General features: G+C 68.5%; 56 protein-coding genes (2 of these 56 only partly in view). 16 read left to right on the top strand and 40 right to left on the bottom strand.

Annotation, left to right across the window (positions count from 1 at the left end; genetic code table 11):
• Together ACGFIF_RS01075 and ACGFIF_RS01070 are read left to right on the top strand one after the other, a co-directional pair.
• On the top strand, window positions 1–1095 hold the 3' portion of the coding sequence (locus ACGFIF_RS01075; RefSeq protein ID WP_393150040.1) for a histidine kinase. It extends 117 nt beyond the left edge of the window; only the last 1095 of its 1212 coding nucleotides appear in the window; its start codon lies off the left edge, out of view; its stop codon occupies window positions 1093–1095.
• A complete protein-coding gene (locus tag ACGFIF_RS01070; protein ID WP_393150038.1) occupies window positions 1092–1736 on the top strand; it encodes a response regulator in 645 nt (214 codons plus the stop codon). Before ACGFIF_RS01075 ends, ACGFIF_RS01070 begins: the two co-directional genes overlap by 4 nt.
• A gap of 24 nt (window positions 1737–1760) precedes the next feature.
• On the opposite strand, the gene ACGFIF_RS01065 is transcribed toward ACGFIF_RS01070, so the two are convergent.
• The 4 genes from ACGFIF_RS01065 to ACGFIF_RS01050 form a co-directional block, all read right to left on the bottom strand.
• Complete coding sequence (locus ACGFIF_RS01065; RefSeq protein ID WP_393150036.1) at window positions 1761–2594, bottom strand: isoprenyl transferase; 834 nt, start codon at window positions 2592–2594, stop codon at window positions 1761–1763.
• Between the two features lie 198 nt (window positions 2595–2792).
• Complete coding sequence (locus tag ACGFIF_RS01060) at window positions 2793–3410, bottom strand: hypothetical protein (RefSeq protein ID WP_393150034.1); 618 nt, start codon at window positions 3408–3410, stop codon at window positions 2793–2795.
• Window positions 3404–3994: a hypothetical protein gene (locus ACGFIF_RS01055; RefSeq protein ID WP_393150032.1), complete on the bottom strand. Its 591-nt coding sequence runs from the start codon at window positions 3992–3994 to the stop codon at window positions 3404–3406. The genes ACGFIF_RS01060 and ACGFIF_RS01055 overlap by 7 nt, the downstream gene beginning before the upstream one ends.
• Before the next feature lie 67 nt (window positions 3995–4061).
• On the bottom strand, window positions 4062–4586 hold the full coding sequence (locus ACGFIF_RS01050) for a hypothetical protein (protein WP_393150030.1): 525 nt from the start codon (window positions 4584–4586) through the stop codon (window positions 4062–4064).
• A 1272-nt stretch (window positions 4587–5858) separates the two neighbouring features.
• Between ACGFIF_RS01050 and ACGFIF_RS01045 the strand changes: the two genes are divergently transcribed.
• Both ACGFIF_RS01045 and ACGFIF_RS01040 read left to right on the top strand, forming a co-directional pair.
• Window positions 5859–6293, top strand: coding sequence for a hypothetical protein (locus tag ACGFIF_RS01045; protein WP_393150028.1), 435 nt, complete (start codon window positions 5859–5861; stop codon window positions 6291–6293).
• Complete coding sequence (locus tag ACGFIF_RS01040) at window positions 6259–7038, top strand: PIN domain-containing protein (RefSeq protein ID WP_393150026.1); 780 nt, start codon at window positions 6259–6261, stop codon at window positions 7036–7038. Before ACGFIF_RS01045 ends, ACGFIF_RS01040 begins: the two co-directional genes overlap by 35 nt.
• Window positions 7039–7043: 5 nt before the next feature.
• Here the strand turns inward: ACGFIF_RS01040 and recO are convergent, their stop codons facing one another.
• The 13 genes from recO to leuA all read right to left on the bottom strand — a co-directional run bounded on the left by recO (window position 7044) and on the right by leuA (window position 20236).
• A complete protein-coding gene (gene recO, locus ACGFIF_RS01035) occupies window positions 7044–7787 on the bottom strand; it encodes a DNA repair protein RecO (protein ID WP_393150024.1) in 744 nt (247 codons plus the stop codon).
• A gap of 12 nt (window positions 7788–7799) precedes the next feature.
• A complete protein-coding gene (locus ACGFIF_RS01030) occupies window positions 7800–8624 on the bottom strand; it encodes an NAD(P)H-binding protein (RefSeq protein WP_393150022.1) in 825 nt (274 codons plus the stop codon).
• Window positions 8621–9610, bottom strand: a complete 990-nt coding sequence (locus ACGFIF_RS01025) for an aldo/keto reductase (protein ID WP_393150020.1) — start codon at window positions 9608–9610, stop codon at window positions 8621–8623. Before ACGFIF_RS01025 ends, ACGFIF_RS01030 begins: the two co-directional genes overlap by 4 nt.
• An 81-nt stretch (window positions 9611–9691) precedes the next feature.
• Complete coding sequence (locus ACGFIF_RS01020; protein WP_393150018.1) at window positions 9692–9988, bottom strand: SAV_915 family protein; 297 nt, start codon at window positions 9986–9988, stop codon at window positions 9692–9694.
• Between the two features lie 85 nt (window positions 9989–10073).
• Window positions 10074–10532 (bottom strand): NUDIX hydrolase, encoded by a 459-nt coding sequence (locus ACGFIF_RS01015; protein WP_393150016.1) that lies wholly within the window; start codon window positions 10530–10532, stop codon window positions 10074–10076.
• Window positions 10529–11986: a GNAT family N-acetyltransferase gene (locus tag ACGFIF_RS01010; protein ID WP_393150014.1), complete on the bottom strand. Its 1458-nt coding sequence runs from the start codon at window positions 11984–11986 to the stop codon at window positions 10529–10531. Before ACGFIF_RS01010 ends, ACGFIF_RS01015 begins: the two co-directional genes overlap by 4 nt.
• Before the next feature lie 46 nt (window positions 11987–12032).
• Complete coding sequence (locus ACGFIF_RS01005) at window positions 12033–13895, bottom strand: ABC transporter substrate-binding protein (protein ID WP_393150012.1); 1863 nt, start codon at window positions 13893–13895, stop codon at window positions 12033–12035.
• Window positions 13896–13956: 61 nt separating this feature from the next.
• Window positions 13957–14163: a hypothetical protein gene (locus tag ACGFIF_RS01000; RefSeq protein WP_393150010.1), complete on the bottom strand. Its 207-nt coding sequence runs from the start codon at window positions 14161–14163 to the stop codon at window positions 13957–13959.
• Complete coding sequence (locus ACGFIF_RS00995; RefSeq protein ID WP_393150008.1) at window positions 14163–15218, bottom strand: ABC transporter ATP-binding protein; 1056 nt, start codon at window positions 15216–15218, stop codon at window positions 14163–14165. The genes ACGFIF_RS01000 and ACGFIF_RS00995 overlap by 1 nt, the downstream gene beginning before the upstream one ends.
• On the bottom strand, window positions 15215–16309 hold the full coding sequence (locus ACGFIF_RS00990; protein ID WP_393150006.1) for an ABC transporter ATP-binding protein: 1095 nt from the start codon (window positions 16307–16309) through the stop codon (window positions 15215–15217). Before ACGFIF_RS00990 ends, ACGFIF_RS00995 begins: the two co-directional genes overlap by 4 nt.
• Window positions 16310–16323: 14 nt before the next feature.
• The gene (locus ACGFIF_RS00985; protein WP_393150004.1) at window positions 16324–17229 is read right to left on the bottom strand and encodes an ABC transporter permease; all 906 of its coding nucleotides are present in this window, start codon (window positions 17227–17229) and stop codon (window positions 16324–16326) included.
• 4 nt (window positions 17230–17233) lie between these two features.
• A complete protein-coding gene (locus ACGFIF_RS00980) occupies window positions 17234–18238 on the bottom strand; it encodes an ABC transporter permease (protein WP_393150002.1) in 1005 nt (334 codons plus the stop codon).
• Window positions 18239–18562: 324 nt separating this feature from the next.
• Entirely contained in the window at window positions 18563–20236 is a 1674-nt protein-coding gene (leuA, locus tag ACGFIF_RS00975) for a 2-isopropylmalate synthase (RefSeq protein WP_393153603.1), read from the bottom strand.
• 290 nt (window positions 20237–20526) lie between these two features.
• Here leuA and ACGFIF_RS00970 point away from each other — a divergent pair, with 290 nt between their 5' ends.
• Window positions 20527–20946: a PPOX class F420-dependent oxidoreductase gene (locus ACGFIF_RS00970; protein WP_393150000.1), complete on the top strand. Its 420-nt coding sequence runs from the start codon at window positions 20527–20529 to the stop codon at window positions 20944–20946.
• Here the strand turns inward: ACGFIF_RS00970 and katG are convergent.
• Window positions 20933–23137, bottom strand: coding sequence for a catalase/peroxidase HPI (gene katG, locus ACGFIF_RS00965; protein WP_393149998.1), 2205 nt, complete (start codon window positions 23135–23137; stop codon window positions 20933–20935). The two genes, ACGFIF_RS00970 and katG, sit on opposite strands and share 14 nt — an antisense overlap.
• 2 nt (window positions 23138–23139) lie before the next feature.
• Window positions 23140–23565 carry a Fur family transcriptional regulator gene (locus ACGFIF_RS00960; RefSeq protein WP_393153601.1) on the bottom strand — a complete coding sequence of 142 codons (426 nt, stop codon included), beginning with the start codon at window positions 23563–23565 and terminating at the stop codon, window positions 23140–23142.
• Window positions 23566–23783: 218 nt separating this feature from the next.
• Here ACGFIF_RS00960 and ACGFIF_RS00955 point away from each other — a divergent pair, with 218 nt between their 5' ends.
• Complete coding sequence (locus tag ACGFIF_RS00955) at window positions 23784–24773, top strand: GNAT family N-acetyltransferase (RefSeq protein WP_393149996.1); 990 nt, start codon at window positions 23784–23786, stop codon at window positions 24771–24773.
• Here ACGFIF_RS00955 and ACGFIF_RS00950 read toward each other — a convergent pair.
• From ACGFIF_RS00950 to ACGFIF_RS00925, 6 genes are read right to left on the bottom strand one after another with little or no spacing between them, the layout of a single operon-like run.
• A complete protein-coding gene (locus tag ACGFIF_RS00950) occupies window positions 24770–25438 on the bottom strand; it encodes a GNAT family N-acetyltransferase (RefSeq protein WP_393149994.1) in 669 nt (222 codons plus the stop codon). The two genes, ACGFIF_RS00955 and ACGFIF_RS00950, sit on opposite strands and share 4 nt — an antisense overlap.
• On the bottom strand, window positions 25439–26368 hold the full coding sequence (era, locus tag ACGFIF_RS00945) for a GTPase Era (RefSeq protein ID WP_393149992.1): 930 nt from the start codon (window positions 26366–26368) through the stop codon (window positions 25439–25441).
• Window positions 26352–26687, bottom strand: coding sequence for a cytidine deaminase (locus tag ACGFIF_RS00940; RefSeq protein ID WP_393149990.1), 336 nt, complete (start codon window positions 26685–26687; stop codon window positions 26352–26354). Before ACGFIF_RS00940 ends, era begins: the two co-directional genes overlap by 17 nt.
• 25 nt (window positions 26688–26712) lie before the next feature.
• Window positions 26713–28017, bottom strand: coding sequence for a hemolysin family protein (locus tag ACGFIF_RS00935; protein WP_393149988.1), 1305 nt, complete (start codon window positions 28015–28017; stop codon window positions 26713–26715).
• Window positions 28018–28059: 42 nt separating this feature from the next.
• Window positions 28060–28533: an rRNA maturation RNase YbeY gene (gene ybeY, locus ACGFIF_RS00930; RefSeq protein ID WP_145808863.1), complete on the bottom strand. Its 474-nt coding sequence runs from the start codon at window positions 28531–28533 to the stop codon at window positions 28060–28062.
• A gap of 9 nt (window positions 28534–28542) precedes the next feature.
• Window positions 28543–29457 carry a PhoH family protein gene (locus ACGFIF_RS00925; RefSeq protein WP_393153599.1) on the bottom strand — a complete coding sequence of 305 codons (915 nt, stop codon included), beginning with the start codon at window positions 29455–29457 and terminating at the stop codon, window positions 28543–28545.
• A 410-nt stretch (window positions 29458–29867) separates the two neighbouring features.
• On the opposite strand from ACGFIF_RS00925, the gene ACGFIF_RS00920 reads away from it, so the two are divergent.
• On the top strand, window positions 29868–30377 hold the full coding sequence (locus tag ACGFIF_RS00920; RefSeq protein WP_393149986.1) for a SigE family RNA polymerase sigma factor: 510 nt from the start codon (window positions 29868–29870) through the stop codon (window positions 30375–30377).
• Window positions 30374–31501 carry a Gmad2 immunoglobulin-like domain-containing protein gene (locus ACGFIF_RS00915; protein WP_393149984.1) on the top strand — a complete coding sequence of 376 codons (1128 nt, stop codon included), beginning with the start codon at window positions 30374–30376 and terminating at the stop codon, window positions 31499–31501. Before ACGFIF_RS00920 ends, ACGFIF_RS00915 begins: the two co-directional genes overlap by 4 nt.
• On the opposite strand, the gene ACGFIF_RS00910 is transcribed toward ACGFIF_RS00915, so the two are convergent.
• The 9 genes from ACGFIF_RS00910 to ACGFIF_RS00870 form a co-directional block, all read right to left on the bottom strand.
• Window positions 31494–32873, bottom strand: a complete 1380-nt coding sequence (locus ACGFIF_RS00910) for a sensor histidine kinase (protein WP_393149982.1) — start codon at window positions 32871–32873, stop codon at window positions 31494–31496. The genes ACGFIF_RS00915 and ACGFIF_RS00910 overlap by 8 nt on opposite strands.
• The gene (locus ACGFIF_RS00905) at window positions 32870–33562 is read right to left on the bottom strand and encodes a response regulator (protein ID WP_393149980.1); all 693 of its coding nucleotides are present in this window, start codon (window positions 33560–33562) and stop codon (window positions 32870–32872) included. The genes ACGFIF_RS00910 and ACGFIF_RS00905 overlap by 4 nt, the downstream gene beginning before the upstream one ends.
• A gap of 16 nt (window positions 33563–33578) precedes the next feature.
• On the bottom strand, window positions 33579–33851 hold the full coding sequence (locus ACGFIF_RS00900; protein ID WP_393149978.1) for a hypothetical protein: 273 nt from the start codon (window positions 33849–33851) through the stop codon (window positions 33579–33581).
• Window positions 33851–34267: a hypothetical protein gene (locus ACGFIF_RS00895; RefSeq protein ID WP_393149976.1), complete on the bottom strand. Its 417-nt coding sequence runs from the start codon at window positions 34265–34267 to the stop codon at window positions 33851–33853. The genes ACGFIF_RS00900 and ACGFIF_RS00895 overlap by 1 nt, the downstream gene beginning before the upstream one ends.
• A gap of 129 nt (window positions 34268–34396) precedes the next feature.
• Entirely contained in the window at window positions 34397–35113 is a 717-nt protein-coding gene (locus tag ACGFIF_RS00890; protein ID WP_393149974.1) for a 16S rRNA (uracil(1498)-N(3))-methyltransferase, read from the bottom strand.
• A gap of 10 nt (window positions 35114–35123) precedes the next feature.
• Window positions 35124–36266: a molecular chaperone DnaJ gene (gene dnaJ, locus ACGFIF_RS00885; protein WP_393149972.1), complete on the bottom strand. Its 1143-nt coding sequence runs from the start codon at window positions 36264–36266 to the stop codon at window positions 35124–35126.
• A 192-nt stretch (window positions 36267–36458) separates the two neighbouring features.
• Entirely contained in the window at window positions 36459–37481 is a 1023-nt protein-coding gene (hrcA, locus tag ACGFIF_RS00880) for a heat-inducible transcriptional repressor HrcA (RefSeq protein WP_393149970.1), read from the bottom strand.
• Window positions 37482–37605: 124 nt separating this feature from the next.
• The gene (locus ACGFIF_RS00875) at window positions 37606–38709 is read right to left on the bottom strand and encodes a Gfo/Idh/MocA family protein (protein ID WP_393149969.1); all 1104 of its coding nucleotides are present in this window, start codon (window positions 38707–38709) and stop codon (window positions 37606–37608) included.
• Complete coding sequence (locus ACGFIF_RS00870; RefSeq protein WP_393149967.1) at window positions 38694–39335, bottom strand: ThuA domain-containing protein; 642 nt, start codon at window positions 39333–39335, stop codon at window positions 38694–38696. The genes ACGFIF_RS00875 and ACGFIF_RS00870 overlap by 16 nt, the downstream gene beginning before the upstream one ends.
• Before the next feature lie 139 nt (window positions 39336–39474).
• Here ACGFIF_RS00870 and ACGFIF_RS00865 point away from each other — a divergent pair, with 139 nt between their 5' ends.
• From ACGFIF_RS00865 to ACGFIF_RS00850, 4 genes are all read left to right on the top strand, one after another.
• Complete coding sequence (locus tag ACGFIF_RS00865) at window positions 39475–39825, top strand: EF-Tu/IF-2/RF-3 family GTPase (RefSeq protein ID WP_393149965.1); 351 nt, start codon at window positions 39475–39477, stop codon at window positions 39823–39825.
• 10 nt (window positions 39826–39835) lie between these two features.
• Window positions 39836–40606, top strand: coding sequence for an MBL fold metallo-hydrolase (locus ACGFIF_RS00860; RefSeq protein WP_393149963.1), 771 nt, complete (start codon window positions 39836–39838; stop codon window positions 40604–40606).
• Between the two features lie 108 nt (window positions 40607–40714).
• Window positions 40715–42250 (top strand): NCS1 family nucleobase:cation symporter-1, encoded by a 1536-nt coding sequence (locus ACGFIF_RS00855; RefSeq protein ID WP_393149961.1) that lies wholly within the window; start codon window positions 40715–40717, stop codon window positions 42248–42250.
• A 25-nt stretch (window positions 42251–42275) separates the two neighbouring features.
• The gene (locus ACGFIF_RS00850; RefSeq protein ID WP_393149959.1) at window positions 42276–43100 is read left to right on the top strand and encodes a DUF3097 domain-containing protein; all 825 of its coding nucleotides are present in this window, start codon (window positions 42276–42278) and stop codon (window positions 43098–43100) included.
• Here ACGFIF_RS00850 and ACGFIF_RS00845 read toward each other — a convergent pair.
• Window positions 43075–45657: a DUF3376 domain-containing protein gene (locus ACGFIF_RS00845; RefSeq protein ID WP_393149957.1), complete on the bottom strand. Its 2583-nt coding sequence runs from the start codon at window positions 45655–45657 to the stop codon at window positions 43075–43077. The two genes, ACGFIF_RS00850 and ACGFIF_RS00845, sit on opposite strands and share 26 nt — an antisense overlap.
• A gap of 155 nt (window positions 45658–45812) precedes the next feature.
• Here ACGFIF_RS00845 and ACGFIF_RS00840 point away from each other — a divergent pair, with 155 nt between their 5' ends.
• Together ACGFIF_RS00840 and ACGFIF_RS00835 are read left to right on the top strand one after the other, a co-directional pair.
• Entirely contained in the window at window positions 45813–46403 is a 591-nt protein-coding gene (locus ACGFIF_RS00840) for a hypothetical protein (RefSeq protein ID WP_393149955.1), read from the top strand.
• Window positions 46404–46406: 3 nt separating this feature from the next.
• Entirely contained in the window at window positions 46407–47243 is an 837-nt protein-coding gene (locus tag ACGFIF_RS00835) for a hypothetical protein (protein ID WP_393149953.1), read from the top strand.
• Window positions 47244–47264: 21 nt separating this feature from the next.
• Here ACGFIF_RS00835 and ACGFIF_RS00830 read toward each other — a convergent pair whose 3' ends face one another.
• The 5 genes from ACGFIF_RS00830 to ACGFIF_RS00810 all read right to left on the bottom strand — a co-directional run bounded on the left by ACGFIF_RS00830 (window position 47265) and on the right by ACGFIF_RS00810 (window position 53939).
• On the bottom strand, window positions 47265–48272 hold the full coding sequence (locus ACGFIF_RS00830) for a LacI family DNA-binding transcriptional regulator (protein WP_393149951.1): 1008 nt from the start codon (window positions 48270–48272) through the stop codon (window positions 47265–47267).
• A 69-nt stretch (window positions 48273–48341) separates the two neighbouring features.
• A complete protein-coding gene (locus ACGFIF_RS00825; protein WP_393149949.1) occupies window positions 48342–49664 on the bottom strand; it encodes an extracellular solute-binding protein in 1323 nt (440 codons plus the stop codon).
• A 201-nt stretch (window positions 49665–49865) separates the two neighbouring features.
• Window positions 49866–50963 (bottom strand): LacI family DNA-binding transcriptional regulator, encoded by a 1098-nt coding sequence (locus ACGFIF_RS00820; protein WP_393149947.1) that lies wholly within the window; start codon window positions 50961–50963, stop codon window positions 49866–49868.
• Complete coding sequence (locus tag ACGFIF_RS00815; protein WP_393149945.1) at window positions 50923–52905, bottom strand: DUF2264 domain-containing protein; 1983 nt, start codon at window positions 52903–52905, stop codon at window positions 50923–50925. The genes ACGFIF_RS00820 and ACGFIF_RS00815 overlap by 41 nt, the downstream gene beginning before the upstream one ends.
• Window positions 52902–53939: a hydroxyacid dehydrogenase gene (locus ACGFIF_RS00810; protein WP_393149943.1), complete on the bottom strand. Its 1038-nt coding sequence runs from the start codon at window positions 53937–53939 to the stop codon at window positions 52902–52904. Before ACGFIF_RS00810 ends, ACGFIF_RS00815 begins: the two co-directional genes overlap by 4 nt.
• Window positions 53940–54089: 150 nt before the next feature.
• Here ACGFIF_RS00810 and ACGFIF_RS00805 point away from each other — a divergent pair, with 150 nt between their 5' ends.
• Window positions 54090–55040 (top strand): ABC transporter permease, encoded by a 951-nt coding sequence (locus tag ACGFIF_RS00805; protein WP_393149941.1) that lies wholly within the window; start codon window positions 54090–54092, stop codon window positions 55038–55040.
• A 140-nt stretch (window positions 55041–55180) separates the two neighbouring features.
• Window positions 55181–55495: the 5' end (the start) of a carbohydrate ABC transporter permease gene (locus ACGFIF_RS00800; RefSeq protein ID WP_393149939.1), read on the top strand. 552 nt of this gene lie beyond the right edge of the window; the window shows 315 of its 867 coding nt (coding positions 1–315); it begins with the start codon at window positions 55181–55183; its stop codon lies beyond the right edge, outside the window.

Genomic DNA, 55495 nt, shown 5'->3' with positions numbered 1-55495 from the left:
ACGGGTCGCCGGATTGTCTACGCGAGTGCGGTCCTGCTGGTCGGGCTGGCGTACCAGTTCGTCGGCAAGCCCGCGATCACCTCGCGCCGGCAGCTTCCGGCGTACGCGTATCGGATCGTGCTGATCGGATGCTTGATGGTGCTGGTCGCGTTGTACCCGCCGTCGGTCTTCCTGATGTTCATTGCCTCGGCCCAGATCTGGCTGCTCTGCGAGCGGGTGCGCGAAGCCGCGGCACTCAGTGTGCTGCTGGTGTTCGGCGTCGGCTCCGCGCAACTGTGGAGCGCTGGATGGGGCTGGGACGCGTTCTGGGAGATCCTGCCGTGGATGGCGGTCAGCCTGGTGGTCAGCCTGCTGTTCGGGATCTGGATCGAAAAGATCATCACGCAGAGCGAGCAGCGGGCCGAACTGATCGCCCAGCTGGAGTCCGCTCGGGACGAGCTCGCCGAGGCGCACCACAGTGCCGGTGTGATGGCCGAGCGGGAGCGGATGGCGCGGGAGATCCACGACACGCTCGCGCAGGGTATGACCAGCATCGTGATGCTCGCGCAGACGGCCGCGGTCGAGCTGCAGCGCGGCGGGACCGATGGAGCCGCGGCCCGGTTGGCGGCGATCGAGGACACGGCGCGGGAGAACTTGGCCGAGGCGCGTGCGTTGGTTGCCGCATTCACCCCAGTTGTGCTGTCCGAGGCAACGTTGGCCGAGGTCCTGCGCCGGCAGGGCGAACGCTTCGCTGCCGAAACGGGCGTCGACGTACAGGTGTCGCTCGACCTGCCGGACGAGGAGGTCGCCGCGCTGCCGCAGGGTCAGCAGGTGGTGTTGTTGCGGTCCGCCCAGGAAGCGTTGGCGAACGTTCGGAAGCACGCGGGGGCGACGCAGGTCCAGATCACGTTGGGGATCTCGGACGGCGGGGTGTGGATCGAGATCCGGGACGACGGTTCCGGGTTCACGCCGGGTGCGTCGGAGGCCGGCTACGGGCTGGCGGCGATGCGGGGGCGGGTCGAGGAGTCGGGCGGTTCGGTGCAGGTGGAGAGCGCACCGGGTCGCGGTACCCGGGTGCAGGTGCTCGTCCCTGCTGTCGCTGAGGAGGATGTGTGATTCGGGTTCTGGTGGTCGACGACCATCCCGTCGTGCGGTCGGGGCTGATCGGGATGCTCGCGGTGACCGACGACATCTCGGTGGTCGGCGAAGCGGGTGACGGCGCGGAGGCTCTCGCGCTGGTGGAGTCGACCACGCCGGACGTCGTACTGATGGATCTGCGGATGCCGCGGATGGACGGGGTGTCGGCGACTGGGGCGATCGTGTCCGGGTACCCGTCGACCCGGGTCCTGGTGCTGACGACGTACGACACGGACACCGACATCCTGCACGCGGTCGAGGCCGGTGCGGCCGGCTACCTGTTGAAGGACACGCCGCATGCGGAGCTGCTGGACGGGATCCGCGCCGCGGCTCGTGGTGAGACCGTCCTCGCGCCACCGGTCGCTGCCCGGCTGATGTCTCGCTTGCGTACGCCGGTCGCGCCGCAGGCGGCTCAGCCGTCGCCTCGCGAGCTGGAGGTCCTGGCGGCGGTCGCGCGGGGGCTGAGCAACGCGGAGATCGGGCGGGAGCTCTTCATCGGCGAAGCGACCGTGAAGACGCATCTCCAGCGCTTGTTCACCAAGCTGGACGTCGACGACCGCACTCGGGCGGTGACGGTCGCGATGGAACGCGGGCTGCTTCCCAATCCTCGTACTCGCTGAGCGGGTTGGCTGCGGCCGGCTGGGCTACTGGGCGACCTCGTTGGGGATCGCGCCGCCGTAACGCCGGTCGCGCTGGGCGTAGATCTCGATCGCGCGCCACAGGTCGCGGCGGTCGAAGTCGGGCCAGAGGGTGTCGAGGAAGACCATCTCGGCGTACGCGAGCTGCCAGACCAGGAAGTTCGAGGTCCGCTGCTCTCCCGACGAGCGGACGAACAGGTCCACCTCGGGGATGTCCGGTGCGTACAGGTGCCGGGCGATCGTCTGCTCGGTGATCCGGTCGGGCTTGAGCTTGCCGGCGGCAACATCACGCGCGATCGACCGCATCGCGTCGGCCAGCTCCGCGCGACCGCCGTAGTTCACACAGAACTGCAGCGTGATCGTGTCGTTGTGCTTGGTCCGCTCCTGCGCGTGCTCCAGCTCGTCGATCACGCTCTTCCACAACCGCGGCCGGCGCCCCGACCACACCACCCGCACGCCCATCGCGTCCAGCTCGTCGCGGCGCCGGTGGATCACCTCCCGGTTGAACCCCATCAGGAACCGCACCTCTTCGGGCGACCGGGCCCAGTTCTCGGTCGAGAACGCGTACGCCGAGATGTACTTCACCCCGATCTCGATACCGCCCTTGATCACATCCAGCAGCGAGGCCTCCCCCGCCTTGTGCCCCTCGGTCCGCGGCAGCCCCCGCTGCTTCGCCCACCGCCCGTTCCCGTCCATCACGATCGCCACATGCCGAGGTACCAACTCCCCCGGAATCCCCGGCGGCCGAGCCCCCGAAGGATGCGGATCCGGCGCCACCACCACCTTCTCCCCACCCCGCGGCCCCTCAACCAACCCCCGACGACGACCAATAGGCGACATGCCAGCAGTCTCCCACCCACCAAAACACCCCCCACCGGGAGGTGAGCTGCCTTGGTCGGACAGCGGCAGGCACGCGACTTCGGCCGGTGCCGCCCGCCGGGAACGGGAACCTACCGGAGGTCGGTCACGCGGCGCGGCGCAGAACGGCTGGCGGCGGCCCGACCAGCGCGAGGACGCGAAACGCGACGAGCTTTGGGGTCAGCATTTGCCACCCTTCCTGCTCTGCGGGTAGTCGGCTTTCCAACTGCCTTGGAGGCGGCGCATCCGCATCTCGTCGATGACCTGCGTGGGAGTCCCCGGTAGCTTGACACTCTTGCCGTTGGCGTCGACAGCTGTGGCATGCGAGGCATCGACACACGCTCGGAGCGTCATGTCATTGATCTGACCAGTCGCATCCGGCTTCCCTACGGTCAGTGGCGTGACCCACATGACCCGCTGACGGCCAACACTGTGCCACCTCCTACCTCGGAACGTCGCCGCCTGGTTCAACTCCGCGCCGAGCATCACCCCACTGGCGTACTTCTTCAACTCGGTGACGTTCACACCGCCGCTGGCGTAGGCGACATCGGTTGCCGCGACGAACTGGCGGTAGGCATTGGAGGCCGCCGAGACGGCGGCGGTCTGCGCCGACTCTGTCGGTGTTTCGGTCGGCGACGGTGTCGCGATCGATGGCGTGAAGGGTGCTGGTTCGGGGTTGTTGCTGGTGCAGGCGGGGACGGTGGCAGCGACCGCGGCCGCAAGGGCTACTGAGGCCGGCCACCTGAGCATTGAGAGGGGTGTCGGCCGACTGATGATCCCGATCAGCGCGGTCAGCACTGTGCCCCCTGGTTTTTGCCCTTGACGACCTTCCAGCCACCTCCGATGAGCTGCAGATCCCGGGTATCCAGCCACCGAGTCGGCGTACCGGCCGGTCTCACACTCTTCCCAGCCGAATCGACGGCCTGAGTCTTCGACGTGTCCAGACACGCTTGAACTGTCGCCGTGGTGGAGGCCCCGGCAATCGCCCCACCCACCTTGACCGGCTTGACCCAGATGATCTCGGTGGTCCCAATGGCCCTGATCTTCCGGCCGCGATAGTTCTCAGCCTCGATCTGGGAGACGCGGAGCTCGACGCCGGCCGCCACCGACGGAAGGTTCTTCACGTCAGTCCCACCGCTCGCCATCATCGCATCGGTCACATTGATGTAGCGGCGGTAGGCCGCAACGGCTGCGGCGCCGGCCTGCGCCGACTCAGTCGCCGGAGTTGAGGCGCTGCTGGCCGGGGTCGTTGAGGGAGTGGATGGCGGAGGCTCGGAACCGTCGTTCGTGCAGGCGGGGACGGTTGTAGCAACGGCGGCCGAAAGGGCTGCTGTGGCTAGCCGCCTGAGCATCGGGGACCTCCGCGGGCCGTGCGTGAACATGACGGCATGCAACGCTTCCACCCGTTCGGTTGCTGCAAGTCCAGTTGCGGGTGGCGGGGCCGAACATCTAGGGGCATGGGCGGGGTTGGGGTTGGGCGGTGGCTTCGCCGCCGTCCGGGGCGACGAGCACTGGGCGCAGGTCGGTGACGCGGAGTGGGACCGAGCGGCTGAAGTTGAGCGGGATGTCGCCCTGCATGCCGCCGCCGGTCCAGTGGACGTTCCAGTAGGCGGTCGCGGTGACCTGGAACTGGCCGCTCTTCTCGCAGCGGGAGGTCTTGCGGTAGGTGTGACCGCAGGTGGGTGAAGCGGGGATCTCCTTCAGGGACTTGCCTTCAGCGTCCGCCTTCGTGAACGGCGTACCGGCTCCCTTGCAGGAGACCACGTCACCGGCCCCCATCGACCACTCGATCCGGTCGACGGTGCCGACCGCTTCGATGGTCACACCCCCGAGCGTCGCCTGCTTGCTCAAGGGACCTGTCGTGTTCTCACCCGGATCGGTGATCCACATCCAGATCGGCACATTCACGATGCCCTCACGCGTCGCGCTCTGTACGTACGGCGAGAGACCGAGCTGCGGCGCCACGAACGTCATCGACTCCACAACACGCTGAGCCGCCACCCTCGGATCAATCGTCTCCGGCTCCCCCGGCGGCCGAATGACAGGTTCGAACCTCTCGATCCCCTCTGGCCTACCATCGACCACATCTACCAGAACCCAGCACCGGTAGTACTTGGTCCCCGGCGGATAGTCGCTAGCCGAATGGAACATTGAAACCAGCGTGGCCGTCGGCGTCAGATAGCACCCTGAAGCTGCGTCCCAGAAGCCGTTCTCCGTCCGACACGGGATCGCCTTGCCCTCGAACACACACCCCGACTGCCCGACTTCCTTCGTCCCAGGTTGCCCCTTCCCGGTGGCGGGCGGCGTGGTTGTCTGATTGGTCAGCGAGATTCGGCACAGACCGGCGATCAGATCCCAATCGCATTTCGGGCCTGCGGGGCTGGGCGTCTGTAAGCCAGGAGTCACCTCCGGCACCATCGGTAAGCCTGCCAGCAAGCTCACCGTCGCAAGCGCCGCGGTCAGCACTGTGCCCCCTGGTTCTTGCCCTTGACGACCTTCCAGCCACCTCCGATGAGCTGCAGATCCCGGGTGTCCAGCCAACGAGTCGGCGTACCGGCCGGCCTCACACTCTTCCCAGCCGAATCGACGGCCTGAGTCTTCGACGTGTCCACACAAGCCTGAACGGAAGCTGTAGTGAACGTCCCAGCAACCGCCCCGCTCACCTTGACCGGCTTGACCCAGATGATCTCGGGGATCCCGATGGATCTGATCTTCCGGCCGCGATAGTTCTCAGCCTGAATCTGGGAGACGCGAAGCTCAACGCCAGCTGTAACCGTCGGGAGATTCTGCACCTCGGTGCCGCCGCTCGCTGTCATCCCATTGATCACCTGGATGTACCGACGGTAGGCAGCAACGGCTGCGACGCCGGCCTGCTCTGACGCACTGGCTGTGGTTGGCGTACTGCTCGCCGGAGTGCTTGAGGGAGTGAACGGTGGCGGTTTGGGGTTCTCGGTGGTGCAGGCGGGGACGGTGGTGGCGACTGTGGCTGTTAGGGCTGCTGTGGCTAGTCGCCTGAGCATTGGGGACCTCCGGGACCGTACGAGGGCTACTGAGAGTGCAACTGTTTCATACGTACGGTCCTCGGTGGGGTGAGTTATCCACAGGGTGCAGGTTGTTGCAGGGCGGCATCCCGGGAGCCAGCTTCGGGTCGGGGAACACGGTCCGGTGTTGGTTGATTCCGATGACTCTCAACGCGCCGCGCCAGGCAAAAGGGCCTGCTGAGGGACGGGCCATAAGCTCTGGGGCATGGACGTATTGCCGAGCCAGTCGGAGATCTTTCTGTTGTCCGGGGACGACAGGCGGCTGGCTGCTGGCGGGCCGGCGCTGGTCGGGGCAGATGGAGCGAGGTACGAGGTACCGCCGAAGGTGTTCGAGGCGCTGCGGTTTGTCGAGGAGGCCATGCGGCAGGGGTTCGCTGTGAAGGTCACCGCGCTGCGGCACGAGCTGCCGATCGACGAGGCGGCCGCTGCGATCGGGATGGGGAGCGACGACTTGCGGGCGTACGTCGGCGAGGGCGCGATCCCGTTCCGGTCGACCGAGTATGTCGACTGGGTACGGCTGGCCGACGTACTCGCCTTCAGCGAACGGCTGCGGAAGCGGCGGCGGGAGGCTCTCGACGAGATGCTGAGCGAGTCCGACTACGACGATGACGACGCAGCTGACCCGGGCGATGACAGGTAAGACCGCGATGCCACCGCGGCGGGCGTTCCTGGACGCCAATGTCCTGCGCGGCCATCTGCAAACGGATGTCCTGCTGACCCTGGCAGATCTAGGCGCCTTCCAGCCGCGGTGGTCCGCGGAGGTGCTCGACGAGGTACGCCGGAATCGTCCGCCCAGGTTGTCGGAACAGGCCATCGACCGTCGCCTGAACCAGATGAACCGCGCGTTTCCGCAAGCCATGGTCACGGGATACGAGCACCTCGAGCCCGAGATGCAGGCTGATGCCAAGGACCGGCATGTGCTGGCCGCGGCCGTGCAGTCGACGTCGACAGTCCTGGTGACCGAGAACGTCAAGGACTTCCGGCCGCCGACGACCGGCCCGCACGCGATGCCGGTCGAGAAGACATCACGCTTCCTGAACCGTCTCCTGGAGGACAACCACCAGCTGGTGATCGTCGCTATGAACGAGATGATCTCCCGCACCGACCGGGAGCCGAACACGATGTCGGCACTCATCGACAAGCTGGCTTCGCGGCACGACCTCAGGTCGTTCGCGCAGAACCTGAACTCGGTGGTGGAGCCGGAGCATCGAGGCACGCATCCCGGCCTGGCGCGCGGGCGCACGGCGAAGTCTGCGCACTCCGTTGCCTTCGACGAGGTGGCGCCGCCGACCGGGGCTGCGCACGCACCTACCGAGTCGCCCGAGGCCCGGACCTCCCAAGCAGAGAACCAGGACAAGGACAGAGGCTCGGACCGCGAGGCGTGATGCCGTCAGGTGGTTCCTGGTGTCAGGTCCAGGTGGGGTAGGGAGCGGAGTTGGTGGTCTTGGTGGTAGGTGAAGAAGGCGGCTATGAGGCCGGTGGCTTCTCGGCGGGTTCGGGGGTCGGCTTGGAGGGCGATGGGCCAGTCGCCGGTGAGGAGGGCTGCCAGGTGGGTGACGGTGGCTGGGGCGGGCATGGCTGAGGCTGGGGGGCGGCAGGAGGTGCAGACCATGCCGCCGCCGGCGGGGTTGAAGGCTCGGTGGGGGCCGGGTTCGCCGCAGCGGGCGCAGTCGTCGAAGGAGGGGGCGTAGCCGGAGATGGCCAGCGAGCGGAGCAGGAAGGAGTCGAGGACGAGGGCGGGTTCGCGTTCGCCGGAGGACAGGACGCGGAGGGCCCCGGCCAGCAGGAGGTGCTGCTGGGTGGCGGGTTCCTTCTCCTCGACGACGAGGCGGTCGGCGGTCTCGAGCAGGACCGTGCCGGTGGTGTACCGGGCGTAGTCGCCGACGATTCCCTCGCCGTACGCCGCGATCGAGACGGCCTGGGTGACGACGTCGAGGGTGCGGCCGGTGGCGAGTTGCAGGTCGACGTGGCTGAACGGCTCGAGCCGCGCGCCGAAGCGGGACGACGTCCGGCGAACGCCTTTCGCGACGGCGCGGATCTTGCCGCGGCTGCGGGTCAGCAGCGTGGCGATCCGGTCCGCTTCACCCAGTTTCTGGGTGCGCAGCACGATCGCCTCATCCCGGTAGAGCGGCACCCCACCAGTCTCTCACCTGCGGGCGACATACTCCTCGAGGCTGGTCGGCGGGCGGCCGGTGATGTCCTCGACAGCGGAGGTGACCGCACTCAACTCCCCGCTGGCGATCGCGGCGTACGACGTGACCCAGCCGGCCACCTCCCAGGAGGGAGCGCCGTACACCTCGCGGGACCGGTACGCCTCGTCCAGCGTCTCCGCCTCGTAGCGGACCTTTCGGTCCCAGGCGGCGGCCAGTACGGCGGCCGCCTCGGCCAACGTGAAGGCGGTCGGGCCGGTCAGGTCGTAGACAGCGCCGGAGTGACCCGGGTCCACCAGAACCCGGGCCGCTACCGCCGCCACGTCGTCGCGGGCGACCGCGGCCACCCGCCCATCGCCCGCCGGTCCACGGATCACGCCGTCCTCACCGACGTACCCGGTCACGAAATCGAGGTACAGGTTGTCGCGCAGGAAGGTGAAGTCGACGCCGAGGGACCGGATGTGTTCCTCGGTGTGCCAGTGGTCGCGCGCGAAGGTGAACGTCGCCCCCGGCGACGCGCCGATGAACGACGTGTAGACGATGCGTCGCACACCGGCCGCCACCGCGGCATCGACCGTCGCCTTGTGCAAGGCGATCCGATCCGCCGACTCCGTTGCACTGAGCAACATCAGGGTCTCGACCCCGTCCAGGGCCTCGGCGAAAGCCTCTTCGCCGTACGCCGCCTGCACGACCTCCGCAGCCGGCAGGTCCAGCGCCCGCGCGGGATCGCGAACGATCAGCCGCTGCGGTACGCCGGCCTCCGCCAGCAGGCGGGCGATCCGGGAACCGAGCTGACCGGTGGAGCCGGTGAGACCGATCACTTGCCCACCAGGTCCATCCCACCCTGAGTGTACCGCTGCCCGGACACCGCTTCCGGCGGGAACGCCTCGTCCAGCGCGGCCAACTCGTCCGCGGTCAGCTCGACGTCCACGGCACCGAGGTTCTCGGCCAGGTACTTGCGCCGCTTCGTGCCCGGGATCGGCGCCACGTCGTTGCCCTGAGCAAGCAGCCAGGCGAGCGCCAGCTGACCGGCCGTGACCCCCTTCGACGCGGCCAGCTCCCGCACCTTCTCGACCAGGTCGAGATTGCGCTGGAAGTTCTCCCCGCTGAACCGCGGCAGCCCGCGCCGCATGTCGTCCGGCTCGAAGTCGTCCGGCGACTTGAGCTGCCCGGTCAGGAAGCCGCGACCGAGCGGGCTGAACGGGACGAACCCGACGCCGAGCTCACGCAGCGTCGGCAGTACGACGGTCTCCGGGTCGCGCGTCCACAGCGACCACTCGCTCTGAACGGCGCTGATCGGATGGACGGCGTGCGCGGCCCGGACCGTGTCGCCGTTGACCTCGGACAGCCCGAGGTGCCGGACCTTGCCGGCGGCGACCATCTCGCCCATCGCGCCGACGGTCTCCTCGATCGGAACCTGCGGGTCGCGCCGGTGCAGGTACCACAGGTCGACGTGGTCGACACCGAGCCGCCGCAGCGAGGCGTCGAGCGCCTGCCGCGCGTACTCCGGGCTGCCGTCGACCACGTTCGGCAGGGCGGTGCTGCTGGCCGGCTTCTTGAAGCCGAACTTCGTCGCCAGGACCACCTGGTCGCGCCGGCCGGCCAGCGCGCGGCCGACCAACTCCTCGTTGGCGCCGTCGCCGTACACGTCGGCGGTGTCGATGAAGGTGCAGCCGGCGTCGATGGCGGCGTGCAAGGTGGCGATGGACTCGGCCTCGTCCGTCGTCACACCGTAGGACTGGGACATCCCCATACAGCCGAGGCCGAGGCAGGAGACGTGCAGGTCACCGAGCTTCGATTCACGCATACCCCCGAACCTACCGTCGTTACCCGTTGCTGTGGGCAAGACCCTCCCGCGGTCACGGTCAGTGACCCCGGCGACTGCACGCTAGTGGACGAAGGCCGGCTGACGTGGGTACGGCGTCCGCGACCGGACATCGGGGCCGACGAGGACCGGGTCGAGCTGGATCCTGGTGACGCCGAGCGGCGCCAGGAGTTCGCGCAGCGCGTCCTCTGACAGGCGCAGCCACTGCTGACGTGGTCCGGTCGCGGCGCGCAGCAGCGCGAGGGTGGTGAAGGCGATGCCGACCTTGGGGCCGTCGGGCAGCCGGCCGGTCTGCAGGACGGCGACACCATCGGTCGATCGAACGGGGATGAACCAGTCAACGCTATGTCGAGTGCTCACACCATCGACGCTAGGCCGCGATCGTCGCCCGGAGCCGCTTCCTCACGGACTTCGAACGCGTTTCTCACACCGCCATCAGGTTTTCTCACACCCCCATCAGGAGCGGCCGCGCCGGCACACCTTCGGTCAGCAACGCGTGCAGCAAGCTGGGCAACGCCCGCGGGGAGAACTCGGCTTCAGCACTCAGCAGCTCCGACACGGTCCACCACCGGCAGTCGCTGATGCCCTCAAGCTCCCAGTCGGGCGTGGGCTCAGGTTCGAAGTGTTCGGTGCGGACGACGTAGTAGTCGTTGCGGACGCCGTCGTGACCGGCGGCGTACGGTCCGACCGCCTCCTGGCGCCAGACGTGATGCTGGATGTCCGCGGCCTCCAGACCGATCTCCTCGCGCAACTCGCGGGTGAGCGCGTCGTGGTGAGACTCGCCGGGTTCGAGGCCTCCTCCAGGGGCCACCCAGAAGGACCTGTCCGGGAGTTCGCAGCGCAGCAGGAGCAGGCGGTCCGATGGATCCAGGACGAGACCTCGGGTCGAGTGACGGAGGTTCACAGGGCCAGCTGGGTCGGGATGGTGGGTGGGCCGTTCTGGAGAAGCTCCTGCAGCAGCAACGGAAGTGCTCGGGGCGCGAAGCGGGCTTCGGTGGCAAGGAGTTCCTCGAGCGTCCACCAGCGGTGGCCGTGGACGTTCTCGGCCTGGAGCTCGGCTTCGGTGAGGGTGCCGCCGACGGTGAAGGGGTCGGTCCGGACGAGGAAGTAGTCGTTGATGACACCGTCGTACCCGGTGGCGTGGCCCTCGGCAACTACTTCCTGGTGCCAGAGGTGCTGCGGGTGGTCAGGAGCGTCCAGGCCGACCTCCTCCTGAAGCTCACGGTGCAGGCCGTCCCGCAACGACTCCCCCGCCTCGAGACCGCCGCCCGGCGTCGCCCAGAGCGGACCGCTGGGGAATTCGAACCGGACCAGCAGGATCCGGTCGGCAGGGTCGAGTACGACGGCGCGCGCGGCCGGACGCAACCGGGGATAGGTCAGCTCGAGCTCCCGATGTTCCTCGATCGAGCGGAAACCGAAGCGGGTGTTGACCTTCTGCATCGGACCGTTCGAGAGCGCCGTCCACGTGTGCAGGAAGCGCTGCGTCGTCCGGTGCTTCGCCAGCTGATCGAGATTGACCAGCTTCAGGTGAGTGCCCAGGTTGTGCCCGCGGTGCTCCCGCAGTACCAAGGTGTCGTCCTGCTGGGCGTGCGAGTCGTCACCCCGCGGCAGGTACATCAACGTGTACCCGGCAGGCTCCCCCGACAGCGTGTGCGCCATCGTGACGAGCGCGAGGTAGCTCCGGTCGATCCGCTGCTCACTCGCCTGCAGCTTCTCCACCGTCCACGGCACCACTTCGCGCGTCATCCCGCCCGTCGGCACGTCGTGATCCATCGCGGTATGTAGATCGGCGTACGCCTGCTGGTGTTCCGGCGGGCACACGCCCGCCCACGACGTCAGCCGATACCCGTCGAGCACTCCGGCCGTACGACGCAACTCGTCCAGCAGCACCACGTCGTACGGCAGTGGTACGACGAGATGGTCCTCAACGTGCTCGACCGAGAAACCGAGGTGGGCGGCGAACTCAGCACCGGGCCATGGCTCTGAAGGCACGCCGACCTCGGTCTGGAAGATCGTCCGCCCGAGCTGCGCCGCCCGCGTCACGGCCCACTGCCACAGCGCCGTACCGATGCCGCGCCGCCGATGCTGCGGCGGTACGTCGATCTCGACCTCGACCGTGTCGAGGTTGTCGGTCAGCCGGTACTCGAACAGCATCGCGCCGAGCACCCGGTCGTCCTCGAACGCGCCGACCGCGAGCCGCCGCTTCAGCGGTCCGGGGTTGCGCAGCGAGAAGCCGAGCGCCTCCCGGCCGACCACGAGCGCGGCCTCGCGCCCCGCGACCACACCGGCCCGCAGCGCGTCGTACCACTCGTCGAAGAGGGCCAGGTCGGCCGGGTCGATCTCGCGAACGCTGATCACCCGGCCGACCCAACCAAACGAACGGGTCAGACCGCCAGTGAATAACTCAGGACGGTGCGACCTTGCCCGAGTACATGCCCATGATGACGAAGTTGTCCGCGTACGGCGCGTTCTTCAGGATCGGGTCGTCGTCCGCCGGGAACTTGGCGACCCGCGTCCCTTCCAGCGCCGGGTTGTTACCGTAGCGCTCCCACAGCGGGATGATCGGCAGCAACTCGTTGAACGCCATCGCGGCCGCGGTGATGTTCTTCTTCTGCTCGTCGACGTTCAGGCCCTGGGCCGACTTGTCGACCACGGCCTTCAGGTCGATCGGACCGGCCGAGGTGGTCTGCTGGAGCGGGAAGTTCATCCCCTTACCGCCCGAGTTCGCCGCGATCACGTAGTTGAACGTGTACAGGTCCTGGACGAACGCGAAGTACGGGTGCGGGTGGTTCGAGGCGCCCCAGCCCTGGATGGCGATGTCGAACTTCCCGGCCAGGACGTCGGGGTTCAGCTGGGTGAAGGTAATGCCCCGCTTGGTGATGTTGAACCCGAACTTGTTCAGCTGGTCGGCCGCGTTGGTGGCGGCCGGGTTCCAGTCGGCGAACTCGGTCGGGAACTTGATGTCGTACGCCGCGGGCTTGCCGGTGGACGTCGTCCACTTGTCGCCGGACTTCTTCCAGCCGGCCGCCTGCAGCAGCTGGGTGGCCTTGTCGAGGTCCTTCTCGTAGGCCTGCAGCTTCTTCTGGTCGGCGTCGGTGATCCAGTCGGGCACGAGGATGTCGGAGAACCCGGCCATGAACTTGCAGGGCTTGCCCGACTCGCCGAGCGCGACGGTGCCGTTCTCGTTGCGGTCGAGGACGTAGGCGATCGCCTGCCGCACCCGGGCGTCGGAGAGCTCCGGGTGGGTGGTGTAGTTGAACACCAGCGACGGTCCCGAGTACACCGGCGGGCGGAGGATCCGGAACCCGTTCTGCTCGAACGTCTTCTCGCTGGCCACCGCGAAGCCGTGGGTCGCGTAGTCGACGTCCTTGTTCATCACGACCGGGGTGATGTCGGAGGTCTCACCGTTGTACAGGACGACCTTGCTGAACGCGATCTTGTCGGCGAACAGGCCCTTGTCGTTCTTCACCAGCGTCATCTGGGCATTCGTCATGGTCTTCGGGTCGAAGTTGAACGGACCCGACACGACCGGGTTCTCCGGCCGGAGCTTCTGGAAGTCGCCGTTCAGCTTCTTGCCCTCGGCGCTGTCCAGGCTGGTCTTGGCCTTCCGCATGGCCTCGGCCTTGGTGGCCCACTCACCGTAGACGGAGCTGGGCAGGATCGGTGCCCGGAGGATGTAGCGCTCGAGCACCGTCGACGGGGTGCCGATGGTGAACAGCACCGTGGTGTCGTCCTGGGCCTTGACGTCGGACAGGAACGTCCAGTCCTGCTGGCGCATCAGCCAGCGCAGGTTGAACGTGTCCACGACGTCCTTGGCGGTCACCGGCGAGCCGTCGCTCCAGGTCAGGCCGGAGCGGAGCTTCATGGTGTAGGTGTTGGCCGCCTCGTCCAGCGAGCTGGACTCGGCCATCATGTATTCCCACTTCTTGTCCGCCCAGTAGTACATCCCGCCGCTCGGGTAGATCAGGTCGAGGTACGGGCTCTGCTGCTGGATGCCTTCGGTGACACCCGCCGCCAGGTTGTAGTGACCCTTGGGCGGCAGCTGGTAGGGATACGCGCCGTGGAACTCCTTGTTGCCGGACTTGTTGTCGCCCGCCTCGTCGCTGTTCGGGTCGCTCGGCGAACACGCCGTCAGCGACCCGATGCCGGCCGCGCCGACACCGGCGATACCGAACAGTTGGAGCACGTGCCGGCGAGAGATCGCATTGGACAGGGCGCTCGCGCCCGGTCCGTTGGTGCCGGAATCGTTGGTGCCGGTGGGACTCATCCTTCGTCCTTTCTGATCTGACCACACGCCCATGTGGGTCAGGCACTACTGGTTTGACGTACTACTGACCGCCCTCGTGTTTCTCCCGGCGCCTGGTCACGACGACCAGGGCGACGACGATCAGGCCCAGTAGCAGGCCCAAACACAAGGTGAACAGGGTGACGACGAACTCCGGTGTGCCCGGCGTCAGCGTGAACAAAAGGATCACGCTGGCGAGCACGAGGAACGCCGCCCAGCCGAGCGCGACCCGGCCGATCTGGGGGCCCATCAGGCCACCGGCTGATCCGGCCGGAGCGCGTCGGCGCCGTCGCGGGCCACCACATGGCACGCGGCCGACTGACCGGAACGAACTTCGACCAGTTGGGGCACCTCGCCGTCGCACAGACCGTCCTCGAACAGCGGGCAGCGCGGATGGAACGAGCACCCGGGTGGCAGGTGTGCCAGGCTCGGGATCTCCAGGCTGCGCAGGGATCCGGCGCCCTTGGTCTTGGTCAGATCGGGATCGGGTTCGGGGATCGCGTCGATCAGCGCCCGGGTGTAGGGATGGGTGGGCGCGTTGATGATCTTCGGGGTCGGGCCGAACTCGACGATCCGGCCCAGGTACATGACCGCGGTCTTGCCGTGCCAGCCGAAGTACTTCGCGATGGCCAGGTCGTGGGTGATGAACAGGAAACCGACGCCGAGGTCGTCGCGCAGCCGGCCGAGCATGGCCAGCACGCTGATCCGGATCGACACGTCGAGCATCGAGGTCGACTCGTCCGCGATGATGATCTTCGGGTCCAGCGTCAAGGCCCGGGCCACCGCCACCCGCTGCCGCTGACCACCCGACAGTTGATGCGGGTACTTCGGCAGGAAGTTCTCCGCTGGGGTCAGGTCGACCTTCGTCAGCAGCTCGACCGCTTTCTCGGCGGCCGCCTTCTTGCCCTTGACCACGCCGTGCTTGAGCAGCGGCGCAACGATTGTCTGCAGGATGGTCCGGGTCGGGTTCAGCGAGGCGTACGGATCCTGGTGGACGTACTGGACGCTGCGCCGGAAGGTGCCGAAGTCACGCCGCTTCATCGACCAGATGTCGGTGCCGTCGAAGGCCACCTGACCGTCGGTCGGCCGGGCCAGTCCGGCCGCCATCCGCGCGGCCGTCGTCTTGCCGGATCCGCTCTCACCGACCAGGCAGAGCACCTCACCGGGGTTGATCGACAGGTCGACGTGATCGACCGCACGGATCGGACCAGCCTTGGTGTCGAACACCTGGCTGACCCTGTCCAGCGTCATCAGCGGCTGCCGTCCCTCGGCCGTCCCCGCCCGGGCAGTCTCGGTCGCGGTCATGACGCCGTCCCTAGGTCGTCGGTCGGCACCTTTCGGTCGAGGTGCACCTGATCGGAATGGATGCAGGCGACCTCGTGCCAGTCGCCTGGTTGGTCGGTCACCGGGATGAGCGGCGGGTCCTCCTGCTTGCAGTGCTCGGTGGCGAACTTGCAGCGCGGGTGGAAGGTGCAGCCCGCCGGCAGATCGGCCAGGCTCGGCGGTCCACCCGGGATCGACTCGAGATCCGGCAGGTCGCCGACGATCGGCGGCACCGCCTTGATCAGGCCCAGCGTGTACGGGTGCCGCGGTTGGTAGAACAGGTCCCGGACGCCGCCGGTCTCGACGATGCGACCGGCGTACATGGTGGCGACGCGGTCGGCGAGCTCGGCGGCCAGCGACAGGTCGTGGGAGATGAAGATCATCGAGAACCCGAGCCGCTCGCGCACCTCGTGCAGGACGTCGACGATCGACCGCTGGGTCAGGATGTCGAGTGCCGTGGTCGGCTCGTCCAGGATCAGCACCTCCGGCTCGAGCAGCAGGCTCATCGCGATGAGCACCCGCTGCCGCATTCCGCCGGACAGCTCATGCGGGTAGCAGTCCATCACCCGCGCCGGCTCCAGCCGCACCAGCCGGAGCAGCTCCCCGGCCCGCGCCTCGATCTCCTGCTTGGTGGCCTTGGTGTGCGCCCGCATCGTGTCGTGCATGTGGCCGCGGATCTTCAGCACCGGATTGAACGCGTTCATCGCGCCCTGGAAGACCATCGCCGCGTCCCGCCAGCGGAACTTGCGCAGGTCCCGGCCGTCCAGGCCGAGGATGTCGATCTCCGCACCGTCACCGCGGTTGAAGATCACCTTGCCGCTGGCGTGGCCCAGCCGCGGCAGCAGCCGCAGCAGACCGAGGCCGAAGGTCGTCTTGCCGCAGCCGCTCTCCCCCACCAGGGCAAGGCTTTCGCCGGGGTAGAGGTCGAGGTCGACACCGCGGACGGCCTGGACCGTGCTGCCGGCCCCGGTCCGGTACTCGACCTTGAAGTCGCGCACCGAGAGCAGTGGCTTGTCGTGGCCGCCGCGCACCGCGCGGGCAGTACTCGCTGTGCTGGTCTTGCTGGGAGGCATCGCAGTCACCATCCTCACTGGTCCCGGAGTCGCGGGTTGAGGATCTCCTCGAGCGATCTCGTCATCATCACCAATCCGAGCAGCAGGAGAACGATCGCGACGATGGGACTCAGGATGAAGGGCAGACTGTCGTCGTTGAAGATGGCGCCGGCGATCCAGGCGCGGTTCAGCATGATGCCCCAGTTCGACCCGGTCAACGGCGCCAGGCCCAGCAGGTAGAGGCCGACCAGCGCGTAGATCGCGTTCGTCACACCGATCATGAAGTTCATCAGGATGAAGCTGGCCATGTTCGGCAGGATCTCGACGAAGACGATCCGGATCGTGCCGAGGTCGAGCAGTTTGGCCGCCTCGACGAACTCGCGTTCCTTGAGCGAGAGCACCTGGGACCGGATTGCCCGCGTCAGCACCGGCCAGGCCAGGCCACCGACCAGAAAGGCGAGCAGCAACGGCGAATCCAGCTTGAACATCGCACCGAGCACCGCGAGCAGGACGATCACCGGGACGGTGAGGAACACGTCCGCCAGGGTGACCACCACCGAGTCGGTCCCGGCGCCGAGGTAGGCGGCCAGCGAGCCGAGGACGATCGCGATGACGGTTGAGATCGCGGCCGCGAGGAACCCGATGAAGATGACGGACCGGCCGCCGTCGATCACCTGGATCAGCACGTCCTTGCCCTCGTTGTCGGTCCCGAGCAGATGCCCGGGCGACCCGAACGGCAGGAAGATCTCCTTCACGTTCGGCTCCACCGCGGGGGTGAAGAACGGCCCGATCGCGGTGATCAGTATCAGCAGCGCCACGATGATGAAGCCGATGAAGCCGGCCGGGCTGCGCCGCAGCGATCGCAGGATGCCGCCGAAGCGCGAAACGCTCGTCGTCCCGATCGCGGCGGTAGCGCCGGCGGTGGTCATAGTCTCAGCCATCTCGTCACCCCTGACCCTGGCCGGGGACCCGGATCCGCGGATCCAGCCGGCTGTAGAGGATGTCGGCGAGCAGGTTGGCCACCACCACCGAGATCGTGACGACCAGGAAGATTCCCTGCAGCACCGGGTAGTCGCGACCGTTCACCGCGTTGAAGAGCGCCAGGCCGATGCCCTGGTAGCCGAAGATCTTCTCCACGAAGATCGCGCCGCCGACGACGAACCCGAGCGACACGGCGAGCGCGCTGAACAACGGCAGTACGGCGTTGCGCCCGACATAGCCGGACCGGATCCGGGAGTCACTGAGGCCACGGGCGCGGGCGACCGTGACGTAGTCCTCGCCGAGGGTCTCCACTGTGGAGGACTTCATCACCAGCGCCCAGGATCCGACCGTGGTCAGCAGGTAAGCGAGGATCGGCAGCATCGCGTGGTAGAGGATGTCGTTGAGGAAGTACAGGCTGAACGACGGTTCCACTCCCGGTGTGTAGGAGCCTCGCGCCTCGGTCAGGTTGAAGACCTGCAGTTTCACGCCGAGGAAGACCACGATCAGGATCGCGACGATGTAGTTCGGGATCGCGTGCAGCAGCGCACCCACTGAGCTGAGCGTGTGGTCGATCCAGCTCTCCCGGCGGTAGGCCATGATCATGCCGGCCACGATGCCGATGCCGAAGCTGAGGATCGTCGCGACGCCGACGGAGAACAGCGTCCACGGCAGGTAGGTCTTGATGACCTGGGCCACGGTGGTGCCCGGCGACAGCAGTGAGTTGCCGAAGTCGCCGTGCAGCAGGTTGACCATGTACGTGACGTACTGCTGGATGAGCGGCTCATCCGGATCCAGCGAGAACAGGTTCTTCGCCTGCGCGGCGGCAGCCTCGTAGGAGATACCAGTCTGCGCGATCTGGGTCTGGATGTAGGTGTCGACCGGGTTACCCGGTAGCAACCGCACCAGAAAGAACGTCCCGGTGGTGACGATGAAGATGGTCAGGACCGCTTTCGCGAGTCTACGGACCAACCACGCGTTCAGGAATCGTCGCGTGACATTGGGTCTAGGCTCGTCGACCGGACCCTCTATCAGCTTGCCAGCCGGTGTCTCGACCGCACTGCCCACAGCTCACCTCCAAGCGACTACCGACGAATATGGCCCCCGGTGACACCCTTTAGTAAGAGAACCTGCCTTGCAAGGATCTGCGCACAGTGTGGACAGTCTGCGCATCCGCAGACACCGAGTCAACGACTTGAGACAACGTTGCCGATAGTACGCACAAACCGTGATCTCAAACACAGAAAACGCCCGCCACCCTCTGCGAAGGGTGACGGGCGGCTGCGATTTCCGTAGTCAGCGAGTGGCTCTGTTGATGGCGGAGACGACCGCTTTCAGGGATGCGGTGAGGATGTTGGCGTCCCGGCCGACCCCCCAGTAGACCTCGTCGCCGACCTCGCACTCGACGTACGCGGCAGCGAGCGCGTCGCCGCCGGCCGAGAGCGCGTGCTCGTGGTAGTCCAGTACGCGGACGTCGTACTTCAGCGGCTTGATCGCGTCGACGAAGGCCGACACCGGGCCGTTGCCCTCACCGGTCAGCTCGTGCGGTACGCCGTTGGAGTAGACCTGCACCCGGAGCTCGTCGCCCTGGCCCTCGCCGGACGACGAGTTGACCGTGAGCAGCGACAGCTTGCCCGGTGCCAGGTACTCGGCCGCGAAGATATCCCACATGTGCTGTGGGCCGACCTCGCCGCCCTCGGCGTCGGTGTGCTGCTGGATCACCCGGCTGAACTCGATCTGCAGCCGGCGTGGCAGGTCGAGCCGGTGCTCCGACTTCATGATGTACGCGACGCCGCCCTTGCCGGACTGCGAGTTCACCCGGATGACGGCCTCGTACGACCGGCCGACGTCCTTCGGGTCGATCGGCAGGTACGGCGCCTCCCAGGCGATCTCCGAGACCGGCTTGCCCTCGGCCGCGGCCTGCTTGTCCAGCGCCTCCAGGCCCTTCTTGATCGCGTCCTGGTGCGAGCCGGAGAAAGCGGTGTAGACCAGGTCGCCGGCGTACGGCTGCCGCTCGGGCACCCGCATCTGGGTGCAGTACTCGACCGTACGGCGGATCTCGTCGATGTCGGCGAAGTCGATCTGGGGGTCGATGCCCTGGCTGAACAGGTTCATCCCCAGCGTGACCAGGTCGACGTTGCCGGTCCGCTCGCCGTGGCCGAACAGGCAGCCCTCGACCCGGTCGGCGCCGGCCATCAGGGCCAGCTCGGTCGCGGCCACCGCGGTGCCGCGGTCGTTGTGCGGGTGCAGGCTGATCGTGCTGTGCTCGCGCCGGGTCAGGTTCCGGCTGAACCACTCGATCTGGTCGGCGTACACGTTCGGGGTGGACATCTCGACGGTGGCCGGCAGGTTCAGGATGATCTCCCGGCCCTCGGCCGGCTGCCACTGGTCGCTGACCGCCTCACAGACCTCGAGCGCGAACTCCAGCTCGGTGCCGGTGAAGATCTCCGGGCTGTACTGGTAGCCGAACTCGCAGTCGCCCAGCATGTCGTCGGCGTACTTCATCACCGTCTCGGTGCCGCGGACGGCGATGTTGAGGCACTCGGCCTTGTCGACGTTGAACACGACCCGGCGGAACAGCGGCGCGGTCGCGTTGTAGAGGTGGATGGTCGCCTTCGGCGAGCCCTGCAGCGACTGCACGGTCCGCTCGATCAGCTCGTCGCGAGCCTGGGTCAGCACCGAGATGGTGACGTCGTCGGGGATGACGTCCTCTTCGATCAGGCTGCGGACGAAGTCGAAGTCGTACTGGCTCGCGCTCGGGAAACCGACCTCGATCTCCTTGTAGCCCATCCGGACCAGCAGGTCGAACATCCGCCGCTTGCGGGCCGGCGACATCGGCTCGACCAGTGCCTGGTTGCCGTCGCGGAGGTCGGTGGACAGCCAGCGCGGGGTCCGGTCGACCGACTTGGCCGGCCAGGTGCGGTCCGGCAGGTCGATCGGGGGAAACGCGCGGTAGCGCTGGATCGGCATCCCGGACGGCTGCTGGACGGGCTTGGGCTGATTCTTCGGTGCCACGGGGGTTCTCCTCGGGAGGTGTACTGCGGAAGTCGTGAGGACGACCGGCGTACGACAAGACTCCGCGGCGAGGGAACCGGCCTTGTCAGGCCTCGCCGCGGCAGCGAAGGAGGAGAAGCTGGTGCCGCATGATGCCAGTGAGTCTAAGCACAACCCGGCCCGCCCGTCGAACCGGGGGTCTCGACCGCCGAGACACGGAGCGTGACGACTTGTGCTCAAGCGCACTTGAAATTTTAACCTTGACCATGACCACCTCCCTGCTGGACCGGATCGGCGCCCACGGCCTCGGCGTCCTCGTCACCCTCAAGCGCGACGGCCGGCCGCAGCTGTCGAACACCACCTACACCTTCGACGGCGAGCGGATCCGGGTGTCGCTGACCGACGACCGGGCCAAGACGAAGAACCTGCGGCGCGATCCGCGGGTCAGCCTGTACGTCAACGGTCCCGGCGGCGGGTCGTACGTCGTACTGGAAGGCAAGGCCGAGCTCAGTCCGGTGGCGGCCGATCCGTACGACGACGTGGTCGAGGACCTGGTCGACTACTACCGGACGGCGTCCGGCGAGCACCCGGACTGGGACGAGTACCGCCGGGTGATGGTCACCGACAAACGCCTTGTCCTGTCGATGACCATCGACCGCGCCTACGGAATGCCTACGCCGTCCTGAGGTCGAACCGGTCGAGCTCCATCACCTTGACCCAGGCCGCGACGAAGTCGGTCACGAACTTGTCCTGGGCGTCGGCACTCGCGTAGACCTCCGCGAGGGACCGGAGCTGCGAGTTGGCCCCGAAAACAAGGTCGACCGCGGTGGCCGTCCCCTTGAGGTCGCCGGTCGCCACGTCCCGGATCTCGAAGACGTTCTCCTCCGACTCCGACGCCTTCCACGCCGCGCCGGCGGCCAGCAGGTTCACGAAGAAGTCGTTGGTCAGTGTCCCGGTCCGGTCGGTGAAGACGCCGTGCTGTGCACCGCCGGCATTCGCGCCCAGTGCCCGCATGCCACCGACCAGGACCGTCATCTCCGGGGCGGTCAGGGTCAGCATGTACGCGCGGTCCAGCAGCAGCGTCTCCGGCGAGAGCTTCTCCCCCGCCTGCAGGTAGTTGCGGAAGCCGTCGGCCTTCGGCTCGAGTACGGCGAACGCGTCGACGTCGGTCTGTTCCTGGGAGGCGTCGGTCCGGCCGGGGCGGAACGGAACTGTGATGTCGTGCCCGGCGTTGCGGGCCGCCTGCTCCACGGCAGCGCTGCCGCCGAGCACGATCAGGTCGGCCTGGGACACCCGCTTCCCGGAGCTGTTGAACTCCTGCTGGATCTGCTCGAGGGTCTGCAGCACCGTGGCCAGCTCGGCCGGTTCGTTGACCTTCCAGCTGCGCTGCGGCTCGAGCCGGATCCGCGCGCCGTTCGCGCCACCGCGTTTGTCGGTGGACCGGAAGCTGGCCGCGGCCGCCCAGGCGGTCTTGACCAACTGCGCGACGGACAGGCCCGACCCGAGCAGTTTGTCCTTGAGCGCCGCGATGTCCGCGTCATCGATCAACTCGTGGTCGACCGCCGGGGTCGGGTCCTGCCACAGCTGCGGCTCGGGGACCCACGGGCCGAGGAAGCGCGAGACCGGGCCCATGTCGCGGTGCAGCAGCTTGTACCAGGCCTTGGCGAAGGCGAGTGCGAACTCGTCCGGGTGCTCGAAGAAGCGGCGCGAGATCGGCCCGTAGATCGGGTCGAGCCGCAGCGCCAGGTCGGTCGTGAGCATGGTCGGGCGGTGCTTCTTGTCCGGGACGTGCGCGTCGGGCACGTTCTCCTCGGCGTCCTTCGCGACCCACTGGTGCGCTCCGGCCGGGCTCTTGGTGAGCTCCCACTCGTGACCGAACAGATTCTCGAAGAACCCGTTGCCGAAGCTGGTCGGCGTACTCGTCCAGGTCACCTCGAGACCGCTGGTGATCGTGTCCTTGCCCTTGCCGCTTCCGTAGGTGCTCTGCCAGCCCAGGCCCTGCGCCTCGATCGGCGCCCCCTCGGGCTCCACCCCCACGTGATCGGCGGGCCCAGCCCCGTGGGTCTTGCCGAACGAGTGGCCGCCGGCGATCAGCGCGACGGTCTCCTCGTCGTTCATCGCCATCCGGCGGAACGTCTCGCGGATGTCCCGGGCCGCCGCGAGCGGGTCCGGCGTACCGTTCGGACCCTCGGGATTGACGTAGATCAGGCCCATCTGTACGGCGCCGAACGGTCCGGACAGCTCGCGGTCGCCGCTGTAGCGCTCGTCGCCGAGCCAGGTGTCCTCGGCACCCCAGAAGACCTCTTCCGGCTCCCAGATGTCCTCGCGCCCGAAGCCGAAACCGAAGGTCTGGAAGCCCATGTCGTCCAGCGCGACGTTGCCGGCCAGCACCAGCAGGTCGGCCCACGAGATCTTCCGGCCGTACTTCTGCTTGACCGGCCACAACAGCCGGCGGGCCTTGTCGAGGTTCGCGTTGTCGGGCCAGCTGTTCAGCGGCGCGAACCGCTGGGCGCCGTCGCCGGCCCCGCCGCGGCCGTCCTCGATCCGGTAGGTGCCGGCCGCGTGCCAGCTCATCCGGATGAACAGCGGGCCGTAGTGGCCGAAGTCGGCGGGCCACCAGTCCTGTGACGTCCGCATCACCTCGACGATGTCGGCCTTGAGCGCGTCCACGTCGAGCTTGGCGAACTCGGCCGCATAGTCGAAGTCGTCCGCCAACGGGTTCGACCGGGTGTGGTGCGGGTGCAGGACCGAGAGGTCCAGCTGGTTGGGCCACCAGTCGCGGTTCGTCCTCGGCCGGCCCGGCTTCACAGTCGGTGCGTCGATGGCCGGATTCTCGCTCTCACTGCCTTGGTGGGTGACGCCAGACGTGTCGGACATGCTCAGCCTTTCCGTGCTGTTGCTGGGTCAGGGGTGGTGGCGGAACAGGCGGGGCACAAGCCCCAGTAGACGACTTCGGCCTCGTCGACGGAGAAGCCGTGGCGGTCCGACGGGTGCAGGCAAGGCGCCTGGCCGACAGCGCAGTCCACGTCCTCGATCACGCCGCACGACCGGCACACCACGTGGTGGTGGTTGTCCCCCACCCGCGCCTCGTAGCGTGCGACCGAACCGGCCGGCTGGATCCGCCGCAGCAGCCGGGCGTCGGTCAGTGCGCGCAGGACGTCGTACACCGCCTGGTGGGACACGTCGGGCAGGGCCCGGCGGGCGGCGCGGATGATCGTGTCGGTGTCGGCGTGCGGATGCGCATGGACAGCGTGCAGTACGGTCACCCGAGGCCGGGTGACCCGGAGCGCGACGTCGCGCAACATCGCGTGGACGTCGAATTCGACTGCCACTCATGCAGTCTTTCCACCGTTCTGGAATCGGTCAAGATTTCCGCGCGTCGATCGGAAAGCCGACGAAATTGCCAGGATCTTGCGCCCTGTCCGATCCGGTCCAGCGCATCGACAAGGCCTGGCACGTGCGGTGACTTCCCCACCGCGATAAATCACTCGCGGTAAACGGCAGCAGTGTGGAAGCTGAGGGCGTGGAGATTACGAGACTGTCGCCCGACGACGAGGTCGGATGCGCTGCTGCCGTCGCGGTGATGGATGCGGCGGCCAAGGTCGACTGCCCGGAGTCGTTGCTGCCGACGCCGCGGGGCTATGCGAATCATTTGCGGTACGGCTGGGACCTCGATCCCGCGCGGGCCTATCTCGCGCGGGACGCCGAGGGAACCGCCGTGGGCCTTCTCTCCGCGGATGCGCCGACGTACGACAACACCAACCTGATGTGGCTGGGTATCGACGTCCATCCGGACTACCGCAGCCACGGAGTCGGGTCGGAGCTGATCGCCTACGCCGAGGCGCTGGCCGCGGAGCTCGGCCGGTCGTCTCTCGGCGCCAGCTCCTGGGACCTGCCGAAGTCGGAGGCGTTCGCCCAGCGGCACGGCTTCGAGCGGAAGTCGATCGCGGTGAACCGTCGGCAGGACATCGCGAACCTCGACTGGTCGGTCGTCCAGAAGCTGTACGACGACGCGGTCGCCGCATCCTCGGCGTACGAGCTGCTGAAGATCACCGGCTCGCTGCCGGAGGAGCTGCTCGAGGGCATGGTCACAGTGACGGACTCGATCAACGACGCGCCGAAGGACGACCTAGACATCGAGGACGACGCGTACAGCCCGGAGCGGTTGCGTGCCTATGAGGAGGCGCAGCTGAAGAGCGACCGCACCCTCTATCGGGTGATCGCCCGGGAGAAGGCGACCGGCGAACTGGCCGGCCACTCCACCATCACGGTCGAGCTGGAACGACCGCACATCGGCGAGCAGAACGACACCGCCGTCTCCCGCGACCACCGCGGCCACCGCCTGGGCGCGCTGCTCAAGTCCGCGATGCTGCTGTGGATGCGCGACCAGGAGCCGGCCCTCACCCAGATCGACACCTGGAACGCCGAGTCCAACAACCACATGATCGCCATCAACGAACAACTCAACTACCGGATCATCGCCAGGGCCCTGGAGTTCCAGAAGAGCCGCTAGACGGCCTCGACGACGGTGACCTTCATCGAGTTCGTGAGAGCGAACCCGAGCGCTTCGTAGAGCTGGATCGCTCGGGTGTTGGTGCCGCCGGTGTGCAGGAACGGTGTGCGGCCGGTGGTGGTGATCTGTGCGGCTACCGCGCGGATCAGGCGGGTGGCCACGCCCTGGCCGCGGTACGACGGGTGAGTGCAGACTGCACTGATTTCGGTGTGGGTCGGGAGGGCGAAGCGGGTGCCGGCCATGGCGATCAGCTCACCCTCCCGCCGGATGCCCAGGTAGCTGCCCAGCTCGATCGTGCGGGCTCGAAACGGGCCCGGGTCGGTCAGGGCGACCAGGGCCAGCATGTCCGGTACGTCGTCCAGGGTGAGTACGACGGCTTCGTCGTACTCAGCTGCCAGTGCCGGCGGGGCGACGTACTGGACCAGGTCGAACTGGCGGTCCAGCTTGAAGGTGTCCGGGACCGGCAGATCCGGGCGCATCAGGGCGGCCTTGGTGCCGACGCCGAGCAGTTCGGCGGCGTCGGCCCAGTCCTCGGCGGTCGGGTCGTCCGGGAGGGCCAGAAACGGGGCAACGGCCTTCGGGTAGCAGCGGGCGTTGCCACGGATCTCGGCGAAGGTGGAGTGCGGGCCGGTCAGGGCGGCGTGGACCGGGTTCTGCAGGGGCATTCAGAAGCCGAGTTTGCGCAGGTGCTTGGCGTCGGTCTGCCAGTTCTTGGCGATCTTCACGTGCAGGTCGAGGTAGACCGGCGTCCCCAGCAACGCTTCGATCTGGCGGCGGGCGGCGGCGCCGACCTCGCGCAGCCGGGCGCCCTTGTGGCCGATCACGATGCCTTTCTGGCTGTCCCGCTCGAGGTAGATGTTGGCGTACACGTCGAGCAGCGGCTTGTCCTCCGGGCGGTCCTCGCGCAGGCCCATCTCGTCGATGGTGACGGCGATCGAGTGCGGCAGCTCGTCCCGCACACCCTCCAGCGCCGCTTCTCGGATCAGCTCGGCGACCAGGGTCTCCTCGGGCTCGTCGGTGATGTCGCCGTCGGGGTAGAGCGCGAAGCCCTCCGGCAGGAGTTTCACCAGCTCGTCGGCGACCACGTCGACCTGGTAGCCGGACGTCGCCGAGACCGGCACGATCGCGGCCCACTCGATCCCGGCCGACTCCCCCAGCGCGGCGATCTCGGCCAGGTGCTCGACCATCCGGTCCGGTTCGACCAGGTCGGCCTTGGTGGCCAGTGCGACCTTCGGGGTCCTCGCGACCTTGGCCGCCTCGGTGACCAGGAACCGGTCGCCGGGACCGATCCGGTCGCTGGCCGGCAGGCAGACCGCGATCACGTCGACCTCGGCCCAGGTGGTCTTGACCAGGTCGTTCAGCCGCTCGCCGAGCAGGGTGCGCGGCTTGTGCAGACCGGGGGTGTCGACCAGCACGAGCTGGGCGTCCGGCCGGTGCACGATGCCGCGGACCGCGTGCCGGGTGGTCTGCGGTTTCGACGAGGTGATGACGATCTTCTTCCCCACCAACGCGTTGGTGAGGGTGGACTTGCCCGCGTTCGGCCGCCCCACGAAACAGGCGAAACCGGACTTGAAAGCCTCAGGTGTGGACGACATCGCGGACCTCTCCGGTGCCATTGGCAACTACTACGGGAATGGCGGCGCCGGCGAAGTGGCGGACGACGTTGACGTCGACACCATCGGGAGCGTCGGTGACCACAGCGGCCGCCTCGAGCCCCTTCACCCCGGAGGACAGCGCCATCGCGACCGCCAGTTGCAGCGCGGTCAGGCCGACGGTGTCGAGCACCACCGTGCAGGCGGAGTACGTCCGCCCGTCGGAGTCCCGGACCGCGGCACCTTCGGCCGCACGGGTGCGGGCCCGGGCGGCGCGGGCCAGGGTGACGAGTTTGGCGTCCTCGGCCGAGAGGTCTGACAAGAAGTGCTCCTAGAAGATCAGGCGATCAGGCGTGCTGGTGGTTCGGGTCGTGCGAGGGGTCGGCGGTCTCCTCGCGCCGTACCAGCACAGTACCGACCTGGTTGCGGCGACCGGACGGCCGCTCCGCGGTCAGCGACAATCCCGCGATCTCCACCTCGGCCCCGGGGATCGGCACCTTGCCGAGCAGTTTCGCCATCAGACCGCCGACGGTGTCGACGTCGTCGTCGTCCAGCGGTACGCCGAACAACTCGCCCAGCTCGTCGATCGGCAGCCGGCTCGAGACCCGGTAGGCCCCGTCCGACAGCTCCTGCACCGACTCGGGCACCTCGTCGTACTCGTCGGTGATCTCGCCGACGATCTCCTCCAGGATGTCCTCGATGGTGACCAGGCCGGCCGTTCCGCCGTACTCGTCGACGACGATCGCGACGTGCATCCGGGCCGCCTGCATCTCGCGCAGCAGCTCGTCGATCGGCTTGGAGTCCGGGATGTACATACACGGCCGCATCACCGACTCGACCCGCTCGGTCGACTCGGCCTGCGCGTTGTCGTAGACCCGGCGCATCACGTCCTTGAGGTAGACGACGCCGAGGATGTCGTCCAGCGACTCACCGATCACCGGGATCCGTGAGTAGCCCGACCGCAGCGCCAGTGAGGTGAGCTGGCGCAGCTTCTTGTGCTTCTCGATGTAGACCATGTCGGTCCGCGGCACCATCACCTCGCGGACGATGGTGTCGCCGAGCTCGAACACCGAGTGGATCATCTGCCGCTCGCCGGACTCGATCACCGCCGACTTCTCGGCCAGGTCGACCAGCGCGCGCAGCTCCGCCTCGGTCGCGAACGGGCCCTCGGCGAACCCCTTGCCCGGGGTGAGCGCGTTACCGAGCAGGATCAGCACCTTCGGCAGCGGCCCGAGCACCCGGGTCAGCGCCATCACCGGGCCGGCCGACAGGATCGCGAACCGGTCCGAGTGCTGCCGGCCGAGGGTGCGCGGCGCGACGCCGATGATCACGTACGAGACCAGCACCATCACCACGGCGGTGATCAGGATGTGCTCCCAGGTGACCGGGAAGACCTCCGACAGCGCCTGGGTGACCAGCACGATCGCGGTGATCTCGCACATCAGCCGGACCAGCAGCAGCGAGTTCAGGTAGCGCGGCGCGTCGGACAGCAGGTCACGCAGCCGGACCGCGCGCAGGTTGCCCTGCTCGACCTGCTCGTTCGCCCGCACCTTGGAGTACGACGACAGTGCTGCCTCGGCGCCGGCGAACAGACCGGCGAGCAGGACGAGCACCGCAGCCACAACCAGCAGAACGAGGTCGTGGGAGGTCACCGCAACGTCACTCCTGTCCAAGTGGGTGTCCGATGGGAACCATCAGACACCCTCCAACCGGTTTCCGGGGGCTCGCCAAGCTTCCAGCAGCCGGCCCTGGACGTCCCACATCTCCGCCTTCTCGGCGGGTTCGGCATGGTCGTACCCGAGCAGGTGCAGGATGCCGTGGACGGTCAGCAGCTCCAGCTCGGCCCAGGTGCCGTGCCCGGCCTTCGCGCCCTGGGCTGCCGCCACGGTCGGGCACAGCGCGATGTCACCGAGATGACCCAGCGGCGGCTCGGCGTCGTCCTCGGCCCCCGGCCGCAGCTCGTCCATCGGCCACGACATCACGTCGGTCGGACCCGGCAGGTCCAGGAACTCGACGTGATACCGCGCCATGGTGTCCTCGTCGACCAGCTTGATCGACAGCTCACACTCCGGATGCAGCCGCAGCGACGACATCACGAACCGGCTGAGCCGCATCAGTCCGTGTGCGTCGATCTCGACCCCGGACTCGTTGTTGACCTCGACGTTCATCTGTGCGGCTCAGCGCTGCCCTTCGAAGTTCTCGTACGCCGACACGATCCGGCCGACCAGCTTGTGCCGGACCACGTCGTGCGAGGTCAGCCGGCAGAACGTCAGGTCCTGGACGCCCTCGAGGATGTCCTGGACCACCCGCAGGCCCGAGTTCGTCCCGGTCGGCAGGTCGACCTGGGTGACGTCGCCGGTGACGACCATCTTGGAGCCGAAACCGAGCCGGGTGAGGAACATCTTCATCTGCTCCGGCGAGGTGTTCTGCGCCTCGTCCAGGATGATGAAGGCGTCGTTCAGGGTCCGGCCGCGCATGTAGGCCAGCGGCGCGATCTCGATCGTGCCCGCCGTCATCAGCCGCGGGATCGACTCCGGGTCCAGCATGTCGTGCAGGGCGTCGTACAGCGGCCGCAGGTACGGGTCGATCTTCTCCGACAGGGTGCCGGGCAGGAAGCCGAGCCGCTCACCGGCCTCGACGGCCGGCCGGGTCAGGATGATCCGGTTGACCTCCTTGGCCTGCAGCGCCTGGACCGCCTTGGCCACCGCCAGGTAGGTCTTGCCGGTACCGGCCGGGCCGATGCCGAACACGATGGTGTTCTTGTCGATCGCGTCGACGTACCGCTTCTGGTTCAGCGTCTTCGGCCGGATGGTGCGGCCGCGGCTGGACAGGATGTTCTGGGTCAGTACGTCGGCCGGGCTCTCGACCGTGGCGGCCTTGATCATCGCGATACTGCGCTCGACGGAGTCCGCGGTCAGCCCGTGACCGGTCCGGACCACCGCGATCAGCTCGTCGATCAGCCGCTCGGCCAGGGCCAGCTCGGCCGGCTCGCCGTTCAGCGTGATCTCGTTGCCGCGGACCATGATGTCGGCGGCGAACTCCTTCTCGACGATGCGGAGGAACTCGTCCCGGGCTCCGAGCAGGGCCACCATGTCGATGCTGTTCGGCACGACGATCTTGTGCGACGCCTGCGTGGCGGTGGCGGCGCCGTTCGCGCGCGCCTCCGGTTCGATACTGCGTGGCCTGGACAGGCTCTTCCTCCTGATGCCGGGGTAGCTGACCCACCCATGCTAGCCGTCCGCACCGACAGCCTCACTTGTAATTCGCCCGAACACGCCCAACCCGTGATCACACGACCCCTCGTCGCGGTTATGGGGCCCTCCCGCCCTGGACTGAGGAGCGGAGGGAGCGCAGCGACCGGAGTGACGAGGGAAGGGTGGGAGCCAAAGGCCCCATGACCCGCCGGCGCCGAAGGCCCGGCCAAGAGCACAGTTGTCAACCTGGGACGCGGTCTCCGCGTCATCTTCGCGTGGCGCAACCGGCGGTGGTGTACGAAGAGGGCGTGACACATGAGTCCTCGTGGGATGCCGACGAGGCGCTGACGGCTGTCTACACGGCGCACTACACGTCGCTGGTCCGCCTCGGCGCCTTGTTGCTGCGTGACACCGGTACGGCGGAGGAGATCGTGCAGGACGCGTTCGTCGCGATGCACGGCCGCTGGCACCGGCTGCGCGACCCGCACAAGGCGCTCGCCTACCTGCGCACCGCGGTGGTGAACCGCTGCCGCTCCCGCCAGCGGCACCTGGTGGTGGTGGACAAGCACACGCCCCGCTCGCTCCCGGACGAGCCGAGCGCCGAACACGCCGTCCTGCGGACGGTCGAGACCGACCGGGTGATCGAGGCGATGCGCACCCTGCCGGAGAAGCAGCGCACCGTGATGGTGCTGCGGTACTACGGTGACCTGTCCGAGGCGGAGATCGCCGACACGATGGGGATCAGCCGTGGATCCGTGAAGAGCCACGCCGCGCGGGCGAGCAAGTCGCTCCGCCAGCTCCTGGAGCAGAGTCTATGAACGACCAGCCGAACGACAGGTTCGACGAGCTGATGCGCCGGTCCCTGGCCGAGGAGGCGGACCGGATCGAGCCGGCCGACGCCCTGCCCGAGATCCAGGCCCGGGCCCGCAGCCAGCGCCGCCCGGCCACCCGCCGGCCGTGGGTGCTGACCGTCGGTGCGGCCGCGATCGGCACCGCCGCGGCGATCGGCGCCTTCACCGTCCTCGACGACAACGCGAGAACCGCCGGCGACGACCAGCTGGCTGGCAGCCCGGGTACGACGACCAGCGCCACCGGAGCCCCGTCCTCGGCGATGCCCACGACCGCCCCCGCCGTACCGACCCCAGCCCCGTCCGCGGCCACCCGGCCCCCAACCTCCTCCGCCAAGACGGCCCCCTCCGTGAAGGGCACTCCGGAGACGATGCGGAGTGCCGCCGTACCGGTCTACTGGCTGGGCGAGAAGGTCGGCACGACGACGGCCGAGCCGACCGTCCGGCTCTACCGCACGTGGACCAAGATCGTCGACGGCCGGCCCGCGCTCGAGGCAGTCCGGATCATGACCTCGAAGGACTCCGGCGACCCCGACTACTACTCCGCCTGGCGCGGCGCCCAGGTCAGCTCGGTAACCCGCGCCGACGGCGTCGTCACAGTCGACTTCAAGCAGCTCCCACAGACCAGACTGGACGAAGCCGCCGCCACCGTCGCGACCCAACAACTCGTCTACACAGTCCAGGGCGCCATGGACAACCCCCGCCTGCCAGTCCAGGTCACCCAGCAGGGCCGGCCCGGCAGTGCACTGTTCGGCCGGATCGACACCAGCCGCCCGTTCAACCGAGCGCAGGCGAGCAAGGTCCAGGCCCTGGTGTGGATCGACAATCTCGCCGACGGGCAGGTGACCAAGAGTCCGCTCACCGTGACCGGCATCGCCGCCGCGTACGAAGCCACGCTGAACTGGCGCGCGACCAACCTGAAGACCCGAGAGACCCTGGCGCACTACGTGAGCACCAAGGACGGTCAGGCGTACTCGCCGTTCGCCATTCCGCTCAAGCTAGGGCCCGGCGAGTGGCGGATCGAGGCCTACCTGGTGTCCGCCGTGGACGGCACCGACACCGACACCGACTCCAAGACCGTCTTCGTCAAGTAGCCGGTAGCCACACGGTGAAGGCTGCGCCGCCTTCCGGGGCTGGGCCGGCGGTGATGGTGCCGCCGAGTCTGGAGACTAGGCCGTAGGCGAGGGCTAGGCCGATGCCGGAGCCTACTGGGCGGCGGCCGCGGTACTTCTCGTGGAGTACGCCGCGTTCGAAGGCCACGGCGTAGTCCTCGGGCTCGAGTCCTGGGCCGCCGTCACGGACCTGGAGCGCCACCGTGCCCGGGCGGGTCGACAGGGCCAGGGTGAGTTGCGAACCAGCCGGGGTGACTCGGAGTGCGTTCTCGGCGAGTCCGTCCAGGACCTGACGGATCCGCCGGGCATCGGTGGTCGCGACCGCCGGTGACGGGGGCAGTTCGAGCCGGAAGTGGACGCCCTGACGCTCGCACCGCACCCGCCAGACTTCCGCACAGGCGCTGATCGTCTCCCGGAGATCCACGGCGGCCACATCGAGCCGGAACTGGTCCGCGCCGAGCCGGGCCAGGTCGAGCAGATCACTGACCAGGCGCTCAAGCCGCTGCGATTCCCGCTGGATCACCTGGCCGGCGTGCTGGGCTTCCGGTCCGGTGACGACACCGTCCGCGAGCGATTCGGCGAACCCGTGGACGGCCGTCAGCGGCGTACGGAGCTCATGCGAGACCGAGAGCAGGAACTCACGTTGACGCTCCTCGCTGTGCCGCAACGCAACCGACAGTTCGTTCACGGCCTCGGCCACCTCGGCGACCTCGGCCGGTCCTTCGACCGGGACGTGCAGATCCCGTCGCCCTTGCCGCAAGGCCCCCGCGACATCCGCCGTACGGCGAAGTGGACGAGCGAGCAGTCGACCCAGGAGTCCCCCGGCCAGGGCGGCCACCAGGAGTCCGGCGCCCAAGGCGAGCAGGATGTTCCGGACCAGGATCCGCTGGGCGCTGTCCGGGATCCGCAACGGCTCGACCAGCGCGAAGCCCGACCGCGGGCCCACTCCCCTGGCCTCGACCAGATACTCCTGACCGTCGACCGACACCTTCGTCGAGATCCGCTGCCCGCCGTTGATCCCGGTCAGACCGGCCATCGTCGCCGCGTCGATCGACCGCTGGTCGCCGGGCTGGATACCGCGACGAGGCAACAGGATCACCACGACGATGCCCTGCCCGCGGACCACCTCGGCGGCTCGGCCCAGCCCGGCCGCCCGCGAGCCCAGCCCGCGCTCGTCCACCTGGCTGGCCAGTACGTCGGCCTGCGCGGCCAGCGAGTCCTGCAGCACGCTCTGCGCGGACCGCCGAGCCAGGCCGGCCATCACCAGACCAGCCACGAGTACGGCGACCCCGGCCACCGCCACACACACCAGCACCACCCGGGTCGCCAACGACCCCCGTCGCCCACTCGTCATCGGTCGAGGTCGGCGGCGTACCCGACGCCCCGGACAGTGCGGATGGGGCTGGACGCGCCGAGCTTGGCGCGGAGTTGGGCGATGTGTACGTCGACCGTGCGGGTGCCGGCCGAGCTCTGGTAACCCCAGACGGAGCTGAGCAGCTCATCGCGCTCGAAGACCCGGCCCGGCCGACGGAACAACTGCGCGAGCAGGTCGAACTCGGTGGACGTCAGCGACACCTCCGCGTCACCGGCCCAGGCTCGTCGACGGCTCACATCGACCCGTACGCCGCCGACGCTGAGCACCTCACCGGCCGGGATCGCACCGCCGCTCCGGCGCAGCACGGTCCGCACGCGCAACGCGAGCTCCCGCGGGCTGAAGGGCTTGGTGATGTAGTCATCGGCGCCCAACTCCAGGCCGAGCAGGCGATCCACCTCGTCGTCGCGGGCGGTGACGAACAGGATCGGAGTCCAGTCCTCAGCGGCGCGGATCGTGCGACAGACGTCCGCGCCGTCCCGGCCCGGCAGGCCGATGTCGAGGATCACCGCGACCGGCCGCAGCCGCCGCCACGCGGCCAGCGCCGCATCGCCGTCGGTCTCGACGTGGACGGCGTACCCGTCCCGCCGCAGGTAGAGCGTGATCACCTCGGCGATCGCGGCCTCGTCCTCCACCACCAGCACCAGCCCGCGACCGGGTGCTGCGCCCATCATGTGCTCCTGGGGCTCAGGGTGAGCCGTCCGATGCCAGCTCCGAATCAATGGCGTCCAGGGTAGACCCGATCCCCGCCAACTCCTGCCCGGGCGACCCAGCCTGCCCCTGCCCGGGCGATCCCTCCTGCCCCTGCCCGGCCGATCCTTCCTGCTGGCCCGCGCCGGCCGGAGCCGCAGGCTGACCCTGCGGACCAGCAGGTTCTTCGGCAGAGCCGCAGGCGCCCAGGCTCACGACCAGACCGGCCGTACCGACCAGCACGACCAGACTCCTCCGCAGGCTCCGCATCACCTCACCACCTGGCAATGCTTGGTCTTGAACACCTCGAGCTCGCCCTTGATCTTGCCGAGCTGCTCGAGCCGCCCGGCCCGGCGCTCGGCCCGCTTCTCGAGCTGGGTGGCGACCTTCTCGTGTCCTTTGGCCCGCTGCTTCACCGCCCGAGCCTTCAGCCACGCCACCGAACCCTTCACGTCGGCCCCGCCGTTGATCCGGGTCGCCAGCTTCTCCCGCCGCGCGATCAGCTTCGGCAGCACCTCGGCACACACCCGCTGGGACTCCTCCGCGCTCAAGGTGATCGGCCCATAGCTCGGCGTCGGCGTCGGCGTCTCCCCGGGATCGGCCGCCGCGACCGTCGTACCTCCGACCAGACCACTCAGCAGTACGACGGCCGACGTACCCCAAGCCATGCCGCGGGACCTGCGCATCTCGCCACTCCTCGCTCTCGACGAACCCGGCACGCCGCCGGACAGGACCGACTCTCCCCGCCGGGCGTTCGAGAACGATCGCCCTTGTGTTCGGGCTGTGTAAGGATCCGCGACCGCGCTGCGGCGCTGTCAGCTCCAGCGCGAGCGAGCAAGCAGGGCTGACGCGGCGGCGACGCCGGCGGTTGACGTCCGCAGCACGGTGTCGCCGAGGCGGACCGGCTCGACCTCGAAGGCGGCCAGCTCGGCGGGCGAGATACCGCCCTCAGGGCCGATCACCATCACGATGTCCCCGGTCTCGGGCACATCCAGACCCGCCAGCGGGTTCTTCGCTTCTTCATGCAATACGACGGGCAGCGCGGCGCCGGCCACCAGGCGCGCGACCTCCGCGGTGGTGGCGATCGGGGGCACCTCGGCGAACCAGCTCCGGCGGGACTGCTTACTCGCCTCGAACGCCCAGGCCTGCCACTTCGCCAGTGTCTTCGCCGACCGCTCCGGGTTGCTGCGGAACTGACTCCGCTCCGCGTTCCACGGCACGATCACATCCGCGCCGACCTCGGTCAGCATCTCGACGGCCAGCTCGGCCCGCTCCCCCTTCGGCAGCGCCTGGACGACGACCAGCCGCGGCTGCACCGGCGGCACCGTCCCACGGTTGTCGACGGCAACCGTCACGCCCGTCTTCGAGGCGGCCGTCACCGCCCCGTCGGCGTAGGAGCCGCGACCGTCGGTGAGCCGGATCCGTTCTCCCGGCGTGATCCGGCGGACGACCGCGGCATGCCGGCCCTCGGCGCCGTCGAGCACCAGCTCCGAACCGGCGAGCTCAGGCAGGTAGAAGACCGCGAGTCCCATCGCCGCTCAGTCAGTGAGCGCCGAAGGCGTCGCGGAGGCGGCCGAAGACGCCCTTGTGGGCGGCCTGGACCTGGCCCTGGGGGCGCTCCTCGCCGCGGATGCCGGCCAGCTGTTTCAGCAGCTCGGACTGCGCGTCGTCCAGCTTGGTCGGGGTCTCGACGATCACCTGGACGATCAGGTCACCACGACCCGCGTGCCGCAGGCGCGGGACTCCACGAGCGGTCAGCGTCATCGCCGTACCGGACTGTGTGCCCGGCCGGATCTCCAGCGGGGTCGTCTCGCCCTCCAGCGTCGGCAGGTCGATCGTCGTCCCGAGTGCCGCCGCCGTCATCGGCAGGGTGACGGTGCAGTGCAGGTCGTCGCCGTTGCGGGTGAAGATGTCGTGCGGCTCGACCTCGATCTCGACGTACAGGTCGCCGGCCGGGCCGCCGCCGGGGCCGACCTCGCCCTGGCCGGACAGCTGCACCCGGGTGCCGGTGTCCACGCCGCCGGGGATCTTCACGGTGACGGTACGACGGGACCGGACCCGGCCGTCGCCGGCGCACTCGACGCACGGGTTCGGGATGGTCGTGCCGAAGCCGCGGCAGTTCGGGCACGGCCGCATCGTCCGCACCTCGCCGAGGAACGAGCGCTGGGTGTGGGTGACCTCGCCGCGGCCGTGGCAGATCTCGCAGGTGACCGGCTCGGAACCGGCCGCCGCACCGGACCCCGAACAGGTCGGGCACAGGACGGCGGTGTCGACCTTCAGCTCCCGGGTGGTGCCGAACGCGGCCTCGGCCAGGTCGATCCGCAGCGGGATCAGCGCGTCCTGGCCGCGCCGGGTCCGCGGCCGCGGCCCGCGGGTGGCCCCGCCGGTCTGGCCGAAGAAGGCGTCCATGATGTCGGTGAACGTGAAGGCCTGGCCGAACCCACCGGGCCCGCCGCTCGCGCCGGCGGTCGCGAACGGGTCACCGCCGAGATCGTGCATCTGCCGCTTCTGCGGGTCGCTCAGCACCTGGAAGGCGCGGCCGATCTCCTGGAACTTGTGGTGCGCGTCCTCGGAGTCGTTCACGTCCGGGTGGTACTGGCGGGCCAGCTTGCGGTACGCCTTCTTGATCTCGTCCGGTGAAGCGTCACGGCTGACGCCCAGGACAGCGTAGTAATCGGTGCTCATACTCCAGACCAGGGGTTGGTGGTGTAGGGGGTGTCTGATGGTCCAGCGCCGTAGCGAGCAGGTGCTCGGTGCGGTGGCTCGGCGTGCTGGAGTGAAGGCCTCGATGCGGATCCATCGTGGCCTTTGCTCCAGTGCGCCGAGGTGCCGTGCCGAGTGCCGCGCAGTAGGCGTTGGACCATCAGACACCCCCTCCTATGTGTCGGCCAGGATCTGGCTGACGTAGCGGGCGACGGCGCGTACGGCGCCCATCGTGCTCGGATAGTCCATGTGGGTCGGGCCGACGATGCCGAGTGTGGCCAGCGCCTCCGACTTGGACCCGTACCCGGTCGCGACCACCGAGGTGGTGGCCAGTTCCTCGTACGGGTTCTCGTGCCCGATGCGGACCGTGAGGGTCTGCGGGTTGGTTGCCTCACCGAGCAACTTGAGCAGGATGACGTGCTCCTCCAGCGCCTCCAGCACCGGCTTCACGTTGCGCTCGAAGTCGTCGCCGTACCGGGTCAGGTTGGCCGCGCCGCCGACCGCGATCCGCTGCTCGCCGACCTCGTCGGTGAACGTCTCCAGCAGCGTCGTCACGATCGCCGCCACCAGCGGACGGTCGGCCGGCGCGAACAGATCGGTGACCGCGACCAGGGACGTGGTCGCATCGGTCAGCCGTTGTCCGGCCAGCGCGGAGTTGAGCCGGGACCGCAGGTCCGCGATCAACTGCTCGTCGACGTCGTGCGGCGGTTCGACGATCCGCTGCTCGACCCGGCCGGTGCTGGTGATCAGCACCAGCAGCAGGCGGCGCGGTGTCATCGTGACCACCTCGATGTGCCGCACGCTCGACCGGTTCAGCGACGGGTACTGCACGATCGCGACCTGGCGGGTGATCTGGGCGAGCAGCCGGACCGTACGGCGTACGACGTCGTCCAGGTCGACCGCGCCGGCCAGGAAGGAGGTGATCGCCTTCTTCTCGGCCGCGGTCAGGGTCTTGACCGTGCTCAGCTTGTCCACGAACAGCCGGTAGCCGGCGTCGGTCGGGATCCGGCCGGCGCTGGTGTGCGGCTGGGTGATGTACCCCTCCTCCTCCAGCGCGGCCATGTCGTTGCGCACGGTCGCCGGCGACACGCCGAGGTTGTGACGGTCCACCAGCGTCTTCGAACCGACCGGCTCGTGGGTCGCCACATAGTCCTCGACGATGGCGCGGAGAACATCCAGCTTGCGTTCGTCGAGCACGCGCACCACCCTCTCTCGCCATCGACCGTCGACAGTCAGCGGACCCCTGGCACTCAAATGATCCGAGTGCCAGTCTACCGAGCCGTAGTAGCCGCCAGCGCCAGATCGCGGCGTGGGACGGGTCTCAGGCGATTTCGGGAGACGCACCCAACGGTACGGCGGCCGGGCGGTCGACCGTACTCGCGACGTCCACCGGCTGGTCCTGGGCCGCTGCTTCCAGCACTGACTCCAGTACGTCGAGCACGTGGTAGGCCAGCGCGCCGTCGGCCCGGTGTGGCTCGCCGGTGCGGATCGCACGGGCCATGTCCGCGACACCGACGCCCCGGCCGGCTCCGGCGTACCCACCGGCTACGGGGAGTTCGGACCAGTCACGGTTCGTGGCGGTGGCGATCTCCACCGTGCCGTCGAAGCCGTTCGGGTCCGGCACCGACAGACTGCCCTCGGTCCCATGTACCTCGATCCGCGGCAGCCGCGCGGCCCACACGTCGAACGACATCAGCAGCGTGGTCAGCGCTCCGGACTCGTGCTCCAGTACGCCGGTCACGTGCGTCGGCACCTGGACCGGGAAGGTCTCCCCGGCTCGCGGACCGGTGTGGATCTTCCGCTGCTGCTGCGACTGCCCAGCGCGAGCGGTGACCCGTCGCACCGGCCCGAGGAGGGTGACCAGGCTCGTCACGTAGTACGGACCCATGTCGAGCACCGGACCGCCGCCGGGCTGGTAGTAGAACTCCGGCGCCGGGTGCCACAGCTCGTGGCCGGGGGTGACAAATGACGCGGTCGCGGCGGTCGGTACGCCGATGTCGCCGCGGTCGATGGCGACCCGGGCGGTCTGGGTGCCGGTGCCGAGCACGGTGTCGGGCGCGCAGCCGACGCGCAGGTTGTTGGCGGCCGCGTACTTCAGCAGCGGCTCGGCCTCGGCGCGGTCCACGGCCAGCGGCTTCTCGCCGTACACGTGCTTGCCGGCCTCCATCGCGGCCTGGTGCACGGCGGCATGTGCGGCCGGGATGGTCAGGTTCACGACGATGTCGACGTCGTCGGCGGCGTACAGGGCGTCCGACGACAGCGCCCGGATGCCCGGATTCTTGTCGGCGATCGCCTGGGCGCGGCTGACGTCGAGGTCGGCGACCGCGACCACGTCGACACCGGGCAGCTTGGCCAGGTGGTCGAGGTACGTCCCGGAGATGACCCCGGTGCCGACGATGCCGACGCGCGTCACTTGCTCGCCCACAGCAGCCCCCGCTCGATGATGGTCCGGACCTCCGGCACTTCGAGGTCGTCCAGTTTGTGGCCGACAGTGCAGACGAAGACCTTCCCCGCACCCCAGGTCCGGGTCCAGACGGCCGGCATCACGGCGCCCTCGATCCACGGGTAGTCCGGGTGCGAGCGGAACGTGGTGGTGGCCAGCACGGTGTTCGTCGGGTCGTAGTGCACGTAGTACTGCTCGGTGTGGACGTCGAAGTGCGTGATGCCCTCGACGATCGGGTGCTCTGCGACGATGTCGACCCGGTAGTCGGTGAAGCCGTGCGGGTGCGAGATGAACTGACCGCCGGTGATGAAGCTGTAGTCGGCGTTGTTCCGGAACGAGTCGCAGATGCCGCCGTGCCAGCCGGCGAACCCGGTGCCCTTCCGGATCGCCGCGTCCAGGCCCTTGAAGTGCTCGGGCTCGATCTGGCTCATGGTGACGCACTGCAGCACCAGGTCGGTGCCGTCCAGGTCGAGGTAGCTCTCGGTCGTGTCGGAGACGGTGACCTCGTAGCCGTTCTCGCGCAGATAGGGGATGAACAAGTCGGTCGCCTCGACCGGGGAGTGCCCTTCCCAGCCGCCCCGGACCACCAGTGCACGTCGTGTCGTCAAAACGTCCGCCCTTCGAAAGTTTTCGGTGCCGAGACGGAAAGATTGCGGAACCGCCACCGCGACATTAGGCGTGTCCCGACCGGCCTTCAAGTGCGATTCCGTCCCCTGGATAGGGCTTCCCGGTCGCTAGGGTCGGTGTATGGGCTGGAAGTTCTGGAAGCGTGACAGCGAGCCACCGGTGAACACCTCCCCGGGGACGCGCCCGCAGGACGTCGTACCGGCCGGCGGGTTCGGGCTGACGATCGAGGACGTGTTCTCGATCACCGGGCGCGGGACGATCGTCACCGGCCGGGTCACCGCGGGCACGGTCGCGGTCGGCGATCAGGTGCTGCTCAGCCGGGCCGGTACGCCGCTCCTGCAGACCGAGGTGACCGGTATCGAGATGTTCCGCAAGACGGTCGGGATCGCGAACGCCGGCGACAATGTCGGGCTGCTGCTCCGCGACGTCCGGCGGGACCAGGTCATCAGCGGGGATGTGCTCAGCAAGTAGGGTCGGTGGCATGAGCGCGTGGACCGAGATCGGGGATCGTTGCTGGGTCCGCCGGTACGACGAATGGGATCTCAACGTCGGCCTGATCGTCGGGACCGACGGCGCACTGGTCATCGACACGCGAGCCACGACCGAGCAGGCCGACGAGCTCGCGACCCACATCCGCGAGGTCACCGAGACCCCGGTCCGCTGGGTGGTGAACACCCACGCCCACTTCGACCACGTGGTCGGCAACAGCGTCTTCACCGACGCCACCGTCTACCTGCACGAGAACGCCGCCACCGAAGAGAACCTAGACGGGACGACGTTCGCGGTCGCGAAGGTGATCGACCTGGGCGACCGCCGGGCCGAACTGCTGCACCTCGGCAACGCGCACACCTCCGGCGACACGGTGGTCGTCGTACCGGATGTGGACGTGTTCTTCGTCGGCGACCTGATCGAGGAGTCGGCACCGCCGTCGTACGGCGCCGACTCCTATCCGCTCGAGTGGCCCGACACGATCGACCGGGTCATCGGTCTGTTGTCGGATACCGCGAAGGTCGTCCCGGGACACGGGGCTGTCGTGGATGCGGAGTTCGTTCGCGAGCAGGCCGGTGACCTGGGCACGGTGGCCAACACCATCTCCGGTCTGCACCACGCCGGGACCTCGCTCGACGACGCGCTCAAGCACACCGACGACTGGCCCTGGCCGCTCGAGCACCTGCAGGACGCGATCAAGCGCGGCTACGAATCCCTGGGCACACCCCGCCGGCCCACGCTCCCGCTGCTCGGCCCCGGCTGATCTGCCTGAAGGCACGAGGCTGTCCGGTCGTTTGGTAATTGTCCGTTGACAGGACGTCATCCCAGAGCGCAACTTGTTGCGAAGCGACCGGATGGGGTGGTGGGACCGATGGCCTTGACCGAGCAGACCGTGCATCCCGACGGACGGGTCGAACTGACCGATCCGGAGGCGGTGGCGAACAGCCCGTACGGGAACGCGGAACTGGCACCGACCCGGTTGCCCGAGCGGCACTGGACGACGTACAACTACGCGGCGCTGTGGATGGGGATGGCGCACAACATCCCCAGCTATCTGCTCGCCGCCGGTCTGGTCGCCCTCGGGATGAACTGGCTGCAGGCCTTCATCACCATCACCCTCGGGAACCTGATCGTCCTCATCCCGCTGCTGCTGAACAGTCACGCGGGGACGAAGTACGGCATCCCGTTCCCGGTCTTCGCGCGCGCCTTCTACGGCGTCCGCGGCGCGAACTTCCCGGCGTTGCTGCGGGCATTCATCGCCTGCGGCTGGTTCGGCATCCAGACCTGGATCGGCGGTCAGGCGATCTACGTGATCGTCGGCGAGCTGGCCGGGGACAGCTGGACCAACGCGGCCGCGATCGGCGGGCATCCGTGGACGCAATGGCTCAGCTTCGCGTTCTTCTGGGTGATCCAGATGGTGCTGATCTTCCGCGGGATCGAGGGGCTGCGACGGTTCGAGAACTGGGCCGCGCCGCTGGTCACGGTCGCGTTCCTGGCCCTGATGATCGCGATCCTGGTCAAGGCCGGCGGCCTCGGCCCGATCCTGGACCAGCCGTCGAAACTCGGCTGGGACGCCGACTTCTGGAAGATCTTCGCGCCGTCGCTGATGGGCATGATCGCGTTCTGGGCGACGCTGAGCCTGAACATGCCGGACTTCACCCGGTTCGGGAAGGGCCAGCGCCAGCAGGTCTGGGGCCAGATCATCGGCCTGCCGACGACGATGTCGTTCATCGCGCTGGTCTCGATCATCACCACGTCCGGCACCGTGCTGCTGTACGGCGAGGCGATCTGGGACCCGGTCGAGTTGACCCGCCGGTTCGAGAACCCGGTCGTCGTCACGATCGGCCTGGTGATGGCGATCCTGGCGACGATGTCGTGCAACGTGGCCGCCAACGTGGTCAGTCCGTCGTACGACTTCGCCAACGCCGTCCCGCGCTGGCTGAACTTCCGAACCGCGGGTCTGGTCACCGGTGTGATCGGCATCGTGATCCAGCCGTGGCGGCTGATCTCCGACCCGGAGATCTACATCTTCGTCTGGCTGTCGTTCTACGGCGGCCTGCTCGCATCCGTGGCCGGCGTACTGATCGCGGGGTACTGGCTGCTCGATCGCACCAACCTGTTCCTGGCCGACCTCTACCAGCCCGGCGGCCGGTACTGGTACACCGCCGGCTGGAACTGGCGTGCCGTCGTCGCCACCCTGTTCGGTTCCCTGCTCGCGGTCGGCGGCGCCTACTCCAACCCCGGCGCCGGACCGTTCCCCGCGGACGGCCTGATCCCGTTCCTCAAACCCCTGTACGACTACTCCTGGGCAGTCGGCCTGGTCGTCGGTCTGCTCACCTACCTGGCTCTGACCATCACCTCACCGTCGCGCCAGTCCAACGCGAACCACGCCGCTCCCATGTTCTAGGCCGTTCACGACATACGGTTGTGCGGTGGCTGATCGGTATGGGAACGACGTGCTGTCCGGGGACTGGCGGAAGCCCAAGAACGGGCGGACCGTCGAGGTGGAGCTCGAGAAGGGCATGGTCGTCGAGGAGCCGAGCTCGGGCTTCGTCGGCGCGGTGGTCCGGTGGGAGCACGGCGTGGTCGATCTCGAGGACCGGTTCGGCAAGATCAAGACGTACCCACTCGGGCCGGGGTTCTGGCTGGACGGCAAGCCGGTCAGCCTGAAGGCACCGAAGAAAGCCGGACCGGCGAAGAAGACGCGGACGGCCTCCGGCTCGGTGGCGGTGGACAACGTCCGGGCAAAGGTGGCGCGGGCCAGCCGGATCTACGTCGAGGGCCGCCACGACGCCGAGCTGGTCGAGCGGGTCTGGGGTGACGACCTGCGGATCGAGGGCGTCGTGGTCGAGTACCTCGAAGGTGTCGACGACCTGCCCGGGATCGTCAACCGCTTCCAGCCCGGACCGGGCCGCCGGCTCGGCGTCCTCGTGGACCACCTGGTCGAAGGCTCCAAGGAGTCCAAGATCGCCGCGCAGGTGACCAACAAGCACGTGCTGGTCGTCGGCCACCCGTTCATCGACATCTGGGAGGCGGTCAAGCCGTCCTCGGTCGGGATCAAGGCGTGGCCGGAGGTGCCGCACGGCCAGGACTGGAAGAAGGGCGTGCTGCAGACGTTCGGCTGGCCCGCGACCGACCAGGCCGACGTGGCCGCGGCCTGGAAGCACATCCTGTCGAAGGTGAACAGCTACGCCGACCTCGACCCGGCGCTGCTCGGCCGGGTCGAGGAGCTCATCGATTTCGTGACTCTGGACTGATCTCCGGGATCTTCGCCGCGATCCGCTGCTGGATCCAGCTCCGGACCCGTCCGACGTACAAGGTCACCACACCGAGCGCCACGCCGACGGCGAGCACCAGGCCGGCGAGCAGGGCCGCGATGATCCGTACGGCGGCCACGTCGACGACACCGGCCACGACCAGCAGCGCGATACCCAGCCCGATGGCTGCCAACGGCAACCACTGCTGGAAGATCAGCGGCCGCTTGGCCGGCGTCAGCTTCGGACTCCGCACCAGGCGTTCCCACAGAGCACTCCGGGCCGGCTCGGTGAACCATCGCACCGCCCGCAGCAGCGGTGACTTCGGCTGGTCCTTCCGGCCCGCCATCGCCTTGATCCAGTCCCCCGGTTGCTTGCCGAGGCCGTCGGAGACCTGGACCATCCGATCGGCCAGGCCCTTCGTCGTCGCCCGGCCCTCGGCCGACTGGTTCAGTTCGTCGCGCATCGTGGTGAGCGCGGACAACACGTTGGCGTCGCGGAAGTCGTCGGCCAGCCGCTGCACCCGCTCGGCGACCTTCTCGACCTTCCAGTCCTCCGCCACCAGCACCTGCCGCTGGGTCTCGCGGATCCAGTCCGGATCGGCGCCGAGCATCGCGCCCAGATGTGCGACACAGTGCAGCCGGCCCATCAGCCAGTCCCACCGCCGCCAGTCCGCCGCACCGAACGCACCGAAGTGCCCGACCTGCGTCCCGTAGAGGATCCGGTCCTTGAGCGCGTTCGCGACCGAACCTTCCTGCAGATCGTCCAGCAGTGTCAGCGGGATGTCCGGTCCGAGCCGGACGAACTGGAACGGCGCACTGCGCTGCTGCGGTGTCCGCGCCGACGTACACCGCGACACGATCTCCACCTCGAGTGCGGTCTCGACCAGTTCCCAGCCGACCGCCACGATCAGCTCGGCGAACGCGTCCCCGAGTGCCCGCTGCACCTGCAGGTCCTCGAAGATGTCGCTCAGCCCGACCGCGACCGTCTCCGCGCCACCGGGCAGACCCAGCTCCAGGTCGGCCTTCGCCAGCCGCTCGGACAAGGCGTCCCGCACCGCCTGTGTCTTCATCAGACAGTCACTGCTCGCCTGCAGCCGCTGCTCCAGCTGCTCTCGCTCCGGCACCGGCGCACTGACGAGCTTCGTCCGCAACGAGCGCAGCACCAGCCGTACGACGCGTTCGGCCGCGCCTGTCCCCCACGGCCAACTGGGATTGCCTTCGAAATCGTTGCGCAGCGGGACCGTCGAGCCGTCCGGATCCGGGACCCAGGGATGCTCCGTCCCGAGGATCTCGTCGATGTCCTGCTCGGACAGTGCGGTCGCGGCGTCGAGCACGGTCGTCTGGTCCTGACTCGCGATCGTCACCGCCTCCCACACCTCGCCGGCGGCCCGGCCGCGCGAGTACGTCGGCTGCAACGCCTTCGCCGCCTCCCGCAACCGGGTCCGCTCGTCTGGTTGCTCTATGCATCGATCGAACAGCCGCTGGGTGTCGGACCAGGACGCGTCCGCCTCCAGCAGCAGCCGCTCGAGCTGCTCGACATCGGACCGGAAGTCCACCTCCCGCGGGAACTGCACGGCGGACAACGCCGCCTTCCACCAGCGCGGTGTGTCGGTGCCGACGAGCTCCGTCGACGCATGGCCGACGCCCGCGGACGGTACGACGTACAGCACATAACGGCTCGCCCGTCCGGCCACCGGCCGGCGGGCGACGACGTCGAGAACCGGCCCGAACGGCGCGTTGTCGAGTACGCCGCCGTCCACCAGCCAGGCACCGGGCTCGGCGACCGTGGGCTGCAGGCGCGGCGGTGAGCCGGCCAGCTTGGGCGTCTCCTGGACCGGTGCGAACGCGGCCGGGAACGAGGCGGAGGCACGGGCGGCGAGGGCGAGCAGCTTGGTGTTCGCCAGCTCGTTCTTGTCCGTGACCGAGAACGTCCGGGTGCGACCGTCGTACGTCGCGGTCTCCTCGCTGGTGAAGCGGAACAGGTACCGGTGGTCCGGTACGACGAAGCACTGCCCGGCCGCGTCCGTCGCCTCGAACTGCTGCACGCCGAGCCCGGAGGCGGTGACGAACAAGGTGACCGCCTCCTCGGCGGTGGACTCACCGGCTTCCGCGACACCCTTGATCAGGCTGTCGAGCTCGGTCAGGAAGTACCCGCCGTCGAGGACCGAGCTCGGTTTGTCGCGGGCCGACGGCACCAGCTTCCCGACCTCGAGCGAGCCCAGCCCGACCCACTTCTGCCGCAGCCACGGCCCGTGCTCGCCGTCCGGGTCGAGGCTCGAGCCGTTCGAGATCGCGGTCGCCAGCAACGATCCGTTCAGGCCGCCGGCACTCGTCCCGGCGATCACGTCGACCACGACCCGGCGCCGCTCGTCGCCGCGCCGGCACAGCTCCCGCCATCGGTCCGCGAGCACCTCGTCGTACGGCTGCGACGGCGGTGAGCCCTCCGGACCGGAGGCGCGCCGGATCAGATCCAGCTCGTGTGTCACCCCACCCATCCAGACGGCCAGGCTGACCCCGCCGTTCAGAACCAGCGCGATCCGGACTTCGTGATCGGTCATCCATCCCCCTCTTCTTTGTCAGGGATACCACGGTGGTCACGAGCAACGACAGTCGTCGCAGCGGAGAGTGAACAAAAGGGTGACACAGGCTCACGGGCCGCCCGCCGTTGTCGAGGGCACCACCCGCCGTCATTCTGTAGCTGGGGGTGGTCGTCATGAGCAGAACGGCTTTGGCGGTCGCGTTGTTCGCCGTGCTGGTGGCCGGCTGCGCGGACACGCCCAACGGCGGCGGTACGCCGTCACCCGCACCGACCACGTCGGAGACCACCGGCGAACCGTCACCGGAGCCGACCACTCCGGAGACCACGCAGACCCAGCAGACCAAGCCGTCGATCAAGATCGCCAACGCCCCGATCGGCGGCAACGTCGAGGAGGACGGGGTCGAACACTGCGCCGAGGTCAACTGGCTGGGCAAGAACCCGATCCCGGACGGTACGACGATCAGCCTCGGCGCCGCCGGCCTCGCCCCCGAGGGCGTCTTCGAGTTCTACCAGGGGTCCTGCCCCGGCGACGTCCGGACCTGCGCGGATGTCCAGTGGCAGAGCGGCGACTTCAAACCCTGTCACGTCGGCGCGCGACAAGTGGCCAACGGCACCGAAGACGTCTCCCTCGTCATCCCGATGGAGGCGACCTGCGAGACCGACGAGGACTGCCAGAGCCTGGTCGAGGGCTTCGGCAAGAGCCAGATCAAGTTCCGTCCGGACGTTCTCGAGACGCCCACCAGCGAGACACCCTCGAACGGCTGACGGATGGCCGACGAGCAGTCCCAGATCGAGCGCTGGGTGAGTTTCACGGCCAAGTTCGTCACGCCGATCACCCTGATCAGCGCCCTGCTGTTCTACTTCGGCTACGTCTCCGCGCGATCGCAGTACGAGTACTTCGGCATCGACGTCGACACCATCGGCCTGAGTACGCAGGACTACGTGATGCGCAGTCCCCAGCCGCTCCTGGTCCCGCTGCTGGTCATCACCCTGCTCGCGGTCGCCGGCCTGCTCCTGCACAACGCGATCCACCCGACCGAGACCGGCGTCCGGCGAGCAGCGCGGGCGACCGTCGTTCTGCTCCTGCTCGGTGTCGCGGGCCTGCTCGCGTTCCCCCTGATCGGACAGCTTCCGTACTACGCCTTGTTCGTGCCCGGCGTGATCGGTCTGGCCTCGGCGACCCTGGCGTACCTCACCTACCTGCGACGCCAGGTGAGCCCGCACGTCGGTGGTCAACGTTCCCTGATCGGCCTGCTCGTGGTCGTCACCGTGACGTGCGCGTTCTGGGCCACGGCGACGACAGCGCAGTACTCCGGTCGCGGTCTGGCCAAGGCGGATGCCGAGAACCTGGACAAGTTCCCGGTCGTCATCCTCGACACCAAGGAGAAGCTGGCACTGCGCTCACCCGGACTCGAGGAGACGGCGTTGCGGCCGGGTGAGGGGCAGACCTTCAACTACCGCTATCGCGGACTGCGGCTGCTCGTCGTCGGTGAGAACCGGCTCTTCCTGGTGCCGCAGCAGTGGAATGCGTCGAACACGACTGTCGTCGTACCGCTGGACAGCTCGATCCGGGTGCAGTTCCAGTTCCAGAACGATCCGCCTTAGCCAGGATGCACGGATCGAGGCTCAAGCGGAGTCGCGGATGATCAGCTCGGTGCCGTAGATCTCCGGGCTGGTGAGTTCGGCGCCGCCGATCTTGGCGAGCAGGATCTCGGCCAGCCGGGCGCCGAGCTTCTCGACCGGCTGGCGCACCGTGGTCAGCTTCGGCGTCGTGGTCGTCGCCATCACCGAGTCGTCGAACCCGACCACCGCGACGTCCTGCGGCACCCGCCGGCGGCGCTGCGACAGCACCCGCAGCGCCGTCGTCGCCATCAGGTCGTTGGCCACGAACAGCCCGTCCAGGTCGGGGAACTCGTCGAACAGCCGCAGCGCCGCCTGCTCACCGCCGTCGGCGGTGAAGTCGCCGAAGGCAACGGCTTCGACCAGGCCGGCCTCCTTCACCACGTCCTTGTAGCCGGTCAACCGGTCCAGGCCGGCGGTCATGTCCAGCGGCCCGGCGATCGTGCCGATCTTGCGCCGCCCGATCGACAACAGGTACTCCACCGCGGTCCGCGCACCCGCGACGTTGTCCACGTCCACACTCGCCACCGGTACGTCGACATCCAGCGGCCGGGCGCTGAACACGATCGGCAGCGGCAACAGCGCCAACTCCTGCAGCACGTTGTCGCGACCGTGGTGGCTGACGATGATCGCGCCGTCGACATGGCCGCCGCGCAGGTACCGCAGCAGGCGCTGGTCGTCACCCTCGGCGGGCTCGATCAACAGCACGAGCTGCGACGAGGTCGGCGCGAGCGTCATGCTGACACCCCGCAGGATGCCGGCGAAGAACGGATCGGAGAAGACCCGGCTGTCCGGCTCCGGTACGACGATCGCGACCGAATCGGTCCGGCGCGTGACCAGCGCCCGGGCCGCCCGGTTGGGCACATAGCCGAGCTGGCCGATCGCACGCTCGACCGCGGCCACCGTGTCCGGCAGCACTTTGGGCGACCCGTTCACGACCCGCGACACAGTGGCCCGGGACACGCCCGCGAGCGCGGCGACCTGCTCCAGTGTCGGAGAACCAGAGTCCTTCATCGGTCCTCCTACGGACGACTGAGTGACCTTCACACCGTAATACTTCCGCGGCTGATCACGGGTGGAGGCTCAGCCCTTCTTTCGCGTGTTGGCGGCTTTGTCGGCCAGGTCGAGCGCTTGCTTCCAGGCCGCCTCCGGCGTCTGCTTGCCCTCGTCGACCCGGGCCAGTGCGGCGGTGAAGAGCTGATTGATCTCGCCCTCGCGCGGACCCTTGTGCTGCTTGAGGATGACGTTCTTGGCCCGGTTGATGAAGATCTGCCCGACCGGCGCGTTGTTGAAGTACTGGTTGACCTGGCTCTTCACCTGCTGGTCGTCGTACGCGTCGAGCGTGGACGGGAACGAGCCGATCTTCTTGAACACCTTGACCTGCTGCTCGGGTGCGGTCAGCCAGGCGGCCAGCCGGGCCGCTTCCTCGGGCTGCGGCGACTGCTTCGGAACGGTCAGGTAGGAGCCGCCCCAGTTGCCGCCACCGCCGGGGAACACGTCGGCGACGTCCCACTTGCCCTTGCCGTAGCTGCCCGCGTTGTCCTGGATCACGCCGAGCATCCAGCCCGGACAGGCGATCGTCGCGAACGCGTCGGTGCGGAACGCCTTGTTCCAGGCGTCGCTCCAGGCCGGCAGCTTCGCGGACAGGCCGTCCTCGCTGCCCTGGACGATCTGCTCCCAGACCTTCTTCAGCCGCGGGTTCTCCGCGCCGAGGTAGCGGTCCTGGTTGGAGTAGTACGCCTGGATCAGCTGGTTGCGCATCGCCTCCCAGGTGAGCACCGCGGAGTCGTACCAGGCCGAACGCGGCACCTTCGCCTTGAACTTCCGCCCGGTGGCGAAGTACGACGACCAGTCCTCGAACAACTTGGCCACCTGGGCCCGGTCGGTCGGCAGTCCGGCCTTGGCGAACAGATCCTTGCGGTAGCAGATCGCCTCCGGCCCGATGTCGGTGCCGTAGCCGATGATCTTCCCGTCCTGGGTGGTGGCGCCGGCCACCTTCCAGTCCAGCCAGCGGTCCTTCAGGTCGTCGGCGCCGTACTCGCGCAGGTCGACGAACTTGTCCGCCCTGGCCAGGTAGTTGTAGATCCAGCTGACCTCCATCGCCTCGATGTCGGCCAGCCCGGTCCCGGCGGCCAGGTTGGTGTCCAGGTTCTTGATGTGGGCGTCGACGGTCGCGGCCTTGCGGTCGACGATCTTGATGTTCGGGTGCTGCGCCTCGTACTCGCGGTACAGGTCGTCGTACCCGAACTCGTTGAAGGTGGCGATGGTCAGCTCGATCTTCGGGCCGTCGTACGCCTTGTTGCCGGAGGCATCGGAATCGCCGGAGCCGCCGCAGGCGGAGGCCAGCAGGACCGCGCCGCAGGCGAGCAGAACCGCGATGGGGCGGTGGCCGGCACTGGGCCGCATGTGGAGCTCCCTGGAACTGGACGGAGTTGGAGAGCGCTCTCGGATCGCGAAAGTGTGCTGAGTTTCGAGTGTCTCAACTGGATATGTCAAGCATCACATTGTCACGCTGAGATACCGGCGGGTTCAGGTCAGGACATATCCGACCGTGTCGTCACGGAGCGAACCACGTCGGTCACCGAACGCTGACCACAGGGAGTGATGTCAGGACCGTGGCGGCCCGACGGAGTCGCGGACCACGACGACCGTGCCCAGGGTGACCAGCGGCTGCTGGTGGGCGAACGGGTCCGCGCTCTTGTCCTGCCCGGCGAGGCCGGCCCGGACCGCCGCGCGGCCGAGCTCCTCCAGCGGCACCCGGACGGTCGTCAGGGCCGGCTGCAACTCGGTCGCCACCGGTACGTCGTCGTACCCGACCACCGAGATGTCGTCCGGGACGGACAGCCCGCGATCCCGCAGCGCCGCGTAGACCCCGGCCGCGACGATGTCGTTGGCCGCGAAGATCGCGGTGAAGTCGAGACCGTCGTCGAGCGCCCGGAGGGTCTGCTCGTACCCCCACTGCCGGCCGAAGGCGCCGGTGCGGACCAGCGCCGGGTCGAACGGGAGCTTGCGCGCGGCGAGCGCCTGCTCGAACCCGCGCAGCCGGGCGGTCGTCGTGGACAAGGTGGTCGGACCGCCGAGGTACAGGATCCGGGTGTGGCCCGCACTCAGCAGGTGATCGGTGATCGCCGCCGCGCCGCCGGTGTTGTCGTACTCCACCGCGTACGCCGAGGTGTCCGAGGACAGGCCCGGCCGGCCGCAGAGCACCAGGCTCGAGCCGGCCGCGCTGAGCTGACGGGCCCGGTGGCTGACCGCGGCGAAGTACTCCTTGTCCTCGACCGCACCGCCGACCAGAATTACCGCGTCCGCGCGCTGTTCGAGCAGCAGGTCGACGAACCGCAGCTCGGCGGACTCGTCGCCCTGGGTCGAGCAGACCAGGCAGAGCCGCCCGGAGGCAGCGGCCTCGGCCTGCACGCCGCGGGCGATGTAGGCGAAGAACGGGTCGACGATCTCGTTCACCACGATGCCGACCACCCGGGTGGTCGATCCGGCCAGCGCCCGGGCGTGGGCGTTCACCACATAGCCGAGCTCCCGCATCGCCCGCTCGACCGCGGCCCGGGTCGAGGCCGCGACCGGATAGTTGCCGTTGACAACTCTGGAGACGGTGGCCGTGGAGACGCCGGCGCGCTTGGCCACGTCCCGGATGGTCCGGGCCGCGTCCGGATCACGCCGTCGGGCCCGCGGCCGCGGTGGTTCCGCCGCCATCCATCACCACCTCCTCGCGTCCTCCCGCCAGCCGGATGATGCAGCGCAGCCCGTCCACCTCGACCTCGACGCTCTCGGCCAGGGCCTCCGGCCACACCGTGTCGCCGGACAGTACCACCGCCGACACCAGCACTAGCGGACCGCCGGGATGCGCCCGGCGGACCAGGAACGGCGTCGCCGAGTGCGGGCCGAACGCGTTGGTATCCAGGTCCCGTCGTACGCCGGCTTCGTCGTACCCATGGAGACCGACGACGACCGAGGTGAGGCGGTCGGGGCGGACGACCTGCGCCCACGTCTCCGTGTTCGCTGTTTGCGGCTGCCGCTGATCCGCGATCGCATAGCCGCCGTGGCGCACCATCACTCCGCCCGGCCCGTCGACCAGGACGCACCGCACTTCCAAGCGGCCGTGGACCACTGAAGCGACCTCGATCCGCCAGGGGTCGTCGTGCCCCGGCAGCCAGGCATTCCACCAGGACGCCGCCGACCTGCCGGCCACCGCGATCCGCCTGATCCGACCGCGGTAACTGGTCACTCCACCCTCGCCGACTAGGGCCACGTGGTTGTCGATCCGATCGGGCGACAGCTCCGGCGCTGTCCGGCTCGAGTACGCGAGCCGGTCGTAGTGATGGTCGGCCGGGGGCTCGACGCCCGCCGCTTCGGCCGCCGGCGCGTGGTCGCTGCCGTGGTTGAGCAGCCGGACGATCCCGTCGTGCCGAGTGCCCTGCAGGACGAAGCCCGGCGCCGGCATGGCCCGGAGCTGGTCGTCCTCGTCGATCGGCAGGGCGGCCTCGCGGTCGGTCCACACCGGATGCTCGGCAGGTAGCAAGAGTCCGAGGAACCCCTTCGACGCCCAGTACGGCGAGCCTGGTCCGGAGTACGACTGCGTCATCGGCAGGAAGTGCTGGTGCCACCCGAGCGACAACAGCCCACGCTCATCGGGGACACCGTTGTCGACGAAGTGACGCAACATGCCCGAGCACAGCCGCCGCGTCTGCCCCGGCGTCAGCGGTGAAGCGTCCAGCAACATCCCCATCCAGTACGGCGCTGCCGCGGCCATCCGGTAGCACAACGACCTGCCGTGGTGGACCGGTGCGCCATCGCCGCCGACCAGGTGGACCGCGTCCTCGAGGAACCGCCGGAGCCGGTCCCGATAGACGGTCAGCCGGTCATCGGCCGCCGTACCGGCCATGCGCGTCCAGAGACCGGGATAGAGGTGCATCGCCCAGCCGATGTAGTGGTCGAAGTTCTGGCCGTCACCGTCGGAGTACCAGCCGTCGCCGACGTACCAGTCCTCGATCCGGTCGAGGCCGCTGTCGATGTCGTCCTGCGAGTACGGCGCGCCGACGGACGCGAGGAACTGTTCGCCGACGACCTGGAACAGGCGCCAGTTGTTGTCCCAGGTCTTCGAACCGACGAAACCACTCAGCCAGTCGACCACCTTCTGCTGCTCCGGTCCGTCCAACCGATCCCACAGCCAGGCACGCGACTCGTGCAGCCCGACCGCGATCGCGGCGGCCTCCACCATCTGCTGCGAACACGGCGTCAACCGCGGCCACTCGTCGGCCCCGGCGACCAGACCGCGGGCATACCGTTCGACCAGCCGGTCGTCCCCTCGGGTGGCCGCGATCCGAAAGGACGCCAGCAGGAACGACCGGGCGAAGCCCTCCAACCCGTCACAGTCCGCCCCCGACCAACTCCCCCGCCCAGGCAACCGAATCTGAGCGCCACTCGGCGAGAACCACGGGGTGAGCGCGTCGAGCAGGTGATCGGCGACCGCGACCCAGGTCTCCCGGGTGTACCCGGTCCGCGACGACAGCACCCGATCGGGCGGAGGCAGCCGCAGCGAACGGGCCTTGGCCCCGGTGGTCCGAGCCGGGAGCGGCGCGACACCGTCCGGGGCCGGCGGCTCGGCCCAGCGAGCCCGCGAGGCGCCGGTCGTCATGCGATCCGGTCCAGGTCTTCGCGGTCGATGCCGTGGGCCAGCTCGAGGCCCGCGGCGAGTCGCTCGATCTCCCGCACGGCGGCCTCGCCCAACCGGATCACTTCGTTGCCCATGGCACCGGCCAGGTGCGGCGTGACGAAGACGTTGGGCAACTGCAGCAACGGCGAGTCAGCCGGCAACGGCTCAGGATCACTGACGTCCAGCACCGCATCGATCCGCCCCGCAGAGCACTCCCGTTCGAGCGCAGCCTGGTCGATCAACCCACCCCGGGCGGTGTTGATCAGCACGGCACCATCGGGCATCGCGGCGAGCAGTTCAGCCGACACCAGGCCACGCGTCTCCGGGAGCAACGGAGCATGCAGACTCACGATGTCGCTGGCGGCGAACAGCGTCTTCAGGTCACACCACGTCGCACCGAACGCGGCCGCCTCCGTCTCGCTCAGATACGGATCACTCACCAGTACGTCGACATCGAGCCCACGCAGTCGCTCGAGCACCAGTCGTCCGATCCGCGACGCCCCCAGTACGCCGATCGTCGTACCGAGGTTGCCGATCACCGGTGCGCCCGGAAGCGGCCGGCTGCGGTCGACGGTCCGGTACCAGTCGCGATGGCGGAACGCTCGCTTGCCCGCCAGCACGATCGCGGCCAGCGCGAACTCCGCGACCGGGATCGCATTGGCCGCGGCCGCCGACGAGACGACGATGCCGCGCTCGAACACGACCGGGTCGACGAAGGTCTTGATCGTGCCGGCCGCATGCACGACCGCGCGCAGCTTCGGCGCCGCGTCCAGCACGTCCGCAGTGATCGGCGGGCAGCCCCACCCCGTCAGCAGGACCTCGGCCTCGGACAGCTCGGACCGGACAGCGTCGAACGACCCGTCCAGCACCGGGACGGCGTGCCGCATGCCGAGCAGTTCGGCCACTCGCTCGAGGCGGTCCCGCACCGGCGGGGTGACGACTTGCGCCCAGGTCGCTTCCGGCATCGCCACGAGGGTGCGCAGCCGCGCGTCCTGGGCAGCTTGAGGGTTCGGCACGAATCACTCCTAGTAAACGGTTACAGAAACCGTAGAGGCCGATTCGCTCGACGGTCAAGGCTGATCGACGGAAAGCCTTGACATCAAGCGCAGACCGTCTCTAGGTTTTGTCGTCATCCGGATGGCAAACGGTTACTACCGAGGAGGATCATGCATCGCCTCAGCCGATCTCCCGGCCGCGCGCCGGCCACGGCTCGCCTCCGGCTGCGGGCCCGGCTGCGCCGGGACCGCACGATGCTGCTGCTGGTGCTGCCCGGGTTCCTGTTCTTCGTGGTCTTCCACTACGTCCCGCTGCTCGGGAACGTGATCGTCTTCCAGGACTACCAGCCGTACCTGGGCTTCCGCGGCAGCCCGTGGGTCGGGCTGGGCAACTTCGCCGTGTTCGCCGAGCCGGACTTCTACCGGGCGTTGCTGAACACGCTGAAGTTCGCCCTGCTGCAGCTGGTCCTGTTCTTCCCCGCCCCGATCGGCCTGGCGCTGTTGCTGAACAGCATCCTGAGCTCGAAGGTCCGCCGGTTCGTGCAGAGCGTCGTCTATCTGCCGCACTTCATCGGCTGGGTCATCCTGATCTCGATCAGCCAGCAACTGATCGGCGGCACCGGTCTGCTGCCGCAACTGCTCGGCGAGCTAGGTCTGCCCAGAGTCGACCTGATGACGAGTCCTGAGTTCTTCCCGTGGCTGGTCACTCTGCAGCTGATCTGGAAGGACGCCGGCTGGGGCACGATCATCTACCTCGCCGCCCTGCTCACCATCGACACCGACCACTACGAGGCCGCCGCCATCGACGGCGCGGACCGCTGGCGCCGGCTGTGGCACGTGACGCTGCCGGGCATCGTGCCGGTCACCTTGCTGCTGCTGATCCTCAACCTGGGCAGCATCCTGTCGGTCGGCTTCGAGCAGATCCTCCTGCAACGCGACGCGGTCGGCGCGGACGCGGCCGAGGTGCTGGACACCTACGTCTACTTCCACGGCGTACTGGACGGCCAGTGGGGTCCGGCGGCCGCCGTCGGCCTGGTGAAAGGCCTGATCGGGCTGGTGCTGATCCTCGGCGCGAACAAACTCGCCCACCGCTTCGGCCACGAAGGGATCTACCGGAGATGAAGACCTCGTCACGGACGCGGTCCGTCGTAGCCCCGTCCTCCGCCCCCGAGCGGCCGCGGTCCGTCGTGCCCCGGTCCTCCACCACCAATCGGCCGCGGTCCGTCGTCCCCCGGTCCTCCACCTCGAATCGGCCGCCGTGGATGGAGCCGCCTTCGCGGCTCGGGCTTGCGCTGAAGGTATTCGCGATCGTCGTCGTCTGCCTGCTCGTGCTCTACCCGTTCGTGAACATCGTCGCGACGAGCTTCGCGAGTGAGCCGGAGATCGTCCGGCGCGGCGGCATCATCCCGCTGTTCCCGACCGAGCCGACGTTGGCGGCGTACCGGACGATCTTCGCCGGCGGTGTCGTCAGCCACGCGCTGCTGGTCAGCGCCGGCATCACGGTGATCGGCACGGCGCTCAACCTGGTCGTCACCATCGGCCTGGCGTACGGGCTCAGCCGGCCGATCGTCGGCGGC

Origin of the sequence: Kribbella sp. NPDC049174 (assembly GCF_043197365.1) — a bacterium.
Lineage (GTDB): Bacteria > Actinomycetota > Actinomycetes > Propionibacteriales > Kribbellaceae > Kribbella.
The sequence above is the reverse complement of the archived record's forward strand: the minus strand, read 5'-3'. Positions and strand labels throughout refer to the sequence as shown.

Excerpts from the sequence above, each read along its gene's own strand:
- ACGFIF_RS00915 (WP_393149984.1), top strand. The coding sequence starts at position 30,374 with ATGAACGACCAGCCGAACGACAGGTTCGACGAGCTGATGCGCCGGTCC.
- era (WP_393149992.1), bottom strand. The coding sequence starts at position 26,368 with ATGTCGTCCACACCTGAGGCTTTCAAGTCCGGTTTCGCCTGTTTCGTG.
- ACGFIF_RS00925 (WP_393153599.1), bottom strand. The coding sequence starts at position 29,457 with ATGGTGGCCCTGCTCGGAGCCCGGGACGAGTTCCTCCGCATCGTCGAG.
- ACGFIF_RS00990 (WP_393150006.1), bottom strand. The coding sequence starts at position 16,309 with ATGCCTCCCAGCAAGACCAGCACAGCGAGTACTGCCCGCGCGGTGCGC.
- ACGFIF_RS00860 (WP_393149963.1), top strand. The coding sequence starts at position 39,836 with ATGAGCGCGTGGACCGAGATCGGGGATCGTTGCTGGGTCCGCCGGTAC.
- ybeY (WP_145808863.1), bottom strand. The coding sequence starts at position 28,533 with ATGAACGTCGAGGTCAACAACGAGTCCGGGGTCGAGATCGACGCACAC.
- ACGFIF_RS00960 (WP_393153601.1), bottom strand. The coding sequence starts at position 23,565 with ATGTTGCGCGACGTCGCGCTCCGGGTCACCCGGCCTCGGGTGACCGTA.
- ACGFIF_RS00835 (WP_393149953.1), top strand. The coding sequence starts at position 46,407 with ATGGCCGACGAGCAGTCCCAGATCGAGCGCTGGGTGAGTTTCACGGCC.
- ACGFIF_RS00950 (WP_393149994.1), bottom strand. The coding sequence starts at position 25,438 with ATGCCCCTGCAGAACCCGGTCCACGCCGCCCTGACCGGCCCGCACTCC.
- ACGFIF_RS01005 (WP_393150012.1), bottom strand. The coding sequence starts at position 13,895 with ATGAGTCCCACCGGCACCAACGATTCCGGCACCAACGGACCGGGCGCG.
- ACGFIF_RS00815 (WP_393149945.1), bottom strand. The coding sequence starts at position 52,905 with ATGACGACCGGCGCCTCGCGGGCTCGCTGGGCCGAGCCGCCGGCCCCG.
- ACGFIF_RS00845 (WP_393149957.1), bottom strand. The coding sequence starts at position 45,657 with ATGACCGATCACGAAGTCCGGATCGCGCTGGTTCTGAACGGCGGGGTC.
- ACGFIF_RS01045 (WP_393150028.1), top strand. The coding sequence starts at position 5,859 with ATGGACGTATTGCCGAGCCAGTCGGAGATCTTTCTGTTGTCCGGGGAC.
- ACGFIF_RS00895 (WP_393149976.1), bottom strand. The coding sequence starts at position 34,267 with ATGCGCAGGTCCCGCGGCATGGCTTGGGGTACGTCGGCCGTCGTACTG.
- dnaJ (WP_393149972.1), bottom strand. The coding sequence starts at position 36,266 with ATGAGCACCGATTACTACGCTGTCCTGGGCGTCAGCCGTGACGCTTCA.
- ACGFIF_RS01050 (WP_393150030.1), bottom strand. The coding sequence starts at position 4,586 with ATGACGTTCGTGGCGCCGCAGCTCGGTCTCTCGCCGTACGTACAGAGC.
- leuA (WP_393153603.1), bottom strand. The coding sequence starts at position 20,236 with ATGCCGATCCAGCGCTACCGCGCGTTTCCCCCGATCGACCTGCCGGAC.
- ACGFIF_RS00855 (WP_393149961.1), top strand. The coding sequence starts at position 40,715 with ATGGCCTTGACCGAGCAGACCGTGCATCCCGACGGACGGGTCGAACTG.
- ACGFIF_RS00995 (WP_393150008.1), bottom strand. The coding sequence starts at position 15,218 with ATGACCGCGACCGAGACTGCCCGGGCGGGGACGGCCGAGGGACGGCAG.
- ACGFIF_RS00910 (WP_393149982.1), bottom strand. The coding sequence starts at position 32,873 with ATGACGAGTGGGCGACGGGGGTCGTTGGCGACCCGGGTGGTGCTGGTG.
- ACGFIF_RS00825 (WP_393149949.1), bottom strand. The coding sequence starts at position 49,664 with ATGCGGCCCAGTGCCGGCCACCGCCCCATCGCGGTTCTGCTCGCCTGC.
- ACGFIF_RS01025 (WP_393150020.1), bottom strand. The coding sequence starts at position 9,610 with ATGCGTGAATCGAAGCTCGGTGACCTGCACGTCTCCTGCCTCGGCCTC.
- ACGFIF_RS00985 (WP_393150004.1), bottom strand. The coding sequence starts at position 17,229 with ATGGCTGAGACTATGACCACCGCCGGCGCTACCGCCGCGATCGGGACG.
- ACGFIF_RS00905 (WP_393149980.1), bottom strand. The coding sequence starts at position 33,562 with ATGGGCGCAGCACCCGGTCGCGGGCTGGTGCTGGTGGTGGAGGACGAG.
- ACGFIF_RS00820 (WP_393149947.1), bottom strand. The coding sequence starts at position 50,963 with ATGGCGGCGGAACCACCGCGGCCGCGGGCCCGACGGCGTGATCCGGAC.
- ACGFIF_RS01000 (WP_393150010.1), bottom strand. The coding sequence starts at position 14,163 with ATGGGCCCCCAGATCGGCCGGGTCGCGCTCGGCTGGGCGGCGTTCCTC.
- ACGFIF_RS00865 (WP_393149965.1), top strand. The coding sequence starts at position 39,475 with ATGGGCTGGAAGTTCTGGAAGCGTGACAGCGAGCCACCGGTGAACACC.
- katG (WP_393149998.1), bottom strand. The coding sequence starts at position 23,137 with ATGTCCGACACGTCTGGCGTCACCCACCAAGGCAGTGAGAGCGAGAAT.
- ACGFIF_RS00805 (WP_393149941.1), top strand. The coding sequence starts at position 54,090 with ATGCATCGCCTCAGCCGATCTCCCGGCCGCGCGCCGGCCACGGCTCGC.
- ACGFIF_RS00840 (WP_393149955.1), top strand. The coding sequence starts at position 45,813 with ATGAGCAGAACGGCTTTGGCGGTCGCGTTGTTCGCCGTGCTGGTGGCC.
- ACGFIF_RS00890 (WP_393149974.1), bottom strand. The coding sequence starts at position 35,113 with ATGGGACTCGCGGTCTTCTACCTGCCTGAGCTCGCCGGTTCGGAGCTG.
- ACGFIF_RS01040 (WP_393150026.1), top strand. The coding sequence starts at position 6,259 with ATGACGACGCAGCTGACCCGGGCGATGACAGGTAAGACCGCGATGCCA.
- ACGFIF_RS00830 (WP_393149951.1), bottom strand. The coding sequence starts at position 48,272 with ATGAAGGACTCTGGTTCTCCGACACTGGAGCAGGTCGCCGCGCTCGCG.
- ACGFIF_RS00970 (WP_393150000.1), top strand. The coding sequence starts at position 20,527 with ATGACCACCTCCCTGCTGGACCGGATCGGCGCCCACGGCCTCGGCGTC.
- ACGFIF_RS01055 (WP_393150032.1), bottom strand. The coding sequence starts at position 3,994 with ATGTTCACGCACGGCCCGCGGAGGTCCCCGATGCTCAGGCGGCTAGCC.
- ACGFIF_RS01065 (WP_393150036.1), bottom strand. The coding sequence starts at position 2,594 with ATGTCGCCTATTGGTCGTCGTCGGGGGTTGGTTGAGGGGCCGCGGGGT.
- ACGFIF_RS00900 (WP_393149978.1), bottom strand. The coding sequence starts at position 33,851 with ATGCGGAGCCTGCGGAGGAGTCTGGTCGTGCTGGTCGGTACGGCCGGT.